Source organism: Pseudodesulfovibrio sp. zrk46, from assembly GCF_012516435.1.
In the GTDB taxonomy this organism is placed as follows: Bacteria; Desulfobacterota; Desulfovibrionia; order Desulfovibrionales; family Desulfovibrionaceae; genus Pseudodesulfovibrio.
In genome coordinates this window covers 3,149,240-3,206,910 of record NZ_CP051216.1, presented here as the reverse complement: position 1 = coordinate 3,206,910, position 57,671 = coordinate 3,149,240, and the positions used below count along the sequence as shown (strand labels likewise).

General features: G+C 46.3%; 54 protein-coding genes (1 of these 54 cut by a window edge). 14 read left to right on the top strand and 40 right to left on the bottom strand.

The features are described 5' to 3' along the window. Positions 1–48: 48 nt before the first annotated feature. Positions 49–501, bottom strand: coding sequence for a superoxide dismutase, Ni (locus tag HFN16_RS14450; RefSeq protein WP_168891432.1), 453 nt, complete (start codon positions 499–501; stop codon positions 49–51). Between the two features lie 188 nt (positions 502–689). On the opposite strand from HFN16_RS14450, the gene HFN16_RS14445 reads away from it, so the two are divergent. From HFN16_RS14445 to HFN16_RS14420, 6 genes are all read left to right on the top strand, one after another. After that, positions 690–2,051: an L-serine ammonia-lyase gene (locus HFN16_RS14445; RefSeq protein WP_168892375.1), complete on the top strand. Its 1,362-nt coding sequence runs from the start codon at positions 690–692 to the stop codon at positions 2,049–2,051. 176 nt (positions 2,052–2,227) lie between these two features. Beyond that, entirely contained in the window at positions 2,228–2,956 is a 729-nt protein-coding gene (locus tag HFN16_RS14440; protein WP_168891431.1) for an amino acid ABC transporter ATP-binding protein, read from the top strand. A 77-nt stretch (positions 2,957–3,033) separates the two neighbouring features. After that, positions 3,034–3,858 carry an ABC transporter substrate-binding protein gene (locus HFN16_RS14435; protein ID WP_168891430.1) on the top strand — a complete coding sequence of 275 codons (825 nt, stop codon included), beginning with the start codon at positions 3,034–3,036 and terminating at the stop codon, positions 3,856–3,858. A 70-nt stretch (positions 3,859–3,928) separates the two neighbouring features. Then, the gene (locus tag HFN16_RS14430) at positions 3,929–5,695 is read left to right on the top strand and encodes an amino acid ABC transporter permease (protein WP_168891429.1); all 1,767 of its coding nucleotides are present in this window, start codon (positions 3,929–3,931) and stop codon (positions 5,693–5,695) included. A 113-nt stretch (positions 5,696–5,808) separates the two neighbouring features. Further along, positions 5,809–6,267 (top strand): TerB family tellurite resistance protein, encoded by a 459-nt coding sequence (locus HFN16_RS14425; protein WP_168891428.1) that lies wholly within the window; start codon positions 5,809–5,811, stop codon positions 6,265–6,267. A 202-nt stretch (positions 6,268–6,469) separates the two neighbouring features. Then, positions 6,470–6,865 (top strand): cytochrome c3 family protein, encoded by a 396-nt coding sequence (locus HFN16_RS14420; protein WP_168891427.1) that lies wholly within the window; start codon positions 6,470–6,472, stop codon positions 6,863–6,865. Between the two features lie 83 nt (positions 6,866–6,948). Here HFN16_RS14420 and HFN16_RS14415 read toward each other — a convergent pair whose 3' ends face one another. Continuing rightward, positions 6,949–9,117, bottom strand: coding sequence for a bifunctional (p)ppGpp synthetase/guanosine-3',5'-bis(diphosphate) 3'-pyrophosphohydrolase (locus tag HFN16_RS14415; protein ID WP_168891426.1), 2,169 nt, complete (start codon positions 9,115–9,117; stop codon positions 6,949–6,951). A gap of 16 nt (positions 9,118–9,133) precedes the next feature. Continuing rightward, positions 9,134–10,768 (bottom strand): peptide-binding protein, encoded by a 1,635-nt coding sequence (locus tag HFN16_RS14410; RefSeq protein WP_168891425.1) that lies wholly within the window; start codon positions 10,766–10,768, stop codon positions 9,134–9,136. Positions 10,769–10,965: 197 nt separating this feature from the next. Between HFN16_RS14410 and HFN16_RS14405 the strand changes: the two genes are divergently transcribed. Together HFN16_RS14405 and HFN16_RS14400 are read left to right on the top strand one after the other, a co-directional pair. Next, on the top strand, positions 10,966–14,175 hold the full coding sequence (locus HFN16_RS14405) for a DEAD/DEAH box helicase (RefSeq protein WP_168892374.1): 3,210 nt from the start codon (positions 10,966–10,968) through the stop codon (positions 14,173–14,175). A gap of 107 nt (positions 14,176–14,282) precedes the next feature. After that, a complete protein-coding gene (locus HFN16_RS14400) occupies positions 14,283–15,164 on the top strand; it encodes a hypothetical protein (protein ID WP_168891424.1) in 882 nt (293 codons plus the stop codon). 63 nt (positions 15,165–15,227) lie between these two features. On the opposite strand, the gene HFN16_RS14395 is transcribed toward HFN16_RS14400, so the two are convergent. The 9 genes from HFN16_RS14395 to HFN16_RS14355 form a co-directional block, all read right to left on the bottom strand. Further along, positions 15,228–16,403 (bottom strand): MFS transporter, encoded by a 1,176-nt coding sequence (locus HFN16_RS14395; protein ID WP_168891423.1) that lies wholly within the window; start codon positions 16,401–16,403, stop codon positions 15,228–15,230. A 132-nt stretch (positions 16,404–16,535) separates the two neighbouring features. Further along, a complete protein-coding gene (locus HFN16_RS14390) occupies positions 16,536–17,375 on the bottom strand; it encodes a cyclophilin-like fold protein (protein ID WP_210772202.1) in 840 nt (279 codons plus the stop codon). Between the two features lie 13 nt (positions 17,376–17,388). Further along, positions 17,389–17,922, bottom strand: a complete 534-nt coding sequence (locus HFN16_RS14385; protein WP_168891422.1) for a flavodoxin family protein — start codon at positions 17,920–17,922, stop codon at positions 17,389–17,391. 92 nt (positions 17,923–18,014) lie between these two features. Then, positions 18,015–18,752 (bottom strand): carboxymuconolactone decarboxylase family protein, encoded by a 738-nt coding sequence (locus HFN16_RS14380; RefSeq protein ID WP_168891421.1) that lies wholly within the window; start codon positions 18,750–18,752, stop codon positions 18,015–18,017. A gap of 178 nt (positions 18,753–18,930) precedes the next feature. Further along, entirely contained in the window at positions 18,931–19,338 is a 408-nt protein-coding gene (locus HFN16_RS14375) for a cupin domain-containing protein (RefSeq protein WP_168891420.1), read from the bottom strand. 35 nt (positions 19,339–19,373) lie between these two features. After that, the gene (locus HFN16_RS14370) at positions 19,374–19,745 is read right to left on the bottom strand and encodes a cyclophilin-like fold protein (RefSeq protein WP_168891419.1); all 372 of its coding nucleotides are present in this window, start codon (positions 19,743–19,745) and stop codon (positions 19,374–19,376) included. A gap of 9 nt (positions 19,746–19,754) precedes the next feature. Continuing rightward, positions 19,755–20,354 (bottom strand): DapH/DapD/GlmU-related protein, encoded by a 600-nt coding sequence (locus HFN16_RS18985; RefSeq protein WP_168891418.1) that lies wholly within the window; start codon positions 20,352–20,354, stop codon positions 19,755–19,757. Between the two features lie 63 nt (positions 20,355–20,417). Continuing rightward, a complete protein-coding gene (locus HFN16_RS14360) occupies positions 20,418–21,470 on the bottom strand; it encodes an alpha/beta hydrolase (RefSeq protein WP_168891417.1) in 1,053 nt (350 codons plus the stop codon). A 40-nt stretch (positions 21,471–21,510) separates the two neighbouring features. Continuing rightward, positions 21,511–22,698 carry an iron-containing alcohol dehydrogenase gene (locus HFN16_RS14355; protein WP_168891416.1) on the bottom strand — a complete coding sequence of 396 codons (1,188 nt, stop codon included), beginning with the start codon at positions 22,696–22,698 and terminating at the stop codon, positions 21,511–21,513. A 291-nt stretch (positions 22,699–22,989) separates the two neighbouring features. Here HFN16_RS14355 and HFN16_RS14350 point away from each other — a divergent pair, with 291 nt between their 5' ends. Continuing rightward, positions 22,990–23,757: an AraC family transcriptional regulator gene (locus HFN16_RS14350; RefSeq protein WP_247648346.1), complete on the top strand. Its 768-nt coding sequence runs from the start codon at positions 22,990–22,992 to the stop codon at positions 23,755–23,757. 16 nt (positions 23,758–23,773) lie between these two features. Here HFN16_RS14350 and HFN16_RS14345 read toward each other — a convergent pair whose 3' ends face one another. Next, positions 23,774–24,688, bottom strand: a complete 915-nt coding sequence (locus tag HFN16_RS14345; protein ID WP_247648345.1) for a LysR family transcriptional regulator — start codon at positions 24,686–24,688, stop codon at positions 23,774–23,776. Between the two features lie 104 nt (positions 24,689–24,792). Between HFN16_RS14345 and HFN16_RS14340 the strand changes: the two genes are divergently transcribed. Continuing rightward, on the top strand, positions 24,793–25,641 hold the full coding sequence (locus HFN16_RS14340) for a DUF169 domain-containing protein (RefSeq protein WP_168891414.1): 849 nt from the start codon (positions 24,793–24,795) through the stop codon (positions 25,639–25,641). Positions 25,642–26,249: 608 nt separating this feature from the next. Here the strand turns inward: HFN16_RS14340 and HFN16_RS14335 are convergent. Then, positions 26,250–28,190, bottom strand: coding sequence for a methyl-accepting chemotaxis protein (locus tag HFN16_RS14335; RefSeq protein WP_168891413.1), 1,941 nt, complete (start codon positions 28,188–28,190; stop codon positions 26,250–26,252). A 24-nt stretch (positions 28,191–28,214) separates the two neighbouring features. Beyond that, on the bottom strand, positions 28,215–28,745 hold the full coding sequence (locus HFN16_RS14330; protein WP_168891412.1) for a chemotaxis protein CheW: 531 nt from the start codon (positions 28,743–28,745) through the stop codon (positions 28,215–28,217). Positions 28,746–29,276: 531 nt separating this feature from the next. On the opposite strand from HFN16_RS14330, the gene HFN16_RS14325 reads away from it, so the two are divergent. Further along, entirely contained in the window at positions 29,277–30,824 is a 1,548-nt protein-coding gene (locus HFN16_RS14325; RefSeq protein WP_168891411.1) for a sigma 54-interacting transcriptional regulator, read from the top strand. Between the two features lie 161 nt (positions 30,825–30,985). Here the strand turns inward: HFN16_RS14325 and ssb are convergent, their stop codons facing one another. The 8 genes from ssb to HFN16_RS14285 form a co-directional block, all read right to left on the bottom strand. Beyond that, on the bottom strand, positions 30,986–31,570 hold the full coding sequence (ssb, locus tag HFN16_RS14320) for a single-stranded DNA-binding protein (protein WP_168891410.1): 585 nt from the start codon (positions 31,568–31,570) through the stop codon (positions 30,986–30,988). 44 nt (positions 31,571–31,614) lie between these two features. Next, a complete protein-coding gene (locus HFN16_RS14315) occupies positions 31,615–31,959 on the bottom strand; it encodes a hypothetical protein (RefSeq protein ID WP_168891409.1) in 345 nt (114 codons plus the stop codon). A 6-nt stretch (positions 31,960–31,965) separates the two neighbouring features. Beyond that, positions 31,966–32,616, bottom strand: coding sequence for a biotin/lipoyl-containing protein (locus HFN16_RS14310; protein ID WP_168891408.1), 651 nt, complete (start codon positions 32,614–32,616; stop codon positions 31,966–31,968). 168 nt (positions 32,617–32,784) lie between these two features. Next, positions 32,785–35,049 carry an acetyl-CoA carboxylase carboxyl transferase subunit alpha/beta gene (locus tag HFN16_RS14305; RefSeq protein WP_168891407.1) on the bottom strand — a complete coding sequence of 755 codons (2,265 nt, stop codon included), beginning with the start codon at positions 35,047–35,049 and terminating at the stop codon, positions 32,785–32,787. Next, positions 35,050–36,468, bottom strand: coding sequence for a biotin carboxylase N-terminal domain-containing protein (locus HFN16_RS14300; RefSeq protein WP_168891406.1), 1,419 nt, complete (start codon positions 36,466–36,468; stop codon positions 35,050–35,052). A gap of 13 nt (positions 36,469–36,481) precedes the next feature. Beyond that, positions 36,482–36,865 carry a PilZ domain-containing protein gene (locus HFN16_RS14295; protein WP_168891405.1) on the bottom strand — a complete coding sequence of 128 codons (384 nt, stop codon included), beginning with the start codon at positions 36,863–36,865 and terminating at the stop codon, positions 36,482–36,484. A gap of 46 nt (positions 36,866–36,911) precedes the next feature. Continuing rightward, positions 36,912–37,649 carry a flagellar motor protein MotB gene (locus HFN16_RS14290; RefSeq protein ID WP_168891404.1) on the bottom strand — a complete coding sequence of 246 codons (738 nt, stop codon included), beginning with the start codon at positions 37,647–37,649 and terminating at the stop codon, positions 36,912–36,914. Further along, positions 37,650–38,402, bottom strand: coding sequence for a MotA/TolQ/ExbB proton channel family protein (locus HFN16_RS14285; protein WP_168891403.1), 753 nt, complete (start codon positions 38,400–38,402; stop codon positions 37,650–37,652). 95 nt (positions 38,403–38,497) lie between these two features. Here HFN16_RS14285 and HFN16_RS14280 point away from each other — a divergent pair, with 95 nt between their 5' ends. Next, on the top strand, positions 38,498–39,322 hold the full coding sequence (locus HFN16_RS14280) for a purine-nucleoside phosphorylase (protein WP_168891402.1): 825 nt from the start codon (positions 38,498–38,500) through the stop codon (positions 39,320–39,322). Positions 39,323–39,406: 84 nt separating this feature from the next. After that, entirely contained in the window at positions 39,407–40,078 is a 672-nt protein-coding gene (locus HFN16_RS14275) for a FlgO family outer membrane protein (RefSeq protein ID WP_168891401.1), read from the top strand. 21 nt (positions 40,079–40,099) lie between these two features. Here the strand turns inward: HFN16_RS14275 and HFN16_RS14270 are convergent, their stop codons facing one another. From HFN16_RS14270 to rfbC, 17 genes are all read right to left on the bottom strand, one after another. Further along, positions 40,100–41,530 (bottom strand): RtcB family protein, encoded by a 1,431-nt coding sequence (locus HFN16_RS14270; protein WP_168892371.1) that lies wholly within the window; start codon positions 41,528–41,530, stop codon positions 40,100–40,102. Between the two features lie 179 nt (positions 41,531–41,709). Beyond that, complete coding sequence (locus tag HFN16_RS14265; protein ID WP_168891400.1) at positions 41,710–42,297, bottom strand: 2-oxoacid:acceptor oxidoreductase family protein; 588 nt, start codon at positions 42,295–42,297, stop codon at positions 41,710–41,712. Beyond that, entirely contained in the window at positions 42,298–43,149 is an 852-nt protein-coding gene (locus tag HFN16_RS14260; protein ID WP_168891399.1) for a 2-oxoacid:ferredoxin oxidoreductase subunit beta, read from the bottom strand. It abuts the gene before it with no gap. Positions 43,150–43,153: 4 nt separating this feature from the next. After that, positions 43,154–44,299 carry a 2-oxoacid:acceptor oxidoreductase subunit alpha gene (locus HFN16_RS14255; RefSeq protein ID WP_168891398.1) on the bottom strand — a complete coding sequence of 382 codons (1,146 nt, stop codon included), beginning with the start codon at positions 44,297–44,299 and terminating at the stop codon, positions 43,154–43,156. A gap of 6 nt (positions 44,300–44,305) precedes the next feature. Next, positions 44,306–44,590, bottom strand: coding sequence for a 4Fe-4S binding protein (locus HFN16_RS14250; RefSeq protein ID WP_168891397.1), 285 nt, complete (start codon positions 44,588–44,590; stop codon positions 44,306–44,308). Between the two features lie 235 nt (positions 44,591–44,825). Then, positions 44,826–45,464 carry a precorrin-8X methylmutase gene (locus tag HFN16_RS14245; protein WP_168891396.1) on the bottom strand — a complete coding sequence of 213 codons (639 nt, stop codon included), beginning with the start codon at positions 45,462–45,464 and terminating at the stop codon, positions 44,826–44,828. Between the two features lie 12 nt (positions 45,465–45,476). Continuing rightward, positions 45,477–46,133: a deoxyribose-phosphate aldolase gene (gene deoC, locus HFN16_RS14240; RefSeq protein WP_168891395.1), complete on the bottom strand. Its 657-nt coding sequence runs from the start codon at positions 46,131–46,133 to the stop codon at positions 45,477–45,479. A gap of 90 nt (positions 46,134–46,223) precedes the next feature. Beyond that, the gene (locus HFN16_RS14235) at positions 46,224–46,940 is read right to left on the bottom strand and encodes an amino acid ABC transporter permease (protein ID WP_168891394.1); all 717 of its coding nucleotides are present in this window, start codon (positions 46,938–46,940) and stop codon (positions 46,224–46,226) included. A gap of 10 nt (positions 46,941–46,950) precedes the next feature. Further along, complete coding sequence (locus HFN16_RS14230; protein ID WP_168891393.1) at positions 46,951–47,718, bottom strand: amino acid ABC transporter permease; 768 nt, start codon at positions 47,716–47,718, stop codon at positions 46,951–46,953. Between the two features lie 87 nt (positions 47,719–47,805). Next, positions 47,806–48,612, bottom strand: a complete 807-nt coding sequence (locus tag HFN16_RS14225; RefSeq protein ID WP_168891392.1) for an ABC transporter substrate-binding protein — start codon at positions 48,610–48,612, stop codon at positions 47,806–47,808. A 43-nt stretch (positions 48,613–48,655) separates the two neighbouring features. After that, on the bottom strand, positions 48,656–49,384 hold the full coding sequence (locus HFN16_RS14220) for an amino acid ABC transporter ATP-binding protein (RefSeq protein WP_168891391.1): 729 nt from the start codon (positions 49,382–49,384) through the stop codon (positions 48,656–48,658). An 894-nt stretch (positions 49,385–50,278) separates the two neighbouring features. Beyond that, positions 50,279–51,520 (bottom strand): menaquinone reductase integral membrane subunit QrcD, encoded by a 1,242-nt coding sequence (qrcD, locus tag HFN16_RS14215; protein ID WP_168891390.1) that lies wholly within the window; start codon positions 51,518–51,520, stop codon positions 50,279–50,281. 13 nt (positions 51,521–51,533) lie between these two features. Beyond that, complete coding sequence (qrcC, locus tag HFN16_RS14210) at positions 51,534–52,343, bottom strand: menaquinone reductase iron-sulfur cluster-binding subunit QrcC (RefSeq protein ID WP_168891389.1); 810 nt, start codon at positions 52,341–52,343, stop codon at positions 51,534–51,536. Between the two features lie 11 nt (positions 52,344–52,354). Next, positions 52,355–54,307 carry a menaquinone reductase molybdopterin-binding-like subunit QrcB gene (gene qrcB / locus HFN16_RS14205; protein WP_168891388.1) on the bottom strand — a complete coding sequence of 651 codons (1,953 nt, stop codon included), beginning with the start codon at positions 54,305–54,307 and terminating at the stop codon, positions 52,355–52,357. A 15-nt stretch (positions 54,308–54,322) separates the two neighbouring features. Further along, positions 54,323–55,072, bottom strand: coding sequence for a cytochrome c3 family protein (locus HFN16_RS14200; RefSeq protein WP_168891387.1), 750 nt, complete (start codon positions 55,070–55,072; stop codon positions 54,323–54,325). Between the two features lie 170 nt (positions 55,073–55,242). Beyond that, entirely contained in the window at positions 55,243–56,670 is a 1,428-nt protein-coding gene (locus tag HFN16_RS14195) for a mannose-1-phosphate guanylyltransferase/mannose-6-phosphate isomerase (protein ID WP_168891386.1), read from the bottom strand. A 3-nt stretch (positions 56,671–56,673) separates the two neighbouring features. After that, positions 56,674–57,243 carry a dTDP-4-dehydrorhamnose 3,5-epimerase gene (gene rfbC, locus HFN16_RS14190; protein WP_168891385.1) on the bottom strand — a complete coding sequence of 190 codons (570 nt, stop codon included), beginning with the start codon at positions 57,241–57,243 and terminating at the stop codon, positions 56,674–56,676. A 237-nt stretch (positions 57,244–57,480) separates the two neighbouring features. Between rfbC and HFN16_RS14185 the strand changes: the two genes are divergently transcribed. Beyond that, on the top strand, positions 57,481–57,671 hold the beginning of the coding sequence (locus tag HFN16_RS14185; RefSeq protein WP_168891384.1) for a CvpA family protein. It continues 382 nt past the right edge of the window; 191 of the gene's 573 nt are visible here — the first part of the coding sequence; its start codon is at positions 57,481–57,483; the stop codon falls past the right edge of the window.

Genomic DNA, 57,671 nt, shown 5'->3' with positions numbered 1-57,671 from the left:
TTGTGGTTTCTCCACAAACCCTTTTTTATTTATATTAATTATCCCAAACTAATGCTTATGCTCTGGATAATACTTGAGCAACAGCTTAATCGCTTCTTCCAGATTAGAAGCAACGTCATCCGTAGCATTTTGCTTGGCCTTCATAGCGCCCACAATAACAGCATGGTGATCCTTGAGACGTTGCACGTAGTCATCTTGATTAGCCTTGACTCGCTGGGTCAAAAAGTAATCACTAATAGTGCTGATTATCTTTTGAGCATGTTGTTCCTTAGTATTGACCCACCGAACGAACTGCTGCCTAGACTGCACATCGGACTTACTATTCAATTCATTCAAAAGACTAACAGCTTTTTTGATGGTGATTGCGTCTTCCAGCATTGATGCAACGCGTGCGTTATCATCATAAATACCACAAGGAACTTGGCAGTGAGCCATAACGCGCGGAATTGCAAGAACCAGTGTCAACCCAAAAGCTATCATAATAGAATACATCTTTTTCATATTGCCACCTCCCTCGTGACATCGTATTTATGATGATTGCAAATCAACGAGACAAGACCAAATTTTATACCAAACATACTCCACCAAGATCTTTGCGTCTATACATTCGGAAAACAACTTCTCCTCTTATCCATTTTAGCGTATGTTTTCAGAGCACTGTGCGCAAAACAAAAAACTACGAGAAAAACATGCCTCCAGTAAGAACTTCCATATTCGAACTTCTTAAAATTGGTCCTGGTCCATCTAGCTCTCACACCATCGGCCCAATGAGAGCCGGTTACGATTTTATGGACCGTATTCGCGAACTCCCCGACAATATTAGGCTTAAAGGCGAGGACCTAGAAATACGTCTATTTGGCTCACTCTCCGCGACAGGCGAAGGCCACGGCACACCTCGAGCTATCATGTCAGGTATGATTGGTTTCCTGCCCGATTCATGCCAACCCGACATATTGAGCCAATTTGACGATAAGGATGCCCCGTTCGAATTGGACATACACGGAAAAGTTATCACCTATCATCCCGGCGATATTATAATGGACGCAGTGCAGCATGATTATCCGCACAGCAACACAATGATCTTTCGCTACAAAGCTGGTGACGAAATCCTTTTAGAACGAATGTATTTCTCTGTGGGTGGTGGTTTCCTTCGTTGGCAAGGCTGGGAAGAGCCTGAACGCGGAGAACCTCAATTTCCTTATAAATCTATGGCCCAACTCAAAGACCACCTTCGGGCAAATGAAATGCGATTGCATGAACTGATTCTTGCCAATGAGATGTCCATGACAGGAATGACGAAAGATGAGATTTATACAGATCTCGACCATGTCATTGAAACGATGGAGCGTGCTGTAGAATTAGGTATCCAAACAACCGGCATTTTACCTGGTCCCATTGGCTTACAGCGCAAAGCCCCAGTGATGTATGAACGTGCTAAAAAGGAATATTTTCAAGGTCCTGGGTTTCTTAAAGCTATCAACGCATACGCATTAGCTGCTTCCGAAGAAAACGCATCCGGCCACTGTGTAGTTACAGCGCCAACATGTGGAGCCGCTGGTGTCATCCCAGCATTACTTTTCATGCTAAAACGCCACATGGGCGCACTACAAGATGAAATACGTGAAGGATTGCTCGCAGCCTGCGCAATAGGCTTTCTTTGCAAACATAACGCATCCATTTCAGGTGCAGAAGTAGGTTGCCAAGGAGAAGTAGGAGTAGCCTCAGCAATGGCTGCAGCCTTTATGGCATACGCTCGCGGTTATCGTTTTCAGGTAACTGAAAATGCGGCAGAAATAGCCATAGAACACCACTTGGGATTAACATGCGACCCTGTGGGCGGCTACGTTCAAATCCCCTGCATCGAACGTAATGCCATGGGAGCTGTAAAAGCATATAATGCATACGTCATCGCTTCCACTTTAGATGAGTCCTATCAAAAGGTAGATTTGGACAAAGTCATTCAGGCAATGGCTCAAACAGGCAAGGATATGTCCAGAAACTACAAAGAAACATCCCTTGCTGGTCTAGCTGTGTCGGTCGCAGACTGTTAGTACAGTCAACTGCTCGGAGATACTGAATAATCCAAAACAGCCTTAAAATCACAATATTGACAGAATATCATTCAGGACGACCTGCATATCGTTGAATAATGATTGCCGAAGCCCCGATATTTTGCTAGGGACACTTTTGGTCCTAAAGACCTAAAAAGTCCTGTGGGGAGCATTCAGTGATTTCTTTCAAAAATGTCAACAAGTGGTATGGGGATTTCCACGTCCTCAACAACATCAATCTGGAAATTGAAAAAGGCGAAGTCGTGGTCATTTGCGGTCCGTCGGGGTCCGGAAAATCCACTCTTATCAGATGTATAAATAGACTGGAACCAATCCAGGAAGGTGACATCATTGTCGACGGCATGAATGTGTCCGATTCCCGGACAAACATGACCATGCTGCGCGCAGAAGTCGGTTTCGTTTTTCAGCAATTCAACTTGTACCCGCACATGACTGTGCTGGACAACATTCTTCTGGCACCGACAATGGTTCGCCGCCAGCCTAAGGGCAAAGCCACAGCGCTGGCCATGGAATTGCTCAAAAAAGTCGATATTCCAGACAAAGCTGGCTCGTATCCATCGCAGCTATCTGGCGGCCAGCAACAGCGAGTCGCAATTGCTCGTGGACTTGCCATGCAACCCAAGATCATGCTCTTTGATGAGCCCACGTCCGCTCTGGACCCAGAAATGATTAATGAAGTCTTGGATGTTATGAAATCTTTGGCGCGTGAAGGCATGACCATGATTTGTGTTACGCACGAAATGGGATTTGCTCGCGAAGTTGCTGATCGTGTCATTTTCATGGATGGGGGCAACCTGATTGAAGAGAATACTCCTGAAGAATTCTTCAACAACCCCAAAAGCGACCGTACCAAAGATTTCCTGAGCAAAATCCTGAGCCACTAGGCAAGGTATATAGGCCCGCAAGACATAGTGTCTTACGGGCTTTTCGTATACGAACTCAACCGTTTAAGGAGAGGTAAATGAGAGTTCTCAAAATCACCGTCCTGGCCGCCCTGCTCGTGATGGCCGCTTCTGTTGCCTTTGCAGGCCCCACCTATGACCGCGTGATGTCCAATAAGGTCGTCAAAGCCGGTATCACCAACCAGGGTATCCCCTTCGGCTTCATCAACGATCAGAACGAATGGGTCGGCTTCGATGTTGATATGGCTACTGAAATCGCCAAGCGCCTCGGCTGCAAACTGGAAAAGACCGTTGTAAATAACAACACCCGTATTTCCTTCGTGCAGACCAACCCGCCCAAAGTCGACATGGTCTTGTCCAACATGACCCACAAGCGCGTCCGCGATGAGAAGATTGACTTCTCCATCACCTACTTTTTCGATGGTCAGAAGTTCCTGGCTCGCAAGGGTAAGATTAAGTCCCCCGCAGATTTGGCCAAAGCAAAGGTCGGCTCCATGCAGGGTACCACCTCTATCGTTAATGCAACCGAATACCTGAAGAAGCAGGGCAACCCCAATCCCAAGGTTATCGGTTACGACGGCGAAGTCGCCATGTTCGAAGCTCTGCGCTCCGGTCGCGTTCAGGCTATCACCACTGACTCCACCATCCTGCTCGGCTACGCTGCCAAGGTTCCTGGTCAGTTTGAACTGGTTGGCGAATTCATCTCCGATGAGCCTTACGGCATCGGCCTCCCCCAGGATGATTCCGCATGGCGCGACATCATCAACTTCACCATTCAGGACATGTGGAAAGATGGTACTTACATGACCATCTACAACAAGTGGTTCGGTCCCGATTCCGCTTACCCCTTCCCCATGACCGAAAAGATCGAGATGTGGCCGTAGGTCGCATGGCATAAGCCAACAATCAGGTCCCGGAGCCGAGTGCTTCGGGACCTTTCCTTCGGATTACCGCATGTTTAAAAGATATTTCGAAAAGCTTTGGGTCCAGAACCTTTCCCTACTCGTCCTGTTGGGACTGGTTGCATACTATTTCGCCTTTGTCTTCGAGTTTAAATACGATTTCAACTGGGCTGTTTTCACCACTGAAGGTCAGTATGGACACATGGGGCATCTGATGCTCAATGGTCTAAATACGACCATCACAATTACGCTTTATTCGGCTGCTATCGCCCTAGCTATGGGCACCATATTTGGTCTGGCCAGACTTTCCAGCTTCAAACCTGTATACTGGTTTGCAACCTGCTATGTGGAACTCTTCCGCAACACGCCGCTTCTGGTTCAGCTTTTCTTCTGGTACTTTGCCCTGCCCTATGCCTTCCCTGAAGAGATTCGTTTTCAACTCTTTGAAATGAATTTTGAGTTCTGGACGGCTACAGTTGGTGTTGGCATATTTACTGGTGCATTTATGGCTGAGATTATCCGAGCAGGCATTCAGTCAATTCCAAAAGGACTGCTGGAAGCCTCTTACTCATCTGGCCTGACCTTCCCGCAGACGTTACGCAAAATCATCCTGCCTCTTTCCTTCCGTGAGATCATTCCGCCCTTAGGCAGTGAATTCCTCAACAACATGAAAAACACCTCCCTTGCCATGACAATCGGCGTAGGCGAGGTATGTTGGTCTATGCAGGAAGTGCTCTCTTTGACATATCACTCTTTTGAAGCACTTATTGCAGCGACCATTATCTACTTGTGTCTGTCATTAACGATCGCATTCATTCTGAACTTGGTAAACATCAAGCTCAAAATCATGCCTCGAGGACAGGAACCTCTCTCCAGAAAAGTCGCTAATATTCTGTTCTATCCTTTAGAACTCCTCGGCGAAGGAATGGAATACGTTCTTTGGTACTTCCGTAAATCGCCTGATCAGTCCAAGACTGTTTCTCCGCTCCGTCGCATTGTATCTCTTTCTTGGAAAGGAACCATCCTTGGTGCTAAAATACTCTTTGTAGCCGCCTTGGCTGGTCTTATTTACCAAACGGTGATGGCTGTCGCTGGATTCAACTTTGAGGTTATCAAAAACAACCTTTACGCATTGACTTTCTGGCGTTTTCCGAATGGCGATGACACGGAGTTCTTCATGGGACTTGGCGGTTTGGCCGGCGCTCTGCTGATGGCTGTTATTTCCATCTCCGGCAGCTTCGTTATTGGCCTGCTCGTAGGCATGGGCCGTACTGCACGAAACCGTGTTTTCCGAATTCCTTGTACCTTATACATTGAATTAGTACGCGCTATTCCTCTGATCTTGGTCATTTTCTGGTTTTACACCGTAGTGCTAGATATCATCTTCAAGATTGAACTTCATGCATTCTGGGCAGCAACCATTGCTATGACCTTCTTCTTTGCAGCGTATATTGCCGAGACTGTTCGCGGAGGAATTGAAAACATCCCACCTGGACAAGTAGAAGCAGCGAAAGCCTCCGGCCTGACCTACCTGCAAACCATGCGTAAGATCGTCCTTCCTCAGGCACTTAAACAAATGTTGCCAGCTTTAGTCGGCATGTTTATCGCCGCCTTCAAAGACACGTCCCTCGCATATATTATTGGTGTCATGGAACTGACCCGTGCAGCTTACGCCATCAATAATCGCATCATGGTTCATCCTTTTGAGATTTATACTACCATTGCGGTTATGTACTTCGTCTTCAGTTATTTCATGTCATTGTACGCAAAGAGATTAGAGCGAAAACTAAGCCCGGAAAATGTTCGTATCGAGATGTAGTTCAAACAATAAATACAAAAATAAAGGGGGGAAGCAATTTGCTTCCCCCCTTTTGTTTATTCCATACATATTTTATATAGCTAATTAGAATCAGATCCCAAAGGCGGTTTCTCATGTTAGATACTCTTTCACAACCAGAAGCAGTTTGCATTCTGTGTTTGCTTATGGTTGGAGCTGATGACGAGGTCAAAATGGAAGAAATATCCTCAATGCTAAACAACCCCTTTTTTAAAGAACATGTAACCCAAAAAATTGGCTCTCACAGAAAATTTCTTAAACGTTTCAAAAAAGCCAAAGCTGAAGTGGGAGCAAAAGCTCTCGAGCAAAAGGCAATCACTGTAATCAAAACCACTTTCCCCGCCTTCCAACTTAAACTACTTGCCTTGCTGACCCTCATTGCAGGAGCAGATAACAATTATGATCAGCAGGAAAAAGAACTTATTGCACGAATTGCCACCAACCTCGGGGTTTCTATCGAAGATGTGCAGCCTGAACTTGAAAAGATGAGAGAGGCCATATTAAATATGCCAATTCGAGATGATGATTCAACCTCCAACGGCGATCCTTCTTAATATAGTTCATCTAATCACAATATTTTGATCACTCACTCTAATGCTGGATAATACTACCAAATTCTTATCACCATTGCGCAAAAACGGTACACACTTCATTATCCGCACAAGGACTTTCCCTTATAAATTCAAGGGAAGTGGACATGGTACGCAACTTGCCGTAGTTTGAGCGTAATCATTTCTCAACCTTTGGAGGATACTCATGCATCGTTTTTTGATCAGCACAATGGCAATCAGTGTACTGATATTATCAGCCGCACTGGCCTGGGCAACCGTAGAAGCTCCCAAAGAACTCACACTTCAACCACCTGCAAGCATCAAGGCAACAAAGACATTCGTGGCCTTTCCTCATGCAAAGCATGAAGCGGCTAAGTTGGATTGTAAAACCTGCCACCACACATGGGATAGCAAGGCTGATATCATGAAGTGTTCCTCATCTGGCTGTCACGATCAGCCTGGAAAGAAGGGAGAAAATGCCTATTACACCGCATTCCACTTCAAGAAGTCTGATGGTTCTTGTCTTGGATGCCACAAGGCTATGAAGAAGCAAGGCAAAAACGTACCAGTTGCTTGCAAGCAATGTCATCCAAAGAAGTAGAAATTTGCAAACAATAATAATCAAAGAGGCCCGCATTTAGCGGGCCTCTTTGATTATACTCTCTTTAAATTCTTCGTGACATATTAAGAGACTCGTAGGGCTTCCTTAACAGCTTTAAGCCCCTTAACCTTGGCAAGAGCTCCATACAGTTGATTGAGGTCTCGGACCTCAACTGTAAATTCCAATTCAGATGTTCCGTCAACCATAGACTCAAACTTTCCAGAATCAATGTTGACATCTGCCTCAGTAAGCATGTTGCATATGCGGGCAAGCATACCAGGCTTGTTGAGACACTTAATCTTAATCTTTGCAGGATATGGTTTTTCCTCGGCTCCTTCCCAGGAGACCTGGAGTAAACGCTCATCCTCGAAATTCTTGACATTGTGGCAATCTTTACGATGCACCGTTACGCCACGCCCACGAGTTATGTAACCAACAATGGGTTCACCTGGTAACGGGTTGCAACAGCTAGCAAAACGCACAAGCACATTATCCACACCAGATATAGTAAGCCCATCTTTCTTTGGCTTTTTAGCAGTTTCCGGCTCTGTGGGTTTTGCCTTGTGCTTGCGCATATCCAAGGTTTCACCGTGTTTGAGTGCATATAGGCGCTTAAGGACTTTACGCGGCGTAAAGCGGGAAAACCCAACCTGAGTCAACAAGTCATCAACGCTACCACAGTTGAATTCCTCTGCAAGCTTGAGAAATTCTGGCTCCTTCATAATTTTGTTAATATTCAGGCCAACACGACGCCCTTCCTTTTCAAGAAGCTCCTTGGCTAAAGAAATTGCCCGCTCGCGTTCGACTGTGCGCACATATTGCTTAATACGAGTCCGAGCCTTGGCCGTCTTGACAAATTTAAGCCAATCTCGACTAGGTACACGATTCTTATCCGTAATGATTTCAACAGAATCACCGTTTTTAAGAGTGGAGTGAAGAGGCACGATGCGACCATTAACTTTGGCCCCAGCACAAATGTCCCCCACCTCAGAATGGATCGCATAAGCAAAATCTACTGGCGTAGCCCCTTCAGGGAGTTCCTTGATGTCACCATTAGGGGTGAAGACATAGACTTCCTCTTGGAACATTTCCAATCGAAGAGAAGACATAAACTCTCGCGGATCAGAAAGCTCGCGCTGCCAATCCATAATCTGCTTGAGCCATGTATACCGCTCAGCATCACGTGTGCCCGTCTGCTTACCCCGCTTAGAACCTTTGCCCACTTCTTTATATTGCCAGTGGGCGGCAACACCATATTCCGCTATTTGATTCATCTCGTCCGTACGGATCTGAAATTCGATCCGCTCACCATCGGGCCCAATGACCGTGGTGTGAAGAGACTGATACATATTCGCTTTTGGAATGGAGATATAATCTTTAAAACGCCCCGGAACAGGTCGCCAAGCAGCGTGGATAAGCCCCAGCACAGCATAGCAATCTTTGAGAGTCTTGAGGATAATACGGAATGCTATAAGATCGTATATTTCATCAAACGTCAGTCCCTGTTGCTCCATTTTAACATGAATGGACTGAAGATGCTTGGTGCGTCCATAAACAAGCCCCTTCATTCTATTCTTCTTGAGCATATCGTTAATGATATCAACAACCTTATCAATATAAGGTTCACCAGCCGCACGATGCTCTGCAACAGCATCTCGTAGTTGCACGAATACATCCGGCTTCAGATACCGCAGGCACAAGTCTTCAAGCTCAGTTTTAATTCGATGCAAGCCAAGCCGGTTAGCAAGAGGAGCGTAGATATCCATGGTTTCTTGAGCGATGAGACGTTGCTTCACCGGCTTCATGAACTCTAAGGTACGCATATTGTGCAATCGGTCAGCCAACTTGACCATCAGCACACGAATATCCTCAGCCATCGCCAAAATTAATTTTCGGATATTCTCAGCCTGCTGCACAGCCTTTGACTCGAAATCCATCTGAGAAATCTTGGTAACACCATCAACAATGTCAGCCACATCTGAACCAAAAAGATCTTCGATATCATCAACTGTGGTATCAGTATCTTCTACTGTATCATGAAGAAGACCGGCAGCTACTGTTGCTTCATCAAGCTGCATCTCGGCCAAAACATATGCGACATTAATTGGATGCGAAATGTATGGCTCGCCAGAACGACGCACCACGCCATCGTGAGCCTGGGCTGAATAAATATATGCCCGCTGAATAAGGTCCAAATCTGGATTATCAATATATGATGCCACCTTATCGGTGATCTCGTTAATGCGAATCATGAAACTCAGCTTAGTGTTAAGGTTGTCGCTGAAGGGAAGTGGGGATCCACCATTTGGTGAAATTGTATGCAATTCCGGCCGGGGCCGCATTTATATTCTGCACTCTAGCTTGTACAATTGGCAAGGATTTCGGCACATATAGAAAGCAATACGGCACTTCGTCATGCAGTATTTCTTGAATACGATCATAAATTGGCTTGCGCTTATTCTGCTCAACAAGCTTACGGCCACGTTCAAGCAAATCATCTAACTCTTCATTTGTATAACGAGTAAAATTTAATCCACCGTCCACGGCCATAGAAGAATGCCAAACACTATAAATATCTGGATCTTGTAGTATATTCCAGCCAAGAATAATGGCATCAAATCTGCCTTTATCAACAAATTCCTTGATAAAAGCAGCCCATTCAACCGTGCGGAGATCAACAACAATACCGACATCACGCAGACGCTGTTGGAGAATAACTCCCGTCTTTATCCGCTGGGTGTTCCCTTGATTAGTAATAATCGAAAAAACGAAAGGAACGCCATTCTTATCAAGAACACCGTCACCATCTGTATCTGTCCACCCTGCTCGGGCTAAAAGGTCTCTTGCTTTGATAGAGTCAAACGTTCTTGGGGCTATTTCATTATTATATTGCCATGTTCCTGGCTTATAGGGGCCATTTGCAGCCTCCCCCAATCCATATAAAACACCTTTTACAAGCTCACGCCGATCAATTGCGTAATCAATAGCACGTCGCACACGGACATCCTGAAAAAAAGGATGCTTCATATTGAATCCTAGAAAAGTATACCCTGAAGACAAATACTCAAACTTATTGAAGCTACCATCCCAACCCAAGCCAGAGGTCTGATACAGATACTGGAGCGGAGAGAGATTCATTATATCCAAATTACCTGCTTTAAGCTCAAGAAACTGAGTTGAGAGATCAGGGATCATTCTATAAACAACCTCATCAATAAGAGGCTTGCCTTCAAAGAAATCCGGGTTTGACTCAAGTACGACTTGAGTGCCAGGCACCCACTCTTTAAGTTTGTAAGGCCCAGCTCCTAGAGGATTTCGACTATACTCCGTATTCAAAAGGTCTTCACCTTCCATAGCATGCTTTGGAAGTATATCCGTCGCCCAAGAAACCAAGGCTTTCGCAAAAGGTTCCTCATACTCAACTTCGAGAGTAAATTTTCCTGTACGCCGAAATGCTTTCACCGCTTTGAAATTTGCTGCATACGCCGTTGGTGTTTTCGGATCGATCATCAGCTTGTATGTGAATTCCACATCCTCTGCTGTCAGTTGCACACCATCAAACCAATATATATCTTCTCTCAATTTAAATTTAAGTAGTTTTCCACCATCTTCTACCGAGAAGGACTCTGCTGCATAGGGCACCAGGTTGATATTCTTATCGTATTTAACCAATCCTACAAAAATCTGTGATGCCACCTCATGAGATGCAGAATCTGTTGCAAGCATTGAAATGAGATTACTAGGTTCCCCGAGCATGGCTTCAATGATTGCTCCACCAGACTGCGGCACAGTTGGAATCTGCGTGATATCGACGGGTTTGATAGGCGTGCCAGAGCCGCTCTCTCCACACCCGGAGAGTAGCACCAAAAGAAAGATGATTATAACAGGGATGCAGAGCCTCATTTTTTCTTGCAAAATAGAAGGGGTTGAATCATATAATTAAGAGAGCATCGGCCATTTGTGTCACTATGTACCATCATGTTTGAAAAGCCAAGTGGACGAAGCGGAAGAAAAGTATTTTCCCCACCTTGCCGAATGAAGAAGATAAGAGTAGAGAAGGCTGTCCAATTCGGGGGAAAACGATAGGAAGTACTGTTTTAATGAGTAGCGGTGAAGAACAAATAGTCAAATCCATTTTGCAGGATTTTATTAAGGACTCCATCCCGGAATATATTCTGGAGATGGCTGAAGCGGTCGTAGTGAATGACGGTGTCATGAAACTGGACCTTAAAAAGCGAGACCAGTATTGGGATATCGATGGAACAGTTCAAGGAGACGACTTTCAGAATTACACATCTGAAGTCGGACTTAATCTCGCCGAGCAGTCCATTAACTATTACTGCAACTGCCCGGACTCCTTCTCTGGAGTTTGTCGGCATGTAGCAGCCACGGCGGTCAAACTTCTTAAATCACTGGATTCTGAATCCGGTGAAGAAGCCCCAATGCCTAGAACAGATTGGAAGCAGACCTTCCGTCCCTTCTTTGCAACGGAGCTAGAACCAGAAGCGGGCCGTCACTATCTAATATATCGTATATACCCGGAACTTGGACGTCTCCAAGTAGCCTTTTTCCGAGCCCGCCAAAACAAGTCTGGTATCTCTCAGGTTCAAAACGAAGTCACTTTGGCGCAAATAGTCGAAAACCCTGATTGGTGCGACACCTCTCCGGCCTTACCAGGTGTAGCAGAACAGATTGGACACTATCTCGACTATTGGGGGCACAAAGTTGAAATCCCAGCCGGCTTGCATTCCTGGTTTTTCCGAGCGGTCAAAAGCGAATACTATCTGTATCTTCGTGAATCAGACCAGCCCGTAACCATAGAATCCAAAACTATGCAGCTCAAACTCGCTCCAACCTTGAGCGAAGACGGACTCAACTTTGACATTTTACTTTCGCGTGAAGACAAGATGCCTTTCTCCATCACTGATGAGGAAGAAATCTATTTTTACGGAAGATTGCCGCTTTGGGTTTACTACAAGAATTCATTCTACCCAGTGCAAACAGGGCTGGACCCCAAACTCGTCCAAGGTATGGTTGAACAAAAGCCCATTGTTCCTCATGCTGACGTTTCAGAATTCCTTGATCGTGTTTGGACAAAAATTCCTGTTTCAGACCTTTATGGTCAAGAAGATTTCCTTGAACGCGTAGGTCCTATCTTCCAGCAAGCGGATTACAATCCGAAACTTTATCTTGATGAAGAAGGCTCTTTGCTCGTGCTCAAAGTACAAAACATATACGACAACGAGCACGGCGAGTTCATCATGCCCGGCCCGAACCCAGACCTCCAGACTGGCAGTTATCACGAGGGCGGCAAGTCTTATCTTATCCGTAGAGCTCAGGATGAAGAAGCGCAACTCATGGCCGAGTTGCAGGACATGAATTTCCAGCCGAGAAATAACCACATCTGGTTCATGGAACAAGAGGAAGCGATAAACTTCCTCTTGGACTTCTACCCTCAGTTAGTTGAGGCATACCGAGTTTATGGTGAACAAAATCTCACCCGATATAAAGTCCGCACAACCCAACCTCAAGTGGTTGCCGAAGTGGAGACCGACGAGGAAGAAAAATGGTTCAACCTTGAACTGGCAGTTGAATACGACGACCAACGAGTTCCGATCGAACTTATTTGGGAAGCTTGGACCAAAGGCAAGCGCTACGTACAGCTCAAAGATGGCTCTTATACTAGCCTCCCGGAAGCTTGGCTTAAGAAGCTTGGTAACAAATTAAAAGCACTTGGATTTGATCCTGAAAAGGCTCCTAAACAGCAGTTCAACCAGTATGAAGCACCTGTGCTTGAAAAAATTCTGGAAGATCTGCCTCAGGCCCAAACGGATGAATTCTTTGTTAGGCTCAAGGAAAAGATCAACAACTTCGAATCAATCAAGATGGTCGAACAACCCAAGGAGCTCCAGGCAACACTGCGTCCCTACCAGGTGCAGGGCTTAAGCTACTTCAACTTCCTTCGTGAATACGGATTTGGGGGTATCTTAGCGGACGAAATGGGTCTCGGTAAAACCATCCAGACCCTTTCCTACATCCAGTCACTAGTGGACAAGGGAATTGATGGGCCAAACCTGATTATCGTTCCGACTTCGGTTCTTCCCAACTGGGAACGAGAGGCAGAGAAGTTTGTTCCCGGCCTCAAACGACTGACCATTTACGGCGCAAAACGTGACGACCTGTTCCAACACATCAACAACTCGCATCTTGTAATTACTACGTACGCCCTTTTGCGTCGCGATTTGGATGAGTTGCTCAAGTACGACTATGCCAGTGTCATCCTTGACGAAGCCCAAAATATCAAAAACCCTAATACGATTACGGCCCGCTCTGTGCGAAAGCTTGAAGCAGGACTTCGTGTGTGTCTGTCTGGTACCCCCATTGAGAATAACCTGTTCGAATTGTGGTCTTTATTTGAATTCCTTATGCCTGGCTTCCTTGGTTCACAGCACTCATTCCAGCGCGGTATCGTAAAGCCCATTAAGGATGGTGACGAAGAGACCCTGGATTATCTGCGCACAAGAGTTAAACCGTTCATCCTGCGTCGAACTAAGTCTGAAGTGGCAAAAGATCTGCCGCCTAAAATTGAGACAACTCATTACTGCGATTTGGTCGAAGAGCAGCGAGAACTCTACAACGCATTGGCTATGAAACTAAAGAATCAGGTGCTCAAAGACGTTGACGAGAAAGGCATGGCCAAAAGCCAAATGTCCATTCTGGATGCTCTTCTCAAATTACGCCAAATCTGTTGCCATCCGCGTTTGCTCAAGCTCGATATGCCTGGTGTTTCCACAAACCTACCTTCTGGCAAATTCGACGCCTTCAAAGATTTGGTTGTGGACATCATTGAAGGGGGTCACAAGGTTCTTGTATTCTCTCAGTTTGTACGCATGCTCCACGTCATCCGTAACTGGTTGCAGATTCGGGAAATCCCGTTCGCTTACCTTGACGGCTCCTCCAAGGATCGTTTCGAACAAGTTGACCGGTTTAATGAAAGTGAAGACATTCCAATCTTCCTCATCTCGCTTAAAGCAGGTGGTACAGGGTTGAACCTAACAAGCGCAGACTACGTAATCCACTACGATCCGTGGTGGAACCCCGCAGTTGAGAACCAAGCAACTGACCGTACTCACCGAATCGGCCAGAAACGTCAGGTATTCGCATACAAGATGATTTGTCAGAATACTGTTGAAGAACGAATACTGAAGCTGCAAGAGCAAAAGAAGGACGTTGCAGAAGCCATTATACCTGGTCAATCCGCTCTCAAGAGCCTTACGCGAGACGACTTGGAAATGCTGTTCGAGATTTAGCCGACACTTAAACAGGAAGCATTCCTATTTACAATGAGGTTGCATAATGCTAGCAGTTTTATTGCGGTCATAACGACTCAACCATACGAAATTGCTATAGGATGATTATGCAACCGATGATGCAGCTATACAAATACGCTACTTACGTATTCGATCCGCTTCACCACTTTTGGGAAAGCGATAGAACCCAGCGCTTTGTGGCTGGTCTCCTGATCTTTGTTTTCCTATTAGCGGTTATAACTATTGAAATGAAGCGACAGGGCTGGATAACCGGCCCTGTCGCCGACATGATCCCAACAAGCCACTACATGGCTATAAATCTAGCCTTCACACTTGTCTTGGTTCTAGAGGTTATTAGCCTCATTTTTACGCTCCCCTGCTCCATATCAAAAGCAGTTGGCAAGCAATTTGAGATCCTTGCTTTAATCTTCTTGCGAAGTGCCTTTAAAGCTTTAGCGGATTTTCCAGAACCAATATCTATCACCGGACACATAGACGAACTCTATATAATTTTAGCAGATGGCGGAGGAGCAATTGTTGTTTTCGCCATGCTAGGAGTCTACACACTTCTCCGTAGACAATTAGAAGAATCTCTTACCGGTGGACCGTCCTTGTTCAAATTCGTTGCAGCAAAGAAGCTTGTTGCAATCGTCATGCTGATCATTTTCGTAGGAATGGGAATCAAAAATGCCCACCTCTTTTTAACGGGACAACACCCTTTCCATTTTTTCCAAAGTTTTTATACTGTTCTAATTTTTAGTGACATAATGTTGGTGCTAATTGCACAACGCTTTCTACCCAAATTCCATGCAATATTTAGAAATTCTGGATTCGCACTTGCGACCCTTCTTATCCGGTTAGCATTAACTGCGCCGCCTTACTACAATGTTTGCATAGGCATTGCTTCCTGCGTATTCGCTTGTCTGCTTACACTTGTCTACAACACATTCTATTCTCGAAAATCTCACTATAATAGGAAAAAAGCCTAAGCGCGCAATTCGTTTTATTTGCTATCCGAAAAGCGAGACCATTCACATAGCTTCAAAGCTCAATCATCTTTGAGGTTCACGAGCAAAGGCAAGCGTGATGAAACAGGCCACCACGGCCAAACCACCATAGCACGAGATCACTTGAAAAAGAGTCATGAACTTGGACAACTGTCCTGCCAGTAAGCTGGTAACCGCTGCACCCGTGTATGATGTCGCATAAATCAGCGATAAGACACCGGCACGTTCCTGAGAAGTAATTCCATCAAGGAGGGCACGGATGCTTCCTGTCAGTGCTACGCCTTGGGCAGCACCGGCGATGGCACTCATGCCGAGGAAAACCGGGATAAAAGACATCTTTATGGCATAGATGACACCCCCGACCGCCAAAGTGAAGACGACTATCCCGATGCGTTGTGCCCTGGCAGGAGAAAGGCGCGCAGAAAGTGGTCCGCCGATTGCGCTAGGAAGCAAGAACGATGCAAACACAATGGCTGCCATTATCGTGCTCCGTGAACCAAGTTCATCTGCGGCAATGGATGGACCATAGGCCTGAAAAAAGCCGCCAAGAGCCCATGTAGCCACAAAGAGGCAGGCCGCGATAGGATACAGTCGCCGATCAGCATGAGGAAGCGAAAAGGACGGTCGAAAAGAAGCAAGCAACCCCGGCTTTCGTTCCACGGTTTCCTTTCCCATAACTATCAGAAGACAGACCACCGCCATTTCAGCTAGAATAAGCCAATAACAGAGCATCCGAGGATACGGACCATATTCGACAAGAATACCTGAAGCCAACGCACCTAATGTCAGGCCCACCATAGGAGAATTACCCACGATCACGGCGGAAAGCCAACTCAATTTAGGTGGAGCACTGTCGACCACATAAGCAGCAATGGCACTGGAAGCCAGTCCGCAGGACAGTCCGAGCAGGAGCCGGGCAGCAACTAGAGGAAATACGCCATCAACATCCAGCAACAAGACAGTGGCAACAGCCGACAGTCCAAATGTAATGATAGTTACGGGTTTTCTTCCGAGATGATTCGAGATGCGTCCGAATATGAGCAACGCCGTAATTGCACCAATAAAATAGACCACCGCAGTCAACGCAAGATCACTGTAACTGAGTTCTTCTGAACGACGATAAACATCATATAATGGAATCGGCGTAGCTGAAGCGGCAAAGGCCATCAGCATAGAAAGTGTTGCCGCGATAAAACCTATATTCTTTCTGAATCGTTTCAATTTTTTTCGTTTCCTGTCGCTTCATTATTCACAGATACAAAAGATTCTCCAAAAGACTCGCCCAACCTGTAACATTTACAGGTTGGGCATAGTGGTAATGAAGATTTTTGATGGATATGATGTGTTCTAGAATCACCTTGCCTCAATCTGTATGATGCCACTTAAGGAACGTATCAACTCACTTCCCTTGATGGAGTTACCTAGTTCGTACAACCCTGAAGCGGAACCAAAGCTGTCATAGAACATGACCACATCAGCCCAAGGAGCGTAATACGCGAGAGTCCCCGGATGAGCAGATTGGACCAACGGGGTATTTGAAGTGTTGAGCTTTTTCGGGGGGTAAAAGATCTTCTCTTTTCCGCCGTAGTCTTCAACGTCAATTTCCAATGGCAACTGAGCATACAACTCTTTGGCTGCCTGACTGTCATTGAGTTCGAATACAATCGTACTTCCATTGGCATTGATCGTAATCTGCATGGCTTTTTCCTTTTGTTCGACAGGAGCTTCCAACTTACGGACAACAGCTCTTTCAGACATGGCAGCAATGTCATCGATACCGGTCAAACCGACACCAAGACGATGCATTTCATCACCCGCATAAAAGTCCTTGTAAAGAATGAAGGCGTCACCCCACGGCGCGTAGTAGCTCAATTCCCCTTTTTTGCCATCATGATAAGCCTCATCTGCCGTGACATTCAACTTTTCCGACAGATAGAACATCCACTGAGCATCCCGAAAGTTGCTAAGGTCCAGTTCAAGGGGAAGTTGGTTGAAAAATTCTTTTGCGGCAACAGTATCGTAGAGTTGAAAAGTTGCTTGCTTTTCTTGAGAAATAATCTCTACCCTCATTTCGGAGAGAGTCAGTCTATTATTTTCTGCAGCCAAAGTTTCTCCTTTGAAACTGAGCAGAGCCAAACAGGCAACCATCCCAAAGACAAAAGTCACCAACTTTGAAATCTTGTAGAGGTCCATCACACCCTCTCTATTATACGTTGAAGCCAACCTCATAAGCCTGGTTACAAACACTTTTCCCCCGGACGCCGCCTTCGCCCCAAATACCAGTGACGGAAATGGTCCCTTTCTCCTGGACGTCAAGACAGTCTGTAAACACCCTGAACGTATTAAATGTACTCTCCACAGGGAAGTTGCCGCCAGCCGCCGAAGCTATGAAATAGACCTCTTGGCCATGAATCATAGGATAGATGGGACAAACTCGGTCCATGAAGGTTTTCATCTGACCATTGAAAGAGCGGAAGTATACCGGTGAGGCCAGAACGAGTACGTTGGCTGCAAGTAGCTTTGCCATGATTTCGTTCATGTCATCATTCTGGACGCAAGTTCCAGGCTTGCTGATGCAGGAGCAGCATCCGGTACAGTAGTTGATATTTCGTTCGGTCAAACGAATCTTTTCCACTTCATGTCCGGCTTCTTCTGCTCCACGCATGAATTCATCACACAGGATGTCGGAGTTAGCATTTTTTCTAGGGCTTGCCGAAATGATCAGTATCTTTTTACTCATTGTATGTTGCCGGTGATTTTTAAGATGAATTCTACCCGAAGCAGTAACAGGCTGCCACGGGTAGAGATTGTTTCTGGAGAAGGTTTCAAGGTTTATTTACGGGCAGCCAACACCTTATAAAGTACGCCATCGGCTGCTTTGGCTTCTTCTTTGCCCACACGGTTTTCCAGCACCTTAATGAAGTCGTTCATCTGCCCTTCTGACAGGCCAGTATTCATTGCGGCACCTATATGGAAGTTGAGCGGTCCTTCTGCTCGCCCCAGAGAGGCTAGACAGGCGATGGTCGCCAACTCTCGCTCCTGATGGGTAAGGATGTCGCGGGCAAAGATGTCAGCGAAGAGATGTTCCTTCAGAAAGGTGTCGATAATAGGCGAAAACTCCTGGTAAGGAGCTTTGGTTGTCGGGATTTCCTTGATGCCGGCAAGGTCTGCTCGTACGCGTTCACCATATGTGTCCCTATCTAAATCGACCGGAATTGGCGAAGCATCCTTGCCTTCTTCGTCCTTAATTCCGTTTACCTTTCGTTCATCCATCACGCTCATGAAAGTCCAGATTCCGCCAAGGCTGCGGGGAAATCCTGCGTATGCATACATCTGAACCAGAACTTCCTTCACTTCGTTGACGGTCAGTCCGGCTTCCAGCCCTTCGATCAGTGCCGGCTTGAGGCGCTCTATGTCACCGTTTGTGGTGAAGGCAGCGATTGTAACGATCGCCCGCTGACGTGGGTCGAGAGTTGTTTCCGTATTCATGTTACCAGCCTCCGTTGTGGCCGAAAAAACAAAAGCCATAATAAGCGTGGCCCAAAGCAGAGTAGATTTCTTTCTGCGCATAGCTGCCTCCTATCGCTTCATATATTGTCCATTCGTTACTTTTTCGTTCCAAAAGAACGCCTTACCTTCCTTGCTGCCGGAGATGACCAGATGGGTCATGGGAGCATCCGGAGTTGCCCGACTTGGTGTACCAACCGTCTGTTGACTAAAATCAGGCATGAGAAACGCTCGGACCTTACTAGCCAAGCGCGTCGTACTCTTCGTCGGAGACTGGCTCCAACCACTCGTTGGATTTGTCTTCAGCAGGGACTTCCACAGCCACGTGCGCGAACCAGGAATCCTTGGCGGCACCGTGCCAGTGCTTGGTCTCGGGCGGGATGTTGACCACATCACCGGGTTTGAGCGCCTGTGCGGACTTCCCTTCTTCCTGATACCAACCACGTCCGCCAGTCACTAAAAGGATCTGTCCACCCTTATGGTGTATGTGCCAGAAGTTACGACACCCCGGTTCAAAGGTAACATTACCGATGACTACGCCTTCCATTGAAAGCATCTCAAGATAGCTGGTGCCAGTAAAATAGGCTGCATATGCTTCGTTCAAGGCTCCCTTAGGGAAAATGCCCTCTCCATTGAATATATCGCTCATATCAAATCTCCTTGATGATTATGGACTGATTAGAGTTATTTCGACTCGATTCGAACGTCGATGCCGGCGTCAAGGGTATCCATAATGGCAGGATCGCCATCTAAGGTCCCCATGGTGACCATACCGTCGAACTGCTGGGAGATTTCCTCGTCTTTGTAGAGAATCGCGAAATAGCTCCCGCTGACGGCAAAGGCTATGTCACCATTCCTCCAGCCACTATGCAATTCCACAGCGTCATAGGGTAACGGCTCGCTCATGACACCGCAGTAATCATGTTCATACCGTTGCAATTTTACCGTGTAGGGCAACTTTGCCAGCAGTGCCTGAGAAGGTTTGCTGTTGTTTAGGGTCGCCGGAATCACTATTTCACCGACGATCAATTCTACTTTGGTTCCATTCTCCGGCATCTCTCTTCCTTATTCTTCGTGTTGCATGTTTTCTTTTTCAGCATCTGCGACTGTTTTGATAAATTTCGCAGGAACCCCACCAACAATGGTGTCCGGAGCTACATCTTTCGTCACCACCGCACCTGCAGCAACAATAGCGTTGTCTCCAATCGTCACGCCCGGCAGGATCGTGGCACTTGAGCCAATCCAGGCACTTTTACCGACAACAATGGGTGCAGGATAAATACAATGGCGTGTCTCTTGGGAATATCCATGATTAAGGGTTGCAAACACAACTTTGTGCCCAATGAAAGCACCGTCTTTGATGGTAATCCCACCCTGATCTTGAAAATTACAGCAGGAGTTGATGAAGACGTTTTTGCCAATGTGAATGTTCTTTCCAAAATCAGAATAGATCGGTGGAAACAAGGTGAATGTCTCGTCCACAGGCTTGCCGATAAGATCGGCCATGAGCGACCGAACTTCTTCCGCCGAATGATATGAACCATTCAACTCAGCCGTTATTCGCATGGCTTCGTTGCTGAAATGTACCAATACGCCATGAAGCTCTGAACCTGCCTGCATGGAGTGGCCGTAGTCGAAATGGTTCAATAGTCGCTTAAGATCCATTTACTCTCTCTTTCTATCAGGACGGCCCCACCCTTTGAAAAAAGCAAGGCCGTTCTGAACACACTACTTCAATGCCTTGGTGAAGAAGTCTTCCAGCTTGTCAAAAGGAATCATATCCACACGATCGTACAGATCGATGTGTCTGGCACCGGGAACGATCACAAGTTCCTTGGGACCTGCTGCAAGCTCATATGCATCTTCGGTAAAATAACGGGAATGAGCCTTCTCACCCATGATGAAGAGAATCGGACGAGGCGAAACATCTTTTATGAAGTTCATCAGCGGGAAGTTCACGAACGCCATGTTGCTGGTAGCAGTGAACGGACCATGGGAGCGGGGATGGTGGCCGCGAGGCATGGCGTAGTATTCCCAGAACTCGCTCATAATGGGGTCCAGTTCTTCGGGGATAGAGTCGGTCGCGACCGTCGGGAAACCTTCGGGCAACATGGGAGTACCGTTTTCAAAATCTATCCAGCGCTGCTCGCCGAGTCCCACCAACATCTTGGTACGTTCCTCGTTGGTCATGGAATCTTCCCAACCGTTACGGATTACTCGGCTCATGTCATACATGCTCGCTGTAGCGACAGCCTTGATCCGCTGGTCTACCTGAGCAGCCTTGAGCGCAAATGCACTGCTGCCGCAGATACCGATTGCACCGATTCGATTCCTATCAACAAAGGGACGAGTTCCCAAGAAGTCAACTCCCGCGCTAAAATCCTCAGAGAAGATTTCCGGAGAAGAGATATGCCTCGGTTCTCCACCGCTCTCACCATTATAGGATTCATCAAAGGCGATGGCGACAAAACCGCGCTCCGCCATGGTCTGTGCATAGATACCTGCGCCCTGTTCCTTGACACCGCCATAGGGCGTACCGATGACGAGAGCCGGGTACATCTTGGACTTATCGATATTCTTGGGCAGATACATATCTGCAGACAATGTGATTCCGTAGCGGTTCGGGTACGAAACCTTTTCGTGAATTACTTTATCGCTCAATTTGAACGTCTTATCCCAGATCATATCACCCTCCGCGTATGCGAGGTTACCAGCCAGCACCAAAGTCAGGAATACCAGCACGGTTCTTGCCAATTTGGTCACAAACGTTTTGGTTTTCATTGTGGCCTCCTATAGAACAACTTTTGTTATTGTTACTCTGCTACAAAGCAGCCCTAAAAATCTCGATCATGTCATCGACACTAAGGAAAGGACGTCCGGGCAAGTTGCCCTTGCCGTCGCTCACAATCTTCAGGGTATCCTTAGCGTAGGTCTCGAACAGTTCATCGGTGATGCCCAGTTCAGAGAAACGGGTGGGACAATCAATTGAACGCAGAAATTCTTCAAAACGATTGATGCCTTCCAACGCACAATCAAGGTCGCCTTCGGACTTGGCCTGAAGGCCGAAGAGGCGTTCAGCAAACTGGACGTACTTGGCAGTGTTGGACTTGACTGCAAAACGCATCCATGCCGGGTTGATAATAGACAGACCTGCTGCGTGGGTAATATCGTGATAAGCGGAGACAGTGTGTTCCATCATGTGAACAGGATAGGGAGCATCAGTCCCCACCTGAGCCCAACCAATGAGAGCAACGGAAGCGGCCCACATGACCTGTGCACGTGCTTCCACGTCATTACCATCGGCAATGGCCTTCGGCCCCCACTCCATAGCCGTATGAATGACGCCTTCTGCCAAACGATCTTGAACAGGGGTGTTATCAACACCATTGAGATAGGACTCGGTAACGTGAGTGATCAAATCACATACCCCGTATGCAGTCTGGTCCTTAGGTACGCTCACGGTCAATTCGGGATCCATTACTGCAACCTTAGGATACAGCAGCGGAATCTGAATGAAGGATTTAACCGTTGTTTCTTCGTTAGTAATAACCGCACCGCAGTTCACTTCGGAACCGGTTGCTGCCAGCGTGGGGACTGTGATCACAGGAAGTGCCTCGGTCGGGACGTAGACCTCTTCCTGACCATGGAGAATCATATCCCAAGGGTTGCCATCGTAGAGTGCGGCAGCGGAAATAACCTTGGAAGCGTCCATGACACTGCCTCCCCCCAGAACAACGATCACGTCGCAGCCTTCAGCACGAACGATATCGGCACCGCGGGAAACGGAGGTGATACGCGGATTGGGCTCAACGTCGGAGCATTCAGCATATTCAATTCCTGCCGCTTTCAGACTTGCGACAACATTATCAAACACGCCGCTACGCTTGACGCTACCACCACCAGTAACGATCAGAGCTTTCCTTCCATATTCACTGACCACTTCTCCAAGGCGAGTAATTGTTCCGGCTCCAAAAATAATACGAGTCGGGTTTTGAAATTCAAAGTTCATTATGTGCTCCTTTGTTTTCATTGTCGTTGAAACCTTTTTAAGGAGTTCTTAAACCGACTTGAACACACAATTCTCTCAAAAACTTGCCCATTCCTCTAAACACACCTATTTGGTATTGAATTAGAACTGAAAATGGTGTTGATAATTAAAGCAGCCCACAGGAGGTAGCACAAAATGTCTAATATGCTAAAATTACTTAAAGAGTACGAAATACCGGACGGAAGCGCTGTGGAATCCTGCTATAGAGGAGTCCGTTTTTTTAAGGAAACACAGCATGTTCGTCGGAGGCCGATGTTGTACAATCCTGGTTTATGCATCGTTGCTTCGGGAGCCAAAGTCGGACATCTCGGCGGCCAATCCTTTCATTATGATGCAGACAACTATTTGGTAGTTTCCGTAACCATGCCTTTTGAAAGCGAGTCCTTTCCCGATGAAGACGAACCACTACTGGGCGTATACATTGATATTGATATGGGCCAGCTAAACGACCTGATCCGTCAAATGGACCTGCAGGCCGATTTCTCGGATTTGGAAGACAAGGGCTACCCGCTTGGTATCGGACCTTCCACTATGGATGAAGACATGAAGGACGCCGTGACTAAACTGCTCAAGGCACTTCGATCGGAACGAGAGGCCAAGATCCTTGCCCCAGGACTGGTTCGGGAAATATACTATCGCGCTTTATGCGGCAGTCAGGCGCAGGTGCTCTACTCTCTTGCCAAAGGCAATAGTTCGTTTGCCCAAGTAGGTAGCGTGATCAGCCTGATGGAAGGTAACTACAATGAAAAGCTGGATGTGCAGCAGTTGGCAGAATCCGCACACATGAGCGTGTCCGCTTTCCATAAGGCGTTCAAAGAAATTACTGCCGACTCCCCCCTGCAATATCTCAAAAAGATTCGCCTTGCTCGAGCAAAGGATCTCATCATTCAGGAAAACATGAAGGCTTACCTCGCAGCAGATGCCGTAGGATATGAGAGCCCATCCCAGTTCAGCCGAGAATTCAAGCGCCACTTCGGACAGAGTCCGGCAGAGGTCATTCGTGAGATACGATCGTCTTAAAATCTGAGCGCATGGATCATGAAGATACCGAGGCAAGGATATGATCCATAAACAGCCGGACTCTTTTGGTTAGCTGTCTACAACCCGTCACCATGCTCACGTCGTGGACAAAGCCTGCGCTCCATTCAGGAAGTAGGCGTACTAGGCGGCCCTCCTTTTCGTCAGGCTCAGCATCGCCTTCACGAATCATGGCAACGCCATGGCCTGCCAATGCAAAATCTAGACATAGCCCAACAGAACTAAAACTGTACTGAGGCTGCACCTCGACAAGAACCTGCCTGCTACCGTTATGCATGGGCCATCGACAGCCAAAACGCTGCAGGACGATGCATGGCAGATCATGCAAATCGCTCGGCTCTTTGGGGATAGGATAATGTTTGAAAAGAGCAGGCGAAGCGTAGAGGTGAGGTTCGATGGTGAGCAGTTTCCGGGCAAGAAGGGATGGCGCTACCGAGCCTCCGAGTAGAAAGGCCACGTCGTATGGATCAGTACGCATATCCACAGGATGCTCAACAAAAGTCAATTCGATTTGGATATCCGGCCAAATGCCCGCAAAATCCAATATTGCCTCCTTGAGCAGGCGTTCATAAAGGTCCCGGAACATGCAAACACGAATCAAGCCGGACGGTTTCTGCATATTCATGACTACCGAGTCATACGCCTTTTGCGTTTCCTCAAGAATAAACCCACAACGATCCAACAGGTACGCACCGTTGTCAGTCAATTCGACATTGCGAGTATCCCGATAAAAAAGCAGTACGCCCATTCGCCCTTCTAACAGCTTGATCCGTCTGGAAAGTGTTGAGACTCCAATTCCCAATATATCCGCAGCCTTGGTAAAGCTCTTCTGTTTAGCCACTTCTACCAATAGTGGAACGTCATTTAAAAATTCATGCACCATTATGCTCGTCAGTAGAAAAGAGTTTTTCATTTGCCCTAGTTTATTCTGCTTATAGCCATGATATGAAAAGGCAAGTCTAAAGGCAACACCCCTCTCAATGTGCGAGAAGAAATGACCTTTCAAAGGAGATAATAATGACGATGCAATCCATTTTAGACGATACCGCAAACTTCTTGGAATATCTTGGCCTGAAAGAAGCCCCCTTCGGCGTCTACTATTCAGACACATTACCGGAGAAAGCCTACGGCCCCCAAAAGGGGACACCCATTTCTCGCGAACTGGAAGACAGGCAGGAACTGGACATGCAGAAAGTGATGAAAACGTTCTCCTGCGTCATGGGCAACATTTGGCTAGCAAGGAAAAAGAAAGGTGCAGCATATATTTCTGCGGAGGAATACGGCTGCCCCGGTGGCGTATACTACTGTTCGATGATGAAGCCTCATCTCAGGTTCATTGAGCACTACGTATCTACCGGTTTTGAAAATACTCCCATACATGGAGAGCGGTACATGCCCAACCCCGACTCCATGCGTGAGTTCATGCTCAAGGTGAATCCCCGTGAAGCCACAGGTAAGTATTGCGTCTTCAAACCACTCCCTGACTTTTCTGACAACCAAAAGCCGGAATTCGTCATCTTCTTTGTGCGCCCCGAAGTGCTGAGCGGCCTCTTCACTCAGACCATCTTTGCAACCGGCGACATGGAGTGCGTCGTCTCCCCCTTTGGTGCAGGCTGTACAAATATTATAAGCTGGCCCCTCTATTACAAAGGTCAGGGTCAGGAAAAGGCAGTCATAGGAGGCTTTGATCCTTCTGCCAGAAAATTCATGAAAACTGATGAACTAACCTTCACTATATCCCTAGATCTATATGAGAAAATGTTGGCTGCTTTGCCCGAATCCATGTTTACCCACGAAACCGACTGGAAGAGCGTTCGTAAGAAAGTCCAACGCAGCGCCAAGGCATGGGGCGAAGAAACTAATTAAGCTCAGCCTTAATTACAAAGGATTAAAATTAATGGGACCGAGGTATTAAACCTAGGTCCCAATAATATGAATAGAGATTTTTTAGGGCATGAAGCCTCAACGAATGATGTCCAAAAGTAGAGTCTCTACCTTTTCCTTTTTGCCTTTCTTAAGCACTCAACCAACAAAAAGGCATCTGACGACGTTAAAACTCTGAAACTATAACCACGATTCGCAAGAGCCGTTTCCATGAACGCCAAAGGAATCGTATTCATTGGACCAGCCAACACAGCAACACCATACTTGGAGTTCTTCCAACCTGTTTGCCACTTTCAATATTTCTTGATTATCTAAATTGATAACCAGCTTTTGTTTATGGATAACTAGTTTGTTTTTAAGAGTTCCTTGCTTGAATTATGATAAACAGAGCGTGCTTTAGCATTGCCTCATATGTATCGATTGAGCCTGCAGCTTTGACTTTAAGACAGTAATTTTGCCTAAAAGGTAATTACTAACTACCAAGATAACTCCTCTCCTAGCGGGAAAGACAGATATAAGGCCTAACAATTCGATTGATACCATGAACTGGGGGGGACTCCCCCAGCTCACGAATTACTAATTAACCTAAATTAGTAACGTTCAAACTCCATATCATTGGCAAAACGCACATCTTGTTTCATTGCATTCGAGATATTTTCTGCGGTCTGTGGTAGCGCAACACGGCTCGCCCTTACGATCTGACGCTGTTGAACTTGTGCAGGATTCCGAACACTAGCCACATCAAAAAATGACATAACCTCCTGAAGACGGATAGCTTGCTGAGCCAACTCTTCACTGGTGGAAGCCATTTCTTCCGAGGCTGAAGCATTTTGCTGGATAACAGTGTCCAACTGAGTAATAGCCCCATTAATCTGCGTCGCACCAGCATTCTGCTCATTGCTTGCCACAGTAATTTCCTGGACAAGTGATGCTGTCTTCTCGATATCAGGAACAAGAAGTGACAGCATCTCGCCAGCTTTCTCTGCGACTTCAACGCTATTGGAAGACAAACCACTGATCTCTGCCGCAGCCTCACCACTTCGTTCTGCCAACTTGCGAACTTCGGCTGCGACCACGGCAAATCCTTTGCCATGCTCGCCAGCTCTCGCAGCTTCAATTGCTGCATTTAAAGCAAGTAAATTAGTTTGTCTCGCAATCTCTTCAACGATAGAGATCTTTTCAGCAATAGTGCGCATGGAGTCCGTTGTCTTCGCAACAGCAGCACCACACTCCTTAGCGTCAATAGCAGCTTTGGTCGCCAAGGCATCAGTTTCCTGAGAGTTTTGCGCATTCTGGCTTATATTTGCAGCCATCTCCTCCATCGAAGCTGTGACTTCTTCAATAGATGCAGCCTGCTCGGTAGCACCCTGCGAAACAATCTGAGAGGAGGAGGATAGTTCAGCACTACCAGATGACACTTCTTTAGTAGCCATATTGATTGCTCTGACGGTTTCGGTAAGGTTCATTGTCATCTTGTCGAAGGCACGAGCCAATTCACCGACCTCATCCTGTTTATTTAAGGTTTTTTGATCGACTTTAATATCGAGAGCCCCTTCCGCAATTTGGTTCGCCTGAAGCACTGCCTGCTGTATAGGCTTTGTGATTCGACTCACCACAAAAAGGATCACTCCCGCGACAGCAAATATTGTTAACAGTGTTCCAACTATACCGGCGTCACGAATCATATCCATACGACTAAGCAACTCTCCGAGAGGGGCATTGACGGTGATAATCCAATCAATATTATTCGCCTGCCCAAAGGACATGACTTTCCATTGCTCCTGTTTCTCAAAATAGTATTTGTGTGTCCCTGTCTTACGACTCAGCATTTCCTGCCCGTAGTCAGTATCAGCAACATTCATCTTCAAGACATACTCACTATTTGGATGACCTACTACGAGCCCTGAAGAGTCAATCATAAATGCATAGCCATGCTCTCCTATTTTTATATGTGACAATACTTTATCGTAAACATTGGAAATATTGACCACCACAAAAAGCACACCATGAATGGCTCCTGAATTGTCTTTTACCGGAATGGAAGCTACAAAAATGGGATTTCCAGTTGCGCGGCTGATTAAGGCCTTAGATTTACTCAAATCACCTCTCATTGCCTCCTGAAAGTATCCCCGATCACTAACATCGAGATCTTTGTAACTTGCAGGACTGGCAGCAACTGCTTTGCCGTCAATATCCACCAAAGCTAATGCCTCATACCATGGAAAATCCTTCAAGACATGTTCGGTAAATGCCGTCACTTCCGTCAGTGCTGTGGGATCTCCTTTAATGGCATGTACAAGGCGCTCATCTCTGCTCCAATTGGTGAGATTTCCGACCATATTATTTACCCAGTCATCAATGGAACGTGTTGCTGCTTCTTGGTCGCGGGTAATGGCACTGATGATTTCCTTCTCCATCACCTGAGATGATTCCCACAGGCTAAACCATTGCAAAGAGCTCACTCCAAGAACCATCACCAACAAGACCGGCAACAAGAATTGCCCTCTCAAACGAAAAGATTTCAAAGACATTAATAACCCCTCAATTTCATTATCTTACGCTGCAAAAGGCTCTCCACCTAAAGCTCTTTTCGACATGGAATTAGGACTACCTGCAACCATAGAAAGCTCTTCTGGAGAGAAAATTTTGCTAATATCAATTATGATTAAAAATTGGTCATCCTGACGTCCCATCCCCTGAATATAGTCAGCCTTTAATGATGCTCCCATATTGGGTGCTGGCTCAATGGAGTCAGAAGTCATTTCGAACACTTCGCGAACAGAATCCACCATCACCCCCATGGTGATTCCCCCTTCAACACAGGGAATTTCCACAATGATGATACAAGTATCGACGGTTTTTTCACCGGTAGCCATGCCAAGCTTGTTTCTCATGTCCATAACGGGAACAGCATTTCCACGGAGGTTAATAACGCCTCGCATGAAACCAGGCATACAGGGAATGGATGTGATAGCCTTTAACTCTAGCACTTCTCGTACTTGAGAGATGTCTAACGCGAAGACCTCTTTGGCTAATAAAAAGGTCAAATACTGATTCATCTCGTTTGCTAATTCTTTCTTATGCATTTTGAATATTAATCACTCACCGTTTACTAGCTTTCAACGGAACCTACAGTTTATTAGATGTTGCTTCTAAAGAAGGAACACTTTCCCAAGTTGACCTATTACAACTTCCATATACAGATAGAATTTGAGTCAACTCCTCCCCTAAAACACTCCTCTTATTCTGAGGCATAGTTCCCCCCCATTCGAGGATAACGACTATGTCGTATGCAACGTCTGGACATGTAAAAACCTTAAATTCATCGAGGTTCTTTTCGGTCACAAAAGAGGATATCTGCGAGAGGTGTTCAGTCAGTAGACAGTAGCTTTCGTTCGAGAAAGTGCGGATGTGAATGCGTTCAAACCAGGTCACCGTTTCTCCTTTGTTGCAATGCGACTTAAGCGAAGAACGTTCCAAACCTTAAACTCTTTTATAACGGCAGGTTAAAGAAGACAGCTCCACCAACCTACGAAATAAAGTAGTTCCACTGAGCTATTTGGCAGATTCGATTAAAACTGATATATTTCGTAGAAAGCATGCAAAAGGGGAAGGCTATGCCAGACTATGGAGCACTTTTTTTTCAAAAGGCAACGAATGCAATTTTCAAAGATTTGGAAGGCGATGCCGCGCTTTCCAACATCATGAACTTTTTGCAAAAATACATGCCAGTATCCGTCATCACTCTAGCCAGATATGATGCAGACAGAAACGCAGTTTGGTGCATTGCTTACGCTGCATCTGACCCCGATCTCACCATCGACAAATATATTTACTTGCAAGGAAATGAGGAACGAAGCCTTGCAATTGAAGAAATGCGCCTTGATCAAGCCGGTATAGTAAATGATTTTAATGACCTACCCAGAATAATCAAAAGGATCGTCAGTACATTCTTTCCTGTAATGTCATCCGTTATCAGAATACCGTTGATCTTAAATAATACCCGGCTTGGCTCCTTAAATGTGCATGTAGAGGGAATAAACCAATACACTGAAGAAGATCTGAAATTGCTCAACTTGCTTCGTGAACCGTTCACGCTGGCAATTGCAAACATAATACGACATCAAGAGCTTCAAGATTTACGAAAACAGCTTGAAGATGAAAATCAAATACTCAAAGAGGAAATTCATTCCTCATCAGAAGTGCAAGTCATTGGTGCCGAATTTGGCCTCAAGGAAGTCATGCAGCAACTTATGCAGGTTGCTCCGACTGACAGTACGGCACTCCTTCTTGGTGAAACTGGCGTTGGTAAAGAATTGATCGCAAACTGTATTCACCTTTACTCCAAACGTCGCGACACCCCGTTTATTAAAGTCAACTGTGGCGCTATCCCCGACTCTCTTATCGATAGTGAGCTATTCGGTCATGAAAAGGGGGCTTTTACAGGGGCAATTAAACGCAAGCTCGGACGTTTTGAACGCGCGCACCGTGGGACTATTTTTTTGGATGAAATTGGTGAACTACCAATGTCGGCTCAAACCCGATTATTACGAATTCTGCAAAACAGAGAATTTGAACGACTAGGTGGCACAGAGTTAATTCCCGTTGACACGCGTATCATTGCTGCCACAAATCGTGATTTATCAACTATGGTTAACGAGGGGACGTTCAGAAAAGACTTGTTCTTTCGATTGAACGTATTTCCAATAAACATCCCTCCGCTCAGAAAGAGGCTCAGCGATTTGCCTGAGCTCATATCTTATTTCATTGAAAAAAAACACGCTTCACTGAATCTGCACAGGACTTTTCAGTTGGCTCCAGGGGCTTTGGAAAGCATGATGCACTATTCGTGGCCAGGCAATGTGCGAGAACTCGAGAATGTTGTCGAAAGAGAACTGATACGATCCAATTCTCAAAAAAATGAGAAATACATAAGATTTGGAGAAACATATCCTGAACCAACTCACCTCGCCCCAAATCACACCGCCCCAATCTATACTTTGGACCAAGTTATGAAACATTACATCACAAAGATATTGAAAAAAGCAGAAGGTAGGGTTGAAGGGAAAAATGGAGCTGCCGAGCTTCTTGACATAAAACCGAACACTTTACGAAGCCGGATGCGAAAGCTAGGAATAGAGTTTGGTAGAAAAGTCAACATATAGGACAATCCCCACAGACGAATTATTCCACTGAGCTTCAATTCATTGCTACAAAAAAAGAGGGTGGTTAACACCACCCTCAAAATTTGCAATTGAGCCTAACTAGTTCTTGGCGAACAAAACTCTCTGCTCTCCATAATTAGACAATCATAAAACACAAATCATCAGAACGGGACATCGTCCATACCGCTAGCTTCAGAAGGGAAGGCTGGACCGAGATCCTCTTCCTGCTGTTGCGGTTGCCCCTGAGACTGCCCCTGCTGCATGTTGCTGTTCTGCTGCTGATAACCACCTTGCTGGGCACCACCTTGCTGGCCACCACCCTGCTGATAGTTATTATTCTGCTGGTAACCACTGCCATTCTGCTGCTGGTATCCGCCTTGCTGCTGGCCTTGGAACTGACCATCTGGCACACGGTCGAGCCCCTGGACATTGTCTGCCACGATCTCAGTCATATAACGATCCTGACCAGTATTCTGATCCTGCCATTTACGAGTCTGCAGCTTACCCTCAACCATGACCAAACGGCCTTTACCAAGGTAGTTTCCACAGAATTCAGCAGTCTGGCGCCAAGCCACGATATTATGCCACTCAGTACGTTCTACCCTCTGACCGGTCTGACGATCTCGGTATCCCTCATCTGTGGCAATGGAAAACTTAGCCCGAGCCTGGCCATTAGGAGTATAAGATAACTCAGGATCGCGTCCAAGCCTTCCAATCAGGATCACTTTATTCAAACTTCCAGCCATATCGACTCCTTAGACATTTATTCAAATTTAGATTTATTCAGTTATCAAAATTTATCCGCAATGTCTTGCAACGAATCAAGACAGTCCTCAAGATCATAAGACAATTTATCAGCATCCTGAGGATTACGATCTGCGAGAGCAGCTTCGAGCTTAATACGCAAATCCTCGACTTGATCTGCGAACTCTCGCAAAAGGGCGGCTTTTTCATCTGAAATCAAACCTGCCCGAACTGCATCAAATACAGCACGAGCTAATTCCAGCACACCCTTCTTAGGGATGGCATCCCCACCTTCTCCCCATACGAGTTTCCACAGCGCAGGCCAAGCCTTTTCCACCTCGTCTTCGCTGAAAGTCCAAGCCGATACGCGGATTTGCAAGAGCCTACCCATTCTTTTCTAGACCTCTTCTTCCCATTCTGACTGAATACGAGCGACAACATCCTGAATGACAGTGAGTTGATCCTCAGGACAAATACCAATCAAAGGTTCACCCTCATCAACATTGTCACCACGGCCAAAATAAACCGAATAAATAATTCCTTCAGGGCCAGAATAGGACAGAGGGGTCTCACGCTTCATACGAGAGACAATCATAAGCTCCATGCCCTCAGATACTTTAACAGAACGTTTTCCTGAAACTTTCAACTTCTGATCAACTTCCGGTACAAAATAGTATTTTGCACGCTCAGGTGCACGGAACAGGTAAAGTGCTTCCTGTAGAATCAGTTCGATGACTTCTTTACGAGTCAAAAAATGTTTAATTGTGACCAGAGGTTCTCCGGCTTCGACGAACTGACCTTCCAATTCAGTTCGTACAGACTCGATCTCACCTTTCTCAGGAGCGGTGATGGTTTTCGTATTCTTCTCACGAGTCAGATTAGCCAACAAAGTACCAGGCTTTTCCATGAAATCCCCACGACGGCCAGAAACCTTATCTCCAACCTTGAGACCTGCAAATTCCACCACACCGGTATGAGGAGCACAAACAACTATCTCGCGATAGGGAGACGCCTTAACTTTGTCCAGCAACTCTTTGATATTTAGCACGATTATTTCCTTGGATTGATCATCGTATGACGATGAATGTGTGTCGATTCAAAATGAATGACATGGCAAGCCCCAGAAAATATAAAAGACGGGCAAATCTATAAACTTGTCCGTTCGGGGCTTGATCCTTTGTCTATGCGAGTTTCCCGCTGTTTAAAACAAACGAGGTTAGCGATAGTATAGGTTGCGACCGCCCATGGTCAAGAGGGATTGATGAAGGTTCTTTTTGACTTCTCTACGATCCCAGATTCCATGTATATGCCCACGAGACAATGCATGATACGCACGGTGATAGTCAGGGGCGATCGCCATACCTGTTGTTTCAGCAATAACCCCAGGACCAGCGAAACCGATATTGGAAGACTGCACAGCAAACTGATATGGAGAACACCCCAAAAAGCTTGCAACCGGGCCAGCATATGAATTGGTATCATACAACACCAAATAAAGCCCACCAGCATCAATATATCGACGTACAGCTATAGTACAACGGGGCATCTGAATAACACCGTTGACTCCTTCCTGGATTCGAATGCCGGCAGTCCCATGCACATAAGCAATAAACGGCTGCCGCTTGCGGCCTGCTCGTTCTGCTGCGCGAATAAATTTTTCACCTTCTGCAGCTCCAACACTCCCACCACGAAAAGGAGCACAAAGGACGGCCACTACTGCTTCAACATCCTCGATAACTGTTTCAAAAGTTATACACGCGGATTTAAGACCAGTCTTTTCTTTAGCCTTATCTAACTTGAGTTCAAACTGCTCATAATTCAGTGGATTCATGGACTCCAATTCTCGATTGAATTCCTTACTTTCTCCGTAATCGAAGACATTCTCCAAGTACCACTTGTACTCCATGGGGAAATGATGTCCACAACTGGGACAAACTCCAGCAAAGTCGCCAAACAAATCTGGCACCCACAAATCCGGACAATGATGAGTGCGTACATTCGGACAAGAGATAGTCCTGTCTTCCTGACTACGAGGACTAGTCCAAGCCCACTCACTCCCCACAAGGCAAGCACCATCTTCAGGACACGACAAACGAGTCAACATCTCCCGCACTTCCTCGCCTTTCTTGGCTTCCATGGTCTCACTTCCCATGGTTTTGTCCAATGTCCGCTTAAGCGGCATGAGCAACTTCTGACGAACCAAATGTGCTTCAGCTCCAAGCTCTTCAACCATCACATCCAGCCGTCTTTTCTGTTTGCCCAACAAATCGTAGCGAAGATATGAATGAACAGCCTCAACAGAACTCTTTGTAGAAGCTACCATTCGCTTGAATATGCCAGTACCATCCAATCGAGCATGACGACTCATTGCTCGGAATTTTCGTTGTCGCAACTCCACTAAACGACTGAGAGCAGAGCGAGACAAAGTCCATCGCATAAAAATAGCTTCAGCATCATCGCTACGACGGGCCCTGACGGCCATAGCACGATAAAGCTTCATGGACTTAACCTCACTCACGGCCTCGTTGGTGGCTTGAATGAGTTCGCGTCGAAGTTCGCGGAAAAATTCATAGTGATTAGGGCGAGCCCCAAGTGGCGGCTCTTGTATGATCTTATCAATATAACCATTTTGCAGGTTATCATCTGCAGTGATGCACAACTGCTTTGCGCACTTCTCGATCAATTCGGGTGTAGCTCTATCACCACCACGCAGCCCACCCTCAATAGCAGCTGCGCCTTCAGGAGAAATGACAGAATAATAGCCATGTGAAAGCATTATTCGTCTGTCTGCCAAACCAACAGCTTCTGCTCCACCTGAACCGCCTTCAGAAAAAACTGATATAACAGGTGCACGTAACGCTGCCATTTCATATAAATTTCGGGCAATCTGCTGCGCTGCTCCCGGCCAATCCTCAATAGGATATGCTCCAGGGGTAAACACAAAGGTATGAACTGGGATATTCTCGGTTTCAGCGACCTTCATATAATGAAGAGCTTTTGCATTTCCCCAAGGCTTTACAGACCCACCATTACGAAAAGCTTCTCCATGCCCCTTTTCCTGCCCGATAACCATAACCATTTGATTGATTACTTTATCACCTACACGACGGGTAAAATATGCCCTTGCGATCAACATGGAGGGATCAATATTGAATTCACCCCGACCACCAATCTCCGTGTAATTATCGTAGACGTTTTCAAGAATATCTTTGAGACATATACGCTGAGGATGACGAACAATACGCACTTTATCCATCGGCGTAAGAACTGTGTCCAACTTGCGCTCACAAAAGTCGAACAATTCATCTAGGCGGCCAACTTCCTCCACCAGTACACTTCCTGGCAAATTCTGTTCTTTGTCCAAAAGGTCCTGCAATTTAGCAGTTAGGAGCCTAATATTATCGTCTTCCTTGTCTCCAAAAATATCGCAAACATAAGACAAACGATCCTTTAAGTCCTGGATTTTTCTATCTATATCCATTTAAAACTCCAGGATTTTATGCGTCTTATTACGCAGGTACGCGATGTTGGTATAAAATTCATCGGAACGACCACCGACAGTCCCTTCCAAGACAACTTCGTTCAAGAACTGCAAACCTCTAGCCTTCACTTCATCTAAGTCCTTCCCCCAAACAATGGCTAAAGCCAGATTAGGATCATACTCCATAGGTATCTCGTAACTTACATTTCGTGGCACTTGAGTATAAATCTCCAGCCAATCATGCTCTTCCCAACCGAAGCGTAAGATGCGTCCAGCACATGGTGTAAAACGATTGTCCGTATTCTCGGCTACAATGCGATATTCTATGCCAACACCATCAAATTCAACATCTGCCTGCTCATACCCAAGACTGTCACCAAGCCCGAGACGAATTTGCTCAGTAATGATATCCACAGGACTCCCGTTTACCCTTGAAATAATGGAGGAAACACCATTTTCAACTTGAATTCGTGTGTTTACCTCCATTAAAAATGGCTCCCCCTTGGGCGTGACAATCCACTCCCATGTTCCAACATTATCGTACCCAGTCTCATGAGCCATTGTGAGCGAATAACGAGTAATGTCTTCGAGTACCTGAGTCGCATCAAATGTATACGGGATAACTCCTGGAGCAAATCCAGGGGCAACCTCAACTCTCTTTTGTTTACCAGTGGACTGGATTGAACAATTTCGAGTTCCGAAGTGAATCTGCCCTTTCCCACTCCGTTCGCAAACAAGTTGAACTTCTAGATGGTTAAAATCAAATATTCGTTGCTCAATGAGAACCCCTTCATCTCCGAAATTGCGCTTGGCATAATTTCGAATACGACGAAATACAGAACGGAATTCATCAAAGCTACCGACTTCCTCAATCCCCATACCACCGCCACCAGCCGAAGCTTTGACCATAATAACACCGTCAACGATGCCTTGGGTGGCCTGAAACTCGAAAAGGCTAGCAGCAATTTCCTCCGCTTCCACCTCGCTATAAACTGGACGATCAGAGCCAGGAACCGTAGGTACATCCAAACTACGGGCTATGCGTTTTGTATTAATCTTATCTCCAAGATCACGAATAACCCACCACGACGGGCCAATGAAGACCATTGGCCGATCACGACGAACAACCCGACGAGCAAATCGAAAATCCTCTGCAAAAAAACCATACCCTGGGTGCACAGCAGTTGCACCAGCAGCATCAGCAACTGAAAAGATTTCATTTGAATCGAGATAGGAATCTATGCGGTATACAGCTTTATGTCCCGCCAATTCACGTGCAAGACGCACATGGCCACATTCTTGATCTTCCTTAGTGTAAACACAAACGAAGTCTAAACCGAGCCTACGGCATGCGCGTATAACGCGCATGGCTATCTCACCGCGGTTGGCAATAAGGACCTTATGACGGTCTATGGACATGGAATAATCCTGGCTATTCTTGTTCACGCTGCTTTTTACGCAGCTCAATGAGACGTTTCTGGACTTCCAACACCAACTTGTCGAGTTTTGCCTGCTTTTGTCGCTCTAGCTCAACAAAATTGATGCCAATAATACCATTATCCAGCACTCGCATGACAACGGCGTTCACATCACCCAAAAACAACTTCTTGTTAATCAAGAGTTCAGCATCAAGGGTCTGATTTTCCTTGAACCCTTTTTCAGGGTCAAGAACAGCAAAACCAGTAGCACTGAGGTCTTTGACCTCAAAAACCTTTTTCAAAGCTGGGAACCGGACAGTCAGCCCGGGAACCTTAGTACGAAACGCCTTTCGCAGCTGATCATCACCGCCAGTGGATATGTTCAGATCAAAGCCCATGATCTCCCCTTATAAACAGCTAGTTACCCCTAATACACCCCACAGACTATTTGCCCATGACGCGCTTCTCCAACACGAACTCGACTCTACGATTCTTAGCCCGATACTCATCCGTAGTATTCGGAAAGATGGGATTGAGATAGGCCAACCCTGTGGCTGTCAATCGGGTAGGTTCAATGCCCATTTTAAGGAGTTCGCGTAAAACCATAACTGCCCTCAGGGCGGAAATTTCCCAATTATCTTTAAATCGAGACTTGCTTGAAGGACGTGTGTTGTCTGTATACCCGATAATCTTGATCTGCTGATCACGATGCTGAAAAAAGAAGTCTTTCAGGGCAGTAACCACCTGAATCCCCTTAGGAGACAGATTAATCTGCCCGGGCCTGAACATAACGTCACCAGGGACACGAAGAGTAATCACACCATCCTCAAAATTAGCTGAGACCAAGCCTTCAACTCCCTTCTTGGTCTGAAGAGTCTTAACTTCTGCAAATACTTTGCGCTGAGATTCGATAATCTGTCTGCGCATGAGCGCTTGGTCAATAAGTACACCAGCCTCTTCGCGTGTAATCTTACTTGTCGCAACCTTTTGCATTTTGCCCTGCAGAGCCTTTGTTACCGAAGAGAAGGTCTCAGAAAACTTCTCTGTATCCAGCGTGGACATAGAATAGAGCAGTACAAAAAAGACGAGCAGGAGCATAGAAAGGTCGGCGAAGGTCGTTAACCATTCGCCACCGCTCTCCTCTCCTTCTTGGAGATCCGGTTCCCGGTAATCTTCACTCATCTACTGGGCCTCACGCTCGCTAGGGGCTAGGAACGAAGACAGCTTTTCGTAAACAAGCCTCGGGTTATTATTTTCAAGAATGGATTTGGCTCCCTCAAAGATTACTTCAAGGTGCAACTGCTCCTGAAGAGTACGTGCACGGAGCTTTGCCCCAATAGGGATAAAAATCAGGGTGGACATTGCAGTACCATAAAATGTGGTTAGCAATGCAACCGCCATGGCAGGACCAATGGATTTAGGATCATTTAACTGAGAAAGCATCTGAACCAAACCGATCAAGGTACCCATCATACCGAAAGATGGGGCAAGAGCTGCTAATCGTTTAAACACATCCTGCCCCACTTGGTGGCGGCGACGCATAGAATTGATTTCAATAGAAAGTGTCGTGCGAATCAGTTCAGGATCAGCGTTATCAGCGATAAGCTGACACGATTTTTTAAGAACCATATTCTCTGTCTGCACATTCTCCAAAGCGACCAACCCTTCTCGACGACTGATCTCCGCTACTTTAACCATTATATTGACGACATCACGAACTTTCGTTTTACGCTGAACGAACATCTTGAACGCAGCATTAAAGGCCTGTATGACTTCTTCAAATGGAAATGCCACCATAATAGAAGCAAGCGTTCCACCAATAACGATCATCATACCGGGAATATTGATGAACACATCAACGGCCCCACCAATAACGATAGCCCCAAAAATAAGGGAGAGGCCAACGGCCATACCAAGTAGTGTAACTATATCCATAAAAGAGCCTGTCCTTGGTTCTATCCGGTCCAACTATAGGGGCAACGTACCTCTATTATGCAGTTCACATCTTGCCCAAACAACAAGGAGTCCGCATGACATACACGGAGAAGATACAACAGTCTGCCGCATATATACAGGAAAATCTAGACAAAATTCAAGAGAACACCATTGCTTTAATGACAGGTACGGGGTTGGGAGGCCTTACAGAAGCCATCGAAAACCCAACCACGATACCATATAGTGAAATACCTGAATTCCCTGTATCAACTGTCGCTAGTCACGCTGGACAACTTACAGCTGGAACCATTGATGGCACCCCTGTCATAGCCTTACATGGCCGTGTCCATCTCTATGAAGGCTTCGGCGCCCGCGAAGCCACACACAATATTCGAACTCTTGGCGAACTAGGCATAAAAACGCTTATCCTTACCAATGCCGTTGGAGCTCTGAATCCCTCCTTTGAAACAGGCTCACCGATGCTGATCGAAGACCATATTAATTTAACAGGGCACACCCCTTTACGAGGGGATAATAATGACAAGTGGGGTGAGAGATTCCCTGATATGTGCAAAGTTTGGAATCAAGAGTTACGTGACTTAGCTATTCAGAAAGCTCTTGAATTGGGTATCCGGCTAGAGCGCGGTGTATTCATGCAAATCATGGGGCCGAACATGGAAACCCCTGCCGAAACTCGAATGTATAGAGCACTGGGAGCCGATGCCATTGGCATGTCGACTTGTATGGAAGCCATTGCAGCCCACCACATGGGCATCCGACTCTTAGGTATCTCTTGTCTGACCAACAAGAACCTCCCCGATTGCATGGAAGAAGCTCCCTTGGAGCAAGTGATAGCACAAGCCAACAAATCATCTGACGCGATGACAAAACTTATTCGAGCTATCCTAAAGGAAATCTGAGAAGTTACCGAATAAACAAAAGGAGCAATCATAGGATTGCTAGTCCCTTAACAATCGTAACGAGACAACACAGGACGGCACTTGATGTATAGAATACTGCTTCTCATCGCGGTTTTGGCAACCACTATTTTTGCCACAGGATGTGGCAACCGCATGTGGCAGGACACTAAGGAGACTGCGAGTGACACCTACGACTATGTATTTGATACCGCTCCAACCGCTCGCTCCTACCATGAGGCAGTTCAAATTCCGATCATTGACATCAATCACGATGCTGCCGACGTTCTTTACAACAATATCAAAGGAAGCGAACTGTCTAGACGTTCCCCTATCTACATCAAAAACTTTATAAACCAAAACGATCCGAATGACACATCGATCTTTGGGCGCGTCATGACAGAACAAGTTGTGGACAGACTTGTTCAACGAGGTGCACTTATCACGACGGGGGAGCCCAGAGCAGAAGCCTTTCTACTCCCCCCCGGAGTAAGTAAAAGTAAATATGACACCCCTCCTAAAGGAACAATTGAAAGCCTTCCCCCTCGTTCAGCAAGACTAGAAGGGAGTTATGTGATCGGGGACAACTACATCTACATGACTGCCAAGATTATCCGCTTGGATGATAACGCAATAGTATCAGGCCACAACTGGACAATTCCCATATCTGACAACGTGCGACAGATGCTTCCGCAATTGGAACTTGAAGATGGCCTCGAACCTTCGGTTAAAACGAGGTTTGATCAACCTAGACCATAGAAACAATCAAGCAAAGGGCAATCACTTTCGATTGCCCTTCTTCTTTTTCCCCCGACGCCCCATTATTCTTCCAGAAGGAGCCATTTTTACCAACCTGGGGTTAAAACGAGCTACCCGTTCCACCAAATCATCTTGTGCATCCATCACTCGCTCAATATTCTTATAAGCCATGGGAGCTTCATCAAGCCCAGCTGAGATAAGATGCACACGACTCTTTTTCAATGCCTCCTGAATATTCTCCCAACTAAATCGTCGTGCTGCCTCTGATCGACTCATAGCTCTCCCAGCTCCATGGGCGGCGGAATTCAAAGATAATGGATTGCCTTTCCCTTTAACTACATATGAAGAAGCAGTCATAGATCCCGGAATAACGCCAAGTTGTCCTTTAGCGGCAGGAATTGCGCCTTTGCGATGAATAATCACCTTCTTTCCATTATGTTTTTCTCGCCAAGCAAAATTGTGATGATTCTCAATGACAGCCAACACCTCAGCGCCAATATGGGAAACAAGGTTATCATGGATAAGCTGATGATTTGCAGCAGAATAGCGCCCCATTAGTGTCATTGCTCGCCAATACTCCGCGCCTTCATCGCTATCCATATCGAACCATGCGAGATGACGAAGCTCTTCCGGTAATTCCGGCAGTCGCTGCCTGGCAAGATTACTATAGTACTTTGCCACAGACTCTCCCGTTCCCCTGCTACCGCTATGGGTCATAAGTGCAACATATTGTCCAGAAGCCAAGGCAAGACTATCGTCATATACATTCAATAAACCAAACTCGACGAAATGATTCCCTCCCCCACTAGTACCAAGCTGATCAACTGCTTTTTCACGCATCTTCTGTAAAATCGGCACCTCACTCCAAGCGGAGTCTCGCATTACTTTGTGCCGTCTAGGGGGAGAAAATCCTACTCCAACACCAAAACGAGTCTCTACTTCGATAGCGCTAATAATTTCGTTTCGGCGTGATGACAATTCACTCACTGGCATATCCAATACTGACAACTTCACACGACAGGCGATATCCACCCCAACCGCATATGGGATAACGACATTGTCCGTAGCCAAAACTCCTCCAATAGGTAAGCCGTATCCAACATGAGCGTCAGGCATCAAAGCGCCAACTATGGAGATTGGGAGCTTACAGGCATTCTCCATCTGAATGACAGCGTTGGGGTCAAGCTCATATCCCCATTTGTGCCACGAAGCAGAGGGAGAACAAGGGACTAACTCTACTCGATCCTTTCGAGAGCGGACAAGGACGCGCGCGAGCTCACCCCAAAGTAAATCTGAAACATATTCCCTAGGCCGCTCGGCTACAGCTTCAACAGCATCATGCACTGCAGTAATCGAGAAACCGCTTTCTCTAGCTTTCCGAATGGCTTCTCGAGCTTCTGAAAGACTCTCGCCACCATGAATACCTAAAGCTCTCAACCGAGAAGCCTTCATCACTAAAGCTCCTAGTCTAATTGAATTTACCCTTTTCGAACACCAGCACACACCAACACTCACTGCAAAGCATATGAAATATTTATCATTTAAATAGATCAATTTGAATGATTACCCACCTTAAAGCAAAAAAAGGCCACCGGAGTCCGGTGGCCTTTTTGGGTTTAAGTATAAAGACATTAATTTTCGCGCCAAACTGCGCCTACGTCTTCACCCCATTCTTTTTTCGCTAAACGATGCCCAAGGTTAAAGGCCTTTGTATTAACTGCCCGAATCTTCTCGGGCAATGCAGACTCCAAACTTTTACGCATCGTTGCCTGATGAATGAATGGCAAAAGGAAGGACAAAGAGCCTAGTACGACGGTATTCATTGCTTGAACGATACCGACCTTTTCTCTTGCAAGGGCCGTATAAGGCAGACCTAGAAACTGATTGGTAGGCGGTTGCGGTACTAAATCCGATTCAAGAACAAGTACCCCGCCCGGCTTAAGATAAGGGTAATAAGAGTTACATGCTTCCTGGGACAAAGCGACAAGTATATCAAGACTCTCTGCCTTAGGGTAACTAATGGGACTAGAACTAATTACCAAATCACACTTACTCGATCCTCCCCGAGCCTCAGGACCATAGCTTTGAGTTTGAGTGACATTGTAACCATGGCCCAATGCAAGTCCCTGCCCCATGACCTTCCCAAGCGTAATAATTCCCTGACCTCCAAGGCCAGAAAAACGTATTTCAAAACGTTGGAGTTCTTGCTGTGGCTTCATTTATTTACCCTCCCTAGCATTTTTGCTCAGGAAGTTTGCCTGCATCGCGTAGTATTTTTCTTCATACCCTTTACGGTCATTCTCAACAAAAACACCAATAGGTAGACGGTCCTTACGAGCAGCTTCGTCCATTTCATTGTATCGTTCAATGGAAACAGCAGCCTTTTTCATCCACTTATACATGTCTACCGGAGTTTTATATTTATTTTTCCGACCATACTGAGTGTGACAAGGAGTAATTGCCTCCACAACACTAAAGCCAGGACGCTCGATAGCATCTGTCATAATTTTTTCCAGCTTCTTGACATGAAAGACTGTTCCACGAGCCACATAATTGGCACCTGCTCCCTTGGCCAATTCAACCGTGTCGAAGGAACTATCAAGCTGACCATAGGGATTGGTCATTGTAGTAGAACCTTCTGGAGTTGCAGGTGAAGACTGGCCTCCGGTCATCCCATATATGTTATTATTCAAGATAAGCGCAGTAACACCAATATTACGACGGGCAGCATGGATAAGATGGTTTCCACCTATAGAAAGAGCGTCACCATCCCCCATAATCGCGATCACGTTAAGTTTTGGATTCGCCATTTTGATGCCTGTTGCGAAAGTCATAGCGCGCCCATGCGTTGTGTGAACGGTATTGAAATCTCCATAAACAGCCAGACGGCCTGAACAGCCGATCCCTGCGACTAACACCACATCATCTTTGGGGATCTGCAAAGAGTGAATTGAACGAATCAAAGTACCAAGCACAATCCCGTGGCCACAACCGGCACAAAGGACATGAGGGAACTTTTTATTATGCCTCAAATATTGATGGATTATTTCATTTCCGGTGAATTCGTTCATGTCACTACCCCTGCATTATTACCTTAAGAATTTCCGAGGGAGTGACGATCTGCCCGTCAATGCGATTAATGGTTCGGACGGCTGCCCGGCCCATGTTTACGCGCTTCACCTCGCGAGACATCTGTCCCATATTCATTTCCGGAACAATAATGGTCTTGGCTTTTGCCATTATCTTTTCCTGATGCCTTCTAGGATATGGGAACAGAGTCTTCAGCTTAAGCAGGCCTGCTTTTACACCATTCTCCCGAGCTTGCTGCACAGCGAGTTCTGCAGAACGAGCAACTGAGCCGTAGGCAATGACGACAGCTTCGGCGTCTTCAGTTTGGATCTCATCGACCAATTGAATATCGTAGAAAAATTGATCAATTTTACGGTGGATACGTTCCATCAACTCAGTCACTTCTTCTGGGCGTTGCGTTGGAAAACCATTGCGATCGTGAGTCAAGCCTGTTGTATGGAAACGATAGCCGGATCCTAAAGGCGGCATAGGTGGCACACCGCGTACTGTTTCTTCGTAAGGTTTATACCATTCTGGTGGCATGGACGGAACGGTGCGCGAGAACACCTCATATTCACCTTCATTGGGAATCTCGATCTTCTCACGAGTATGAGCAGTGACTTCGTCTAACAACAATATGACAGGAGTACGATACTTCTCTGCCATATTGAAGGCAGTAACGGTCATATCAAGGCATTCCTGCACATTGGAAGCGGACAAGACAATTATGGGATGATCTCCATGCGTTCCCCAACGAGCTTGCTGAACATCTCCCTGCGCAGGACAGGTCGGCAACCCTGTGGAAGGACCACCGCGCATTACATTAACCAAAACAAGTGGGGTTTCGGCCATAATAGCGTAGCCCAGGTTCTCTTGCTTGAGAGAAAAGCCTGGCCCACTCGTTGCGGTGAGAGCCTTGCGTCCGGCCAAAGAGGCTCCGATGACTGCTCCCATACTAGCTATTTCGTCTTCCAACTGAATAAACACACCGTTCTCAATCTTGGGCAACCTATTTGCCATAATCTCCATGATCTCAGAAGAAGGTGTGATCGGATACCCACCATAAAAAGAACATCCTGCCAACAGTGCGCCTTCGACAACAGCTTCATTGCCCAAAGCAAAAATTTCTTTACGTTTTTTACGTCTTGGCATGAACCTCTATGCCCCCTTACCGCTGGAAGTCTTGTTGTTCTTTACGTCCTCGGTCTCAACAACCTTGGCTGCTGCATCCGGCTCTTTGTCCTTCACAATGATTGCGAAATCAGGACAGTGCAGTTCACAGAAACCACAACGGATACAATCGTCCTCACGCGCCACAACAGCTTTTCCGTGCTCACTCAACTCAAGCACATTAGCCGGACAGAACTCGACACAAATGCCACAGCCTTTGCACCAATCCGGATACACTGTGACGGAACTCTTTCCTCTCTCTTTCTTGGCCATGTTTGCTTACCACCATGAAAGTGTTTACGCGGGCTCCCTTGCCCACGACCGACAAAAACTGATTCGTTTGTTCCTTAATTAGAACGTTTAAAGAAATTCCTAGCAGGATATTGGGCAGTGTAAAGTGTTTTTAAAAATTTCATTGGGTGGTACCCAAAAAGTTAGTTGAAAAAAAACAAAAAACGCCTGAAGTCAAACACTCCAAGCGTTAATTTTTTGATTTTAAATTTTGAAATCATGCAGCCAAAATTGCCAATGCATTTATAACTGAAGCTGCAATAGCACTTCCTCCTTTCCTACCTTCGATGGAAATAAAAGGGATATCTCGAGACATTAGAAGTGCCTTTGACTCGGCTGCGTTCACAAAACCTACAGGCATTCCTACAACAAGCAATGGGACTGCGCTACCGGAATCAACATGATCGACTAGGCGAATCAACGCAGTAGGCGCATTCCCAACAACATAAATATCTGGTTTTATTTCAGCCACCGCGACATCAACAGCAGCTTTTGCACGGGTAATTTCTTCATTTTTCGCACGCTCAATGACACGTTTATCATTAATTAGGCAGCGAACATTACAGCCAAATGGCTCTAAGCGACGAGCAGGAATTCCACGCTTAGCCATCTCTGTATCAGTCACAATGGTAGCACCATTCTTCAAAGCCCTAATCCCATTATCAATGGAATCTTCATGAAAACGAACTAAATCAAGAAGCTCAAAATCTGCGGTTGTATGAATCATTCGGCGAACAATTTCCCATTTCTTCCCCTCAAAAGGACGCGGAATGGGCACCTCTGAATCAATAATTCGAAACGATTCTTCTTCGATTTCTTCTGGTTTTTTAAAATTCTGGAATTGTATTTCAGTCATTTTTTTCTCACATTATCCAGAAACAATGGCTACAGAAGCTGAAGCACCAATTCGATTTGCCCCAGCTTCGATCATTGCTACTGCATCATCATAAGTAGATATACCACCACTGGCTTTTACTCCGATATCGGGCCCTACCGTTTCACGCATAAGACGTACAGCCTCAATCGTAGCTCCACCTGGTCCAAATCCAGTACTTGTTTTGACAAAGGCTGCGCCAGAATCAACAGCTATTTTACATGCACGAACAATTTCATCATCAGACAATAGTGCGGTTTCCAAAATCACCTTTACAGGAAAGCCCGACGCAGCACGAACGACAGCTCTAATATCTTTTTCAACCACACTGTCATCGTTAGCTTTAAACGCTCCTAGGTTCAAAACCATGTCTATTTCACGAGCACCAAGCTTAATTACAGCTTCTGTCTCATAAGCCTTAGATTCAGACAGTGTAGCTCCCAATGGAAAACCAACAACTGACACTGGAAGAGGAAAAGCATCCCTAAGCTTCCAACTAGCAAGAGACACCATTGAAGGATTCACGCAGACTCCAAAAAAACCAAAGCGCAAAGCTTCTGAGCACAAGGTATCTAGTTCAGACACAGTGGCTGCAGGCTTTAATAATGTATGATCGATAAGTTGGGCCAGATCCTTTGAAGATATCGACATATTACTCTCCTACACGAACAAATAAAGCGCGGCGACAACTTGCCGCCGCGCTTGTATAGCATTCTAACCTAATGACCAGAAGAGAAAATTCTAACGGTCTCTTGCCTGATATCGCGACAACTGAGCTTCAAGACGACGACTGTAAGAAGTAAGTATATAGCAAATCAAGAAGTACAAAGCAGCAATGGTGATCCAAATTTCAAAAGAAGCGACCATCTCCCGGTTATCAACCTGAACACCAGTGCGAGTAAGTTCACCGACACCAAGGATAGCCGCAAGCGAGGTGTCTTTTGTGAGTGATACAAACTGATTCACAAAAGAAGGGATCATATTGCGTAAAGCCTGCGGCAGAATAACGTAGCGCATAGCCTGAACCTGTGACAGGCCGGACCCGCGAGCAGCTTCCATCTGTCCTCTTGGTAAAGCCAAGACACCTGCACGAACAATCTCACCCACATATGCGCCGGTGAAAATCATGAAGCATATCATTGTAGTCGTGAATGCAGGAAGAGACTTACCCAAAAGAACTGGTGCAAGAAAGAAAAACCAAAAGATAAGCAACAACAGAGGCATGCCACGAATCATTTCGATATAAATGACAGCGGGAGTTTTTACCCACCATCGTTTAGACAGGCGCATAAGCCCTGCTGCCATACCAATCCAGAAAGCACCAAAGATACCAATAAATGCCAAAATGATCGCGGCCAACAAACCACCAACATCGTGCACAAAGGGGAAAACCCCATCAAATTTAGTTTGCCCCCAAAGAAAATAATCGAAATTATCGAATACAATATCCCAATGCATTGAGGACCTCCTAATACATGACCTGAATCATGAAGTGCTTGTTGTACATGTTGATTCCAAAAGAAACGATCAAAGAGATCGTCAAATAGATCAACAACGCAACCGAGAAGGCCTCAAACGGGATAGCATGATAAGACTCAATCTGAGTCGCTTGGAACATCATCTCACCTACACCAATAACCATACACAATGAGGAGTTCTTGATGAGGTTCAAAGCCTGAGAAATCAAAGGTGGAATAACAATACGAAGAGCCTGTGGAAGGATTACGTACCTATATCCCTGTAAGAAAGAAAGACCTACAGCACGGGATGCTTCCAACTGATTCTTAGGAATTGAAAAGATTCCTGCACGGATTTCCTCAGCAATAAATGCTGAAGTGTAGACGGTCAGTGCAATAACACCAGTGATAAGCTCCACATTAAAAAGGACCCATTCTCCAACAAAATCATGTCCAAACAATGAGAACGGCCCGGGGAACCAATAGAAAAGTTCATTCATCCATTCATTGATACCAGCGGGAATAACTACGTGCGAAGCGTTGTACCAAAAAAATATCTGAATCAGTAGTGGCGTATTACGAAAGAACTCAGTGTAAGCCAATGCAAACCATTGAAGAGGCTTGAAAGGAGTCATTCGCATAACACAAATCATAATCCCCAGAAACATGGAGCAAACCAAAGAAATGGATGAGATCTGCAAAGTCGTAACAAATCCATCCCACATCCATTGTGCGGGTTCACCGCTGAACATTTTGTCCCAGTGAAACGTATACTGCAAAGCGAAATCCGTCGTTAAGAAGTCAGATAAAGTGTAAAAAGCCGGGAGCGCCTGGAGGCACTCCCGGCAGATCAGACAGAATGAGTCTTACATGGGCCAGAGTTCGAGGGTCCAGCCAGCAGGCAGGTCGTAACCCATCCACTTCTTAAACAGCTTGTGGTAGGTGCCATCGAGCCACATTTCGTTAAGGGACTTATTAACAAAATCACGGAAAGCAGAATCATTTGAAGGTACGCCGAGGCCGTAAGGCTCAGAGGAGAAGAACTCACCAACGATTTCCCACTTCTCAGGATTATCATCACCAGCTTTGAGGCCTGCGAGGATACCAGAGTCAGTGGTAACAGCCTTAACTTTGCCCTGCTTCAGAGCCATGAAAGCCTGGGGGTACTCATCGTAAGAGATAACCTGAGCTTTGGGCTGAGCTGCCTTGATGTTCTTTTCAGAGGTAGAACCCTTGACGGTACCAACCTTCTTGTTGGCCAGATCATCAGTGGACATGATGCCGGAACCCTTTTTGACCAGAAGCTTCTGACCATCCATGAAGTAAGTGATGGAGAAGTCGATCTGCTCGTCACGAGAGAATTTGTGAGTCATCGTGGCAGCCAGCATATCTACAGAGCCCTGCACCAGCATGGGGATGCGGTTCTTGGAAGTGACTACCTTAAATTCGGTTTTCACGCCAAGCTTGTCGGCGATGTACTTGCAAACGTCAACATCAAAACCGACCAGCTCTTTGCTATCAGCATCGATGAATCCAAACAGGTTAACGGAATCTTTGACGCCGCAGACCAAAACGCCCTTGGCTTTAACGTCTTCAATCTTGCCCGCGGACGCTACAGAAGCAGCGAACACGAAGGAAAGTACCAGGGCCAGAACTATAACCAAACGTTTCATGGGTCCTCCTCTCTCGTAGGGTAGTGAATTGGTTATTACAATATTAAAGAATTTCCTTCAGGAAGTTCTTTGTACGCTCATGTTGAGGATTCTTGAAAAACTCATCCGGTGGAGCCTGCTCAACGACTACGCCCCCATCCATAAAGAGAACACGATCAGCGACTTCACGCGCAAAACCCATTTCATGGGTTACACACAGCATAGTCATACCTTCTCGCGCCAGATCTTTCATGACGTTGAGAACTTCATTAATCATTTCTGGGTCAAGTGCAGAAGTAGGTTCGTCAAAAAGCATGACTTTTGGCTTCATGGCTAAAGAACGCGCAATGGCCACCCGCTGCTGCTGTCCACCGGAAAGTTCAGCAGGATACTTGTGAGCCTGATCGTGAATACCCACACGCTCAAGAAGTTGGAGAGCAGTCTCTTCTGCTTCTTCACGTGAGACACCTTTAACCTTAATAGGAGCAAGTGTAACATTCTTAAGAACGCTAAGATGCGGGTACAAATTAAACTGCTGGAAAACGATGCCGATTTCAGCCCGCAGATCATTAATATTAACGTCTTTATCGAGGATATCTTTACCATCGAAAAGGATCTGTCCCTTCTGATATTCCTCGAGTCGGTTAATGCAGCGAATAAAAGTTGATTTACCGGAACCGGAAGGGCCACAGATAACCAAAACCTCGCCCTTGTTCACCGACTCAGTGATACCTTGTAGGACGTGAAAATCTCCATACCATTTGTGCAGCTTCTGCACTTCAATCATTGCCATATGTCAATTACTCCAAACATGTAGTGAGCAAAAAAAAACCCAGGAAGCTTATCAGGTAGTACCCTTGGCAGCTAAACCCGGGCATTGGAATTGCCTGAATCTTGTTATCCAAATCTGTAAAAAAGTCAAGGTACTGTTGAAAAAACTAGGTCTACCTTAATCGATAACTTTATCCTGTTTTGCGCATTTCAGAAGTCATTTCTTCAAAACAGCAACAACAAATCGAGATAAACAGCTTAAAACTGAGCTCAAACGCAAGAATCACTGCGTTTAACCAAATCAACAAAATTTATTCAATTTTAAAACGCAACACGAAAAATAAAATTCTCCACATTTGGCATTACGACTCAAAATATAGCCCTATCTAGAACTTTCATCCACCCAAATCCAATAGTCCAAACTTCAAAATGAACAATTCAAACATCGACTAATGCTAAAACACCCCACTACCACTTTCAACAGCCCTAAAACCCCCTACGTATATACATTTAACAACAACAACCCAAAATTACATTTATGCAATCATTCTTTCTTCCACAATATTACCTAATGACACAAGAAATTGGACCTTAATGCCATTTAACAAGCCACTAATAGACGAATATTAGAGTAATCATGAAAATGGCAATGAACTTGCACACATTTCATAGGCAACTCACAAAAAACTTTTCCATAGCCCTTGAAAGAGACAAGCACCAAGTGAGCGGAAGTTTATATTCACACAATAGAACTCTATCATTTAGGCATCAAAGCCATACAAAAGTACTGAGTATGAATAATGATAGGTTTGTTTAAACCAAACTCTACTTAGACTAATAAGCAGCATATGCTTTATCTCAAAAAAAAAAGGCCCGCACTATTGTGCGGGCCTTAGCTCGATCATGTAACTGAGCCTTACTTACCAGACTGGTAATTCAACTTCGTTTCCAAAGGGAAAACCGGGAGATAACGATACGCAAGGCTAATGACGATTGCACCAAATGCAACAATCATGATGGAGGAGGCGTACTCTACCCAATTCGGGTAATACACCTGCCAGCTATCAAACGGCATGGACGGGAAGGCAATAGTCTGAACAGTGAAGATGTAGCGGTTTAAAGACACGCCGATACAGTCCAGAATCGCTGCAGTATAGAAGAGTGCAGGACGATTTCGGATAGACGGGGTAACCAACATAATTGCCGGTATTACGCCGCACAATACAATTTCAGTCCAAAGCAGCCATTTGCCATATGCAACGCCGTAGAACATGTCGTCAAAGGTAAGACCGACTGTAGGCAGGTAGCCAGTGGCCCATGCCCATGTGTCGAGAATCTTGAAGAACATGTATACGCACAACATGGTACCTGCGATCTTACCCATAAGGGACTTGGTCTTCCAATCAACCAATTTCTTACCAGTAATTTTTTCCATCAACGTTGCGACCAATACGGTGAAAACCGGACCGGAACCAACAGCGGAAAGAACAAACAGGAAGAAAGTCCAGGGCCAAATGAAGAAACCTTCACGGAATGCAAACGGACGACCAATCAGGACACCATACATGCCGCCCAAGGATCCCTGGTGGAAAGTAGAAAGGAATGCGCCGATACCGGCAAACAATGCCATATTCACGTGCATGTTATGAGCCAGAGCATGGACGAAAGGAATCTTGTTAAGCTGCTTCTGTTCAAGGACCAGAGGAACAAACTCAATGATCAAAACAGTAAGGTAGCAGGTAATACAAAAGATAACTTCAGTCAGCATGGAGTGAACGTTCGGGTGCCAGTAACCAAACCAAGCACGAGCAGGTTGACCAACATCAAGAACGAGAACCAGCATTGCGCCAGCATAGCAACAAAAACCGACGATGACCGTCAGGTTAATAATCTTTTCAAGTTGTTTGATCTTGAGGATGTACTTCAGAAGACCAGTGAAAAATGCACCAGCTCCAAGAGCAATCACAGCAAGGTCAAATGTAATCCAAGCACCAAACCCGAAATAGTTATCAAGCCCAGTGGTGCCAATTCCATTGTAGAGTACCAAGACGGCTGCATAGAAGCCCCAGAGGAATACGCCTACAAGGAAGGCCATCCAGATAAGCCACTGGCCGAAACCGCAGCGTTGAGTCCCTTCAGGGAAGAGTTTGCTATCCATTGTTCATTCTCCCTTAGTGACCGCCGCCATCGGCGTTGTAGTTGTCGCCCTGCTTACGGACCCATTCACGCTCGCTGGTATAGTAGACCTGCGGATCCAATCCCATCTTTTCGATGAGTCGGAAAGCGTGCTTGCCTTTAGCCAGATCGTGGACAGCATGTTCGGGATTGTTCAGGTCACCGAAAGTGATGGCTTTGGTAGGACAGATGTCAGCACAAGCAGTATTGTACGCACCATCTGCAAGGTTCATAGGATCTTCACCATCCTGACGAGCTTTGTTCTTGGCATCAAGGTAGCGGGAATGACAGAAGTTACACTTCTCAACCACACCACGAGGACGAACAGAAGCAGCAGGGCTGAGGCCTTTGTCCATACCTTCAGGCCAAAGGGGATCCCACCAGTTGAAGTAGCGAGCGTGGTACGGGCATGCAGCCATACAGTACCGACAACCAATGCAACGCGGGTAAACCTGCGAAACAATGCCGCCTTCTTCGTTTTTATCAGTAGCAACGACCGGACATACAGGCACACAAGCAGGGTTACCACACTGCATGCAGGGACGCGGCAGGTAAGCAGTCTCGTGCTCAGGGAAGGTCTTGCCATTAGACAACTCATAAACATTCATCCAAGTCAAGGTCATGAGCTTGTCGGATGCTTCTGAACGATCCTTGGTCAAAGCCTGTACGTAGTTATAGGGGTCTTTTTTCGTCATTGGAGCGATATTGTTTTCCACCTGGCAGCCAACCATACAGGCGCCGCAACCGGTGCATTTGTCAATATCAATGACCATGCCCCACTTAATTTTGAATTCTTTAACTTGCATGTTGGTTCCCCCTAGATTTTGGCGACGTTCACAGTGGAACCGGCCCATGTAGAGGCGCCAGCGGCAGCTTCAGAGCTCACCGTGAGGATCTTGTAGACGTTATCGCCCTTGCCCTTCGAGAACTCATCACCAACAGTGTGCCCCAATCCTAGTGGAGCAGCCACAGTATCAGTCAGGACGCCTTCGAAGATTTGTACGAGAGCTTCACAATCACCATTGCCACCAGACAGTTTAACCTGAGAGCCAACGGTAACGCCAAGCTTCTTAGCAGTAGCAGAGTTCATCATAACGACCATATGGTCACCGATGAGCTGGTTATTACTAATGGTGCAGGGGGCGTTGGGAGTTGTTGCCTGGTTAGCGGTACCAACATTGAGCAGAGTGTAGGGAGCCAAGCTGACTGCACCAGTTCCCTTAACAGGCACTGCGGCTTTACCAAGTACGCTGGCAGCCAAAGTTACACCAGATACGTCGGCAGAGTCCTCACCCACGAATGCTGCACCCTCTTCAATTAAGGAATCCATATCTGCACCGATGGCTTCAGCCTTGGCACCAAGGACTTCCTCAAAAGTTTCAAAACCGAGGTCAGCCAAGCCCAAGACGAAATCACCTGCAGGCATAACGTTCAGCGTGGCTTTAGAAACCGGAGCCCCCATAGAATAGGTAGCTTTAGCAACTCCATAAGGGCTAGCCAAATCGTCAAAACGCTCATAGGGGTGCGGGATCGGCAGCACAAGATCAGCGCCCGCAGTGGTTTCAGTGTTGCTACTATCAAATGCAACAGTAAAACCAGCCTTTACCTGCTCAGGCAGTGCATAAGCAGGATTAGCTTCATACACGAAGAGCAGATCAGCATTAACACCCTGCAGGACGTCCTGCTTGAGCATTTCACTACGAGACATGGCGCCTTCTACAGCCTTAGCGAACTCGGGAAGCACCTTCATGCCGCCGCCAAGCAGCAAATTAAGGGCAAACGCAGCTGCATTGGCAGCAACAGAGCCACCAGGAACGACAACTGGATTGCTGGCAGACAAGAGTTGCTTCGCAACTTCGGCCATGACATCAGCTTTAACACCAGTAGCAGCTTCAACCTTAGCGGGAGTGAAACCACTCATCACCATGGCTTTGAACTGAGCAAAGTCCCCTGCTGGAACCGACTTGCCTGCCTGCAGCACATAATAACAGATACCGAGGGTGAAAGCAGCCATGCCTTCAGCCGGAACAGGTACCCATTTGGAAGTGACAGAAGCAGTCTTAGTCTGCATAGGACCGGCAAAAACAAATTTGCCACTCTCATTAGAGGCAAAAGCCTTGAGGTTAGCAACAGTCGGGCCCCAGGATTCCAGAGCATCTGCGCCAGCCAAAAGAACCATATCTGCGTTTTCCAGGTCGTAGCCGATCTGTCCGGAACCGCCCATCAGGCCGGTCCAAGCACGGTCAGCTGCCTGCATATCGCTCGGCATGGTATAAAAAGCATCGCTGCCCTTTGAGGTCAACAATGCGGAGAATACTTCGTTAATTGTACCGGACTGATCTCCAGAGATAACAGCGACCTTGCTACCAGCTGCATCCAGTTTTTCGGCAACAATTTCTTTAGCCTTTTCCCAGGTGATCTCCTCACCTTTCAACATGGGGGCCTTGATCCGATTAGGGCTATTTTTGACCTGAACACCATTGGCGCACAGGGGGCAAATGCCGCCGCCAGACAAAGGGTTATCCACATTGCCTTCGGTTCCGAAGGCTTCTTTGGCCACGGTGCGGACCTTCACGGCACAGCCGGATTCGCACATTTTGGACACAGTCGGAACTGCTTTAACTTCACCGTATTTCAGGGTGGGAATCCAAGGCCAGTTCTGAGTCCAGATGGACACATCGTCCAGGGCGGTCCAGACCGTCGGTGTAAAAAGGATACCGACGGTGGCGCCCACACTCATTTGAATAAAAGCTCTGCGTGCTACGCTCATTTCTCAGTACCCCTTCTACTTATGGCAAGTGTAGCAAGCGTTGGACTGGCCCTTAAGGGCGTGGCAACGTTCACACTTCCACATCTTCATGGTCATCTTGCTGTAACCAGACAGGATATTACGCTCATATGCCGGAGGCACATCATTCTGAGCAATATCCTTAACGTGACACAGATTACAGTTCTGCTCAGCCGGCTCATCGAACACTGAAGGATCAACAACGGCAACTTCATAATCTTTTCTCTGTTCGGCCAACTCGGAGATATCGAGACCTTCGTGAGCCTTGTGAGAGAAGTAGACGTTGTCCGGCTGGTACTGGTAATTCAACCAAGGCACTTCTTTGCCCTGGATGAGGTACTTGACCACGTACTCGCGTTCAGCCTGCTTCTTGTCATCATCGCCAGAAACCAAACCATCTTCGATGGCACCAATTTCGGCTTTCATGATGGCGTCGTAGTCATTCGGGTCAATGCCTTCTTCAGCAATAGCTTCCATTGCTTCATCAGGGTCGACCGCGTGACATTCGGCGCAGACTTCGTTGGTCGGGAAACCGGCATAAGAACCGTCATCCCGGAAATAATGACAGCTTTCGCAATCCATTCCCTCACCCTCTACGTGAACGGCGTGACTGAACCAAATCGGCTGCTCAATCTTTTCGAAGAACATGCCGGGGATCACAGCCCAACCTAAAACGCAGGTGGCCAGGAAGCCGATGATAAAGGGGATCGCCCCTCCACACCGTTTCGATGCTTTTCTTTCCTCCATAACCTCGCCCCATCACTCTAAAGTTTATGTGAAAATCACACCAATTGAACTAAGTTCCCATACGGCACGAATCGATTTCGTGTCAAGAGAATATGAATTTTTTCACGATCTCCCAGACACGAAAAAAAACCGCTAAAACAACGCCATATGGGCGCTAACCAGTTTTTAGATTATTTCTTGACCCGCCCATAGACATCGTCAAATCGGACGATATCATCCTCTTCAAGATAAGGGCCGCTCTGAATCTCAATGATATTTAACGGCACCTTACCTGGATTGGCCAGACGGTGTTGGGATGCCTTGGGTATATCAACAGACTGGTTCTCAACCAAAACCCTAGGCTCATTATCCACTTCAACCTCAGCCGTACCATCAACCACGACCCAATGTTCGCTGCGATGGTGATGCATTTGTGAACTCAGACGTGCGCCAGGGTTCACTTGTATGCGCTTAATTTTGTAGTGAGGACCTTCCTCAAGCACAGAGTAGCTGCCCCAAGGGCGCACCACTGTAGGATGACTCTCCACCAAATGGCTGCCCTCAGCCTTTAATCTATCAACAACATCACGCACGCTTTGAACGCGCGGCATGGGACAGCTCAGAGTTGCATCACGAGTCTGAACCATTATCATGTTCTCAATACCAACCACAGCCAGCTTGCCTCCCTCGCTAATGAGCAGAGAATTACGGCAATCCATAGCTAACACATCACCTTGGATGACATTACCATTTTCATCCTTATCACCCAGGCGATACATGGCTTCCCAGCTACCAAGGTCATCCCAATCAAAACCAGCTTTGACCACGACAATGTTGTCTATCTTCTCAACAACACCATAGTCCACTGAAATATTGGGGATATCTCGATAGCCACTGACAAGAGGCGTCTCGCCACGATCCATCCACCAACTCCAAAGTTCGGGTTGGCACTTGGCAACTTGTGTCAAAAAGTCTTTGACTCTGAACAGGAACATACCACTGTTCCAAAAATGGCTGCCATCTCTAACAAAAGCTTCGGCTCTTGCAAGTTCAGGTTTTTCTACGAACCCCTTTACCGTCCATGCCCCAGAATCTAATTCTTCACCAAGTGCAATGTAACCGTAACCGGTCTCTGGGCCACGCGGTTCAACACCAAAAGTAACAAAGCGTTTCTGAGAAGCAAGCTTTGATGCACGTACCAAATCTTGAATCCATGCTTGGCTGTTTCCAATTAAGTGATCTGATGGAAAAACGGCAGCTAATGCCTTTGAATTTTCTCCAACCACTTTGTCCAATCCAAGCATTATTGCGGGCAATGTATTTCTGCCCATAGGCTCTGCCAAAACTTGTGTTTCTAGAGCTGGCTCAACACTTGCAACTTGTTTGCGCACTTCAAAAACATGCTCTTCATTAGTGACAACCCATACGTGTGAAGGTTCGAAAGCCTCTAAAACACGAGTCACTGTCTGCTGAAGAAGAGTCTGCTCCCCTCCAAGTACCAAGAGCTGTTTAGGGAGGAGATTCCGGCTCAGTGGCCAAAGACGAGTTCCAGAGCCACCTGCAAGAATAATCGCATGACACTCTTCGGCGTAGGCGCTCTTGAGTGATTTATCTGACATATATTAATCCTCGTATATGAAAGGAGAGTCGAAATCAGCCAGCCGCGTCAACCGGCGATCTTTTTCAGACATAATTGGTGAGCGTCCTTGCAAAGCAGCATCCCACTCCATAGCAACATCTGGATCATTCCAAATAATGCCTCCCTCATACTCTGGGGAATAAGGAGCATCCACTTTGTACTGAAACTCTGTATCGGGCATGATAGTGACATATCCATGCCCAAATCCTTTTGGAATAAACATCCGCTTAAAATTAGCAGCACTAAGAACAACATGCCGCCACTTTCCATAGGTCGGCGACCCCTTACGCAGATCTACGACTGCGTCGAGCACTGCTCCGCGCGTCACCCAAACGAGTTTAGCCTGGGCAGCTGGTGGAGCTTGAAAATGAAATCCACGTAATACACATATATCCCGAGAATAGGCGTGGTTATCCTGCATGAAATCGCACTCTATACCAATATTTTTGAATGACTCTTTATTATAGCTCTCCAAAAAAAAACCTCGTTCGTCTTGAAAAACGCGAGGCTCCAGTACGAGCAAACCGGGAAACCCAGTTTCGTGAACCTGCATGCCTGCTCCTTTTGAAGCGTTTTATTAATAACCTGACACAGCAACAAACCACGTGGCTTTTTTGTATAGCGTACTATGGGCGGCTGGTCGTATCATTTAGCTGAGTTCCCGTGCGGAGACAACCCTAGGAAGTAAAGAAGAGAACAAAATAGCCGAAGCCGGTTCACATTTCCTCTCCAGTCTGATAGTTCCAAACAGGAAGCAATCATATACATATAAGGATAGGTTTTTTTTCACATGAATTTTCTCGACATCGTCCTCGTTTGCATCCTTGCTATCTTCATGATCCGCGGATTCTTCCGCGGCCTGGTGCAGGAGGTTCTGTCTTTGGCGGCAGTTGTACTCGCAATATTTCTAGCATCAAACTATCAACACCTTCTCGTTCCACATTTGGAACTATATATCGAAAGCCAGGTGACTGTTAACGC

Bases quoted from the DNA above. Each gene is read 5' to 3' on its own strand.
- HFN16_RS14265 (WP_168891400.1), bottom strand. From the start codon at position 42,297: ATGAAGCCACAGCAAGAACTCCAACGTTTTGAAATACGTTTTTCTGGC.
- HFN16_RS14435 (WP_168891430.1), top strand. From the start codon at position 3,034: ATGAGAGTTCTCAAAATCACCGTCCTGGCCGCCCTGCTCGTGATGGCC.
- ssb (WP_168891410.1), bottom strand. From the start codon at position 31,570: ATGGCTGGAAGTTTGAATAAAGTGATCCTGATTGGAAGGCTTGGACGC.
- HFN16_RS14275 (WP_168891401.1), top strand. From the start codon at position 39,407: ATGTATAGAATACTGCTTCTCATCGCGGTTTTGGCAACCACTATTTTT.
- qrcD (WP_168891390.1), bottom strand. From the start codon at position 51,520: ATGGATAGCAAACTCTTCCCTGAAGGGACTCAACGCTGCGGTTTCGGC.
- rfbC (WP_168891385.1), bottom strand. From the start codon at position 57,243: ATGCAGGTTCACGAAACTGGGTTTCCCGGTTTGCTCGTACTGGAGCCT.
- HFN16_RS14370 (WP_168891419.1), bottom strand. From the start codon at position 19,745: ATGCCGGAGAATGGAACCAAAGTAGAATTGATCGTCGGTGAAATAGTG.
- HFN16_RS14425 (WP_168891428.1), top strand. From the start codon at position 5,809: ATGTTAGATACTCTTTCACAACCAGAAGCAGTTTGCATTCTGTGTTTG.
- HFN16_RS14415 (WP_168891426.1), bottom strand. From the start codon at position 9,117: ATGATTCGCATTAACGAGATCACCGATAAGGTGGCATCATATATTGAT.
- HFN16_RS14330 (WP_168891412.1), bottom strand. From the start codon at position 28,745: ATGCATAAGAAAGAATTAGCAAACGAGATGAATCAGTATTTGACCTTT.
- HFN16_RS14315 (WP_168891409.1), bottom strand. From the start codon at position 31,959: ATGGGTAGGCTCTTGCAAATCCGCGTATCGGCTTGGACTTTCAGCGAA.
- HFN16_RS14290 (WP_168891404.1), bottom strand. From the start codon at position 37,649: ATGAGTGAAGATTACCGGGAACCGGATCTCCAAGAAGGAGAGGAGAGC.
- HFN16_RS14245 (WP_168891396.1), bottom strand. From the start codon at position 45,464: ATGACTGAAATACAATTCCAGAATTTTAAAAAACCAGAAGAAATCGAA.
- HFN16_RS14340 (WP_168891414.1), top strand. From the start codon at position 24,793: ATGACGATGCAATCCATTTTAGACGATACCGCAAACTTCTTGGAATAT.
- HFN16_RS14195 (WP_168891386.1), bottom strand. From the start codon at position 56,670: ATGTCAGATAAATCACTCAAGAGCGCCTACGCCGAAGAGTGTCATGCG.
- HFN16_RS14390 (WP_210772202.1), bottom strand. From the start codon at position 17,375: ATGGACCTCTACAAGATTTCAAAGTTGGTGACTTTTGTCTTTGGGATG.
- HFN16_RS14235 (WP_168891394.1), bottom strand. From the start codon at position 46,940: ATGCATTGGGATATTGTATTCGATAATTTCGATTATTTTCTTTGGGGG.
- HFN16_RS14335 (WP_168891413.1), bottom strand. From the start codon at position 28,190: ATGTCTTTGAAATCTTTTCGTTTGAGAGGGCAATTCTTGTTGCCGGTC.
- HFN16_RS14420 (WP_168891427.1), top strand. From the start codon at position 6,470: ATGCATCGTTTTTTGATCAGCACAATGGCAATCAGTGTACTGATATTA.
- HFN16_RS14380 (WP_168891421.1), bottom strand. From the start codon at position 18,752: ATGCGCAGAAAGAAATCTACTCTGCTTTGGGCCACGCTTATTATGGCT.
- qrcB (WP_168891388.1), bottom strand. From the start codon at position 54,307: ATGAGCGTAGCACGCAGAGCTTTTATTCAAATGAGTGTGGGCGCCACC.
- HFN16_RS14325 (WP_168891411.1), top strand. From the start codon at position 29,277: ATGCCAGACTATGGAGCACTTTTTTTTCAAAAGGCAACGAATGCAATT.
- HFN16_RS14280 (WP_168891402.1), top strand. From the start codon at position 38,498: ATGACATACACGGAGAAGATACAACAGTCTGCCGCATATATACAGGAA.
- HFN16_RS14255 (WP_168891398.1), bottom strand. From the start codon at position 44,299: ATGCCAAGACGTAAAAAACGTAAAGAAATTTTTGCTTTGGGCAATGAA.
- HFN16_RS14300 (WP_168891406.1), bottom strand. From the start codon at position 36,468: ATGTCCATAGACCGTCATAAGGTCCTTATTGCCAACCGCGGTGAGATA.
- HFN16_RS14450 (WP_168891432.1), bottom strand. From the start codon at position 501: ATGAAAAAGATGTATTCTATTATGATAGCTTTTGGGTTGACACTGGTT.
- HFN16_RS14430 (WP_168891429.1), top strand. From the start codon at position 3,929: ATGTTTAAAAGATATTTCGAAAAGCTTTGGGTCCAGAACCTTTCCCTA.
- HFN16_RS14355 (WP_168891416.1), bottom strand. From the start codon at position 22,698: ATGAACTTTGAATTTCAAAACCCGACTCGTATTATTTTTGGAGCCGGA.
- HFN16_RS14305 (WP_168891407.1), bottom strand. From the start codon at position 35,049: ATGGATATAGATAGAAAAATCCAGGACTTAAAGGATCGTTTGTCTTAT.
- qrcC (WP_168891389.1), bottom strand. From the start codon at position 52,343: ATGCAAGTTAAAGAATTCAAAATTAAGTGGGGCATGGTCATTGATATT.
- HFN16_RS14410 (WP_168891425.1), bottom strand. From the start codon at position 10,768: ATGAGGCTCTGCATCCCTGTTATAATCATCTTTCTTTTGGTGCTACTC.
- HFN16_RS14295 (WP_168891405.1), bottom strand. From the start codon at position 36,865: ATGGGCTTTGATCTGAACATATCCACTGGCGGTGATGATCAGCTGCGA.
- HFN16_RS14225 (WP_168891392.1), bottom strand. From the start codon at position 48,612: ATGAAACGTTTGGTTATAGTTCTGGCCCTGGTACTTTCCTTCGTGTTC.
- HFN16_RS14385 (WP_168891422.1), bottom strand. From the start codon at position 17,922: ATGAGTAAAAAGATACTGATCATTTCGGCAAGCCCTAGAAAAAATGCT.
- HFN16_RS14445 (WP_168892375.1), top strand. From the start codon at position 690: ATGCCTCCAGTAAGAACTTCCATATTCGAACTTCTTAAAATTGGTCCT.
- HFN16_RS14345 (WP_247648345.1), bottom strand. From the start codon at position 24,688: ATGAAAAACTCTTTTCTACTGACGAGCATAATGGTGCATGAATTTTTA.
- HFN16_RS14270 (WP_168892371.1), bottom strand. From the start codon at position 41,530: ATGAAGGCTTCTCGGTTGAGAGCTTTAGGTATTCATGGTGGCGAGAGT.
- HFN16_RS14250 (WP_168891397.1), bottom strand. From the start codon at position 44,590: ATGGCCAAGAAAGAGAGAGGAAAGAGTTCCGTCACAGTGTATCCGGAT.
- HFN16_RS14200 (WP_168891387.1), bottom strand. From the start codon at position 55,072: ATGGAGGAAAGAAAAGCATCGAAACGGTGTGGAGGGGCGATCCCCTTT.
- HFN16_RS14350 (WP_247648346.1), top strand. From the start codon at position 22,990: ATGTTGTACAATCCTGGTTTATGCATCGTTGCTTCGGGAGCCAAAGTC.
- HFN16_RS18985 (WP_168891418.1), bottom strand. From the start codon at position 20,354: ATGGATCTTAAGCGACTATTGAACCATTTCGACTACGGCCACTCCATG.
- HFN16_RS14400 (WP_168891424.1), top strand. From the start codon at position 14,283: ATGCAACCGATGATGCAGCTATACAAATACGCTACTTACGTATTCGAT.
- HFN16_RS14360 (WP_168891417.1), bottom strand. From the start codon at position 21,470: ATGAAAACCAAAACGTTTGTGACCAAATTGGCAAGAACCGTGCTGGTA.
- HFN16_RS14285 (WP_168891403.1), bottom strand. From the start codon at position 38,402: ATGGATATAGTTACACTACTTGGTATGGCCGTTGGCCTCTCCCTTATT.
- HFN16_RS14260 (WP_168891399.1), bottom strand. From the start codon at position 43,149: ATGAACGAATTCACCGGAAATGAAATAATCCATCAATATTTGAGGCAT.
- deoC (WP_168891395.1), bottom strand. From the start codon at position 46,133: ATGTCGATATCTTCAAAGGATCTGGCCCAACTTATCGATCATACATTA.
- HFN16_RS14375 (WP_168891420.1), bottom strand. From the start codon at position 19,338: ATGAGCGATATATTCAATGGAGAGGGCATTTTCCCTAAGGGAGCCTTG.
- HFN16_RS14405 (WP_168892374.1), top strand. From the start codon at position 10,966: ATGAGTAGCGGTGAAGAACAAATAGTCAAATCCATTTTGCAGGATTTT.
- HFN16_RS14220 (WP_168891391.1), bottom strand. From the start codon at position 49,384: ATGGCAATGATTGAAGTGCAGAAGCTGCACAAATGGTATGGAGATTTT.